The following is a 55669-nucleotide window of genomic DNA, read 5'->3' as shown; positions in this document are numbered from 1 at the left end:
CGGATGCCCGGCGCGATTTCGAGGCCCTGAGCGGCGCGCTTGAGGTGACGCATTTCTTCGCTGATCGAGCCTGCGCGCCTGCCGCTGGGCGGTAATTCGCGCAGGATATTCGAGCCTGCGCGTTCGAGCAGCAACCAGAGCAGCTTGCCGAGGCGCGGGATCGCGACGCCGCGTGAGCGGTCGTCGGGCTCTATGTCCTCTGGCCTCTGTGCAAGCTTCTCCGGCGCCTTCTGGTGTGCGCTGAACAGGCCTTTTGGAAGGCCGATGGCATAGAGCGAATCCTTCACGGTCTCGCGGATGCGCGGTGGCGCCTGCGGCAGATGAAACGGGCAGCCCGGCTCGTGGCCTGGCCGCGAGGTAAGACGCCGGAGGTAATAGGTTTCCTGAAAACTGAGATAGGCCGCGCTCATCAGCGGCGGCGGCCGCTCTGCCCCAAGGCAATCGCAGGCGATCCACTTGTGGTTCTCTCGCGCGGTCGAGACCAGTGAGACGCAAGCGCGGTGGTCGGCCTCGCTGCCCCGGCCTGTATACCAGCGCACCAGCGCAGCCTTCAGCTCGTCGCTGATGGCGACCCTGCCGGTCTTTCCTGTGGTGTCCTTACCTACCAGCCACATGCATGATGACGCCTTGACCCTGTCGTTTGTTCACGTTATGTTCATAATCTGCAGGAGCCCATGAATAATGAACAAGGTCTTTGATATCGGCAAGTTCGACCTCGATGTCACGCTGCGCGACGCGGCACTTGATCCCAATTGCCGTCCAACCAAGCGTATGCTCGCCAATGCCTCGATCGGAGTGGAGCCGTTCGATGCCTATTACTCAGCGCGCGAGCTCTATGAGACCTTGCAGGGCGTGTTTCAGGGCCTGCCCAATGCCAAGGCTCGGCTGACGCAGATCCTGTCCTGCCATTGCGATGACTATCAGCGCTGCCTCTACTATGCACTGGCAGGGCGCGGGGTTGTCCAGATGCTCGACGATCTCGAATGGCTCTTCGAGCTCCTCGGGCCGCGGTGCCAGATGTCGGGCCACATTCTGCGCTCGGGCCAGCACCCGGCACCGATGGTCAACCCTTACGTCTCGTCAGAGCCTGATGGCCCTGTTCCTGCCCGCAACGCCGACTTTACCGAAGGCCCATCGTGGTATCTCGATCCCGGCCTCGGAGGGATGATCGAGGAATAAGAGGCCATCAGTTATTGCGAAGGCCAAGTCGGTCGTCGTCATCAACAAGCGTGATGCGCCCGTCCCAGTCCCATAGGACAAGATTGAGCGCGTCTGCGGGGGCGCCGCGGGCGTAGCTCGGGACAACGATGCCAGCATAGCCTTGCGCGATCGCGGCCTCCGCCAGGTCCTGCGTCGGGACCGGCTTGCCGGAGAGCATCCGATCACGCCATGACGGGTCGGCGAGTTCAGCCGGTGTGATGCCGAAGGGATGCAATGCAGCCGTGTCCCGGCCATCGAGCAGCGGCCCGATGTCGGCCTGATAGGCCACCAGCGTGGTGGGCTGCAGCGTGCCAGCCTGATTGGCCTCGCGCAGCGCGGTCTCAGGGGCGAGGGAAGTATAGAGCGCCGTGCGCCCCATGCGATTGAACCGTCCGCCAAATCGGGCGGCCCCCTCCCCTGAGAGGGGTTCACGGGACCAGACCGGATTGTGGGCGCGGTAGAGCAGCCCGGTAAAGTGCATTGGACTAGGCGTGGACGCCGGCGTCGACCGCGTCGATATAGGTCAGCACGTCATCGGCCCGGTTGCTCTGCACGAGCTGCATGGCAGTCTGGCCCGAGAAACCCGGCAGTGGTTCCGAGCGGTACCAGGCATAGGCCAACAACGCCGAACCAAAGCGCGGCTCGACCTTGTTGAGCACCTCGACCATCTGGCGAAGGCGGCGCTGCGTCCGGTCGGACGCGATCCGGTCCTTGCGCTGGATCGCATCCTTGCCGAGGCCCAGCGAGCGTGCGAGTTCGTCGCTGGTCGTCCGCAGCGCGTCGACGATCTTGCGCGGAGCAAACGCGCCGTTGTCAGCGTAGTTTTGAATCGCCATTGCACTTTCCCATGAATTCTGACGCGATATAGCGTCAATATCTGCGGTAATCAAGGTTTGGGTGTCAAACCCAGCAGGTGTTCCCGTTTTGCCGAAGAGGTTACCCGCTCTTACAAAACCACGACCTGCAATTCGATCGCGCCGGCAAGGCCCTCTTCTGCAGGCAGAACGCAAAAGGGCTGGAGCTTGCTGTCCGTCCTCACCACGGCATGGCTCTGCCCGGAATTTGCGGTCATCCGAATGGCGACACGCTCGGCATTGGCGCGCCCGCACAGGATCGCCCTTCTGGGGTCCAGGCTCTGAGGCAGCATGATCACCTCCCGAGCGTTACGGCGTCGCCGGGAAGAATGTGCGCACCGCGCGCTTTGGGGGCACGACTTCAAATCGGCGCTCCATCAATCTGCTGATGCGAAACCGGCCTCGGCCATCGGGCGTGCTGAGTTCAATTTTCGCGCCGCGCTTTGTCACCCTGAATTCAGCGTGTTCGGTGCCGTCGGTGAACTTCATCGGTTCAGGCAGCCGGATCATGTCGCCATCGGCGATCTTGCGTTCCTTGAGCCGGAGCTGGCGGTAGCACCGGTTGCGCCAGTCGAGGGCATAAGGATGACTGGTTGGCCCCAACTCCTCCAGGACACTTCTGGGGCACCCGGCCTCCACCGGTCCTGAATTTTCATCCATGTCCTTGTAGCCGAACAGGAGGCCGTCGGCTGCCTTGGGGTTCCAGCGGACCAGACAGATCACCGCGGAGATGGCGTGGGTCTGGTTGTTCGGTCCATAGCGCTGGACAGCCGCGTAGTAGGCACCGGTTGTGGACACGCTTCTGATGACCCGGCATCCTTCGAAGGTGCCGGTTTCTTCATTCTCGCGCTCCCATGTGAGCTGATTGTCAAGATAGGCCTTGGGAGTGTCGAAGCCCCCCATTCCGGCACGGTGCATGTAAAGCCAGCCCATGCGTGTTCTCCTTCAGATGAGCCCCGGCTGCGCCGGAGGTGCGATCTTCAATTCGCGCGCGATCCGCGCCGTGAGTGCGGGAATGTCTGCAAGGGCGGTGATCGGCGCTTTGCGCATCACCGCGCCAGGCGGTTTCCAGAACGGGTTGCGCCAGGCGAGACCCGGCTCGCCGAACCTTTCCGGGCTGATCCGGACGTAGATCCCGTCGGCTTCCAGCACATGCTCGCCCGCGAGCTGTTCCTGTGAGGTGTAATAGCTGATGCGATAATCGGCGTGCTCGAGCCCGATCCCTGCTGCGATCTGGCGCAGCGCCCGCGTGCCCTCGCGCCGGTAGTGGCGCAGTTCTTCGGGACGATAGTCGATCCCGCGTTTGACCAGCGCAATGATCGCAGGCCTGTGTTTGAGCTCGGCAAGGCGTTCAATGCATTGGGACCGCAGAGCCTGGTCGTCTGCCTCACATTCGGTCGGCCTTCCGTCAGCAATGCGTTGAAGGTGGCGCGTCAGCAGCAGCACTGCCGGACAGGTTGCGGCCTGCCGGCCTGCCAGACGGACATCATCCACGGCCTCGTTCAATGCTCGCAGCGCATTTTCGAAGGTCGTCAGCCCATCGGGCTGGAGTGCGCGGCGGTAACGGTAATCAATGTCGCAGGACATGAGGCTTCCTTTCCATTGCAAGATGCAATGGCCCCATCCCCCTTTCCTCAATGCAGGCTGCCGCAGTGCTCGCTCGGGTTCTCCAGCAGCAACGGCTCGTAGATCATCGGTCGCAGGAGCGCCCCTGGCGCAATCTGTTCGAGGATCCTCGCTATTGCCGAGACCGCAACGCCCGCCTCGGTTGTCTGGATGATGAGCGATCGGCCTTGACCCGGAACTGTGCCAAGCGACCAACCGACGCCCCCCTTGCCGAGAAGGCCGTCCAGCACCTGGCGCGGGTCCCTCTGGGGGAACAGGCCTGCGATATGCTGGTCCAGCTCCTCGCCGATCGGCGCCCTCCTCCGGCCTGCAACATCGCCCGCATAACGGTGAAGCTGGGTGAGGCAAACGACCTCCTGCGGTGCCGGCTCAAGCAAAAGCCGGAACTGGCGCCGTCTCATCGGCTTCCTCCCCCTCTTCGCCGGCAGGTTCGCTCTGGAAGCCCGAATAGGCCGCAAGATGGTTGAACGCCTGATCGGCCTTCGCGGCTGCGGTGATGATCGCCGTCTTGTCGGCCTTGAGGATCTCCAGCCAGTGCGAGACGTAGCTGGCATGGCTTTCGTGAAGGTCTGCCGGCAGACCCAATTCATAGCAAATGCGCGCACTCACCTGCTCGGCCACCAGCTCCTCGAAAGCGTATGCCTTGTCGCCGAAACGCTTGCCAAACTCGCGGGCGAGCCGCGAGGCATGGCCCGACCAATGCCCGAGTTCATGCGCTTTCGTCGCCACGAACCCGTCTTCGGTGTTGAAGACATTGGGGTGCGGAAGCTGAATATAATCAGCGCCCGGCGAGTAGAACGCGCGGTCTCCGCCGAGGCGTATGTCAGCCGGAACGGGTGAGAAGAAGCGCTCGATGGCAGCGGCCTTCTGCGAGGGCGTCGGCGGCGCTTCAGGCACCGGGCTCGGATAGAAATGCGGCGGCAGCCCGTCGATTTGCGATGCGTTGAACACACTGTAGGCGCGCATGAACCGGATTGTTTTCGAGGATTCCTCGCCGGTCGCCTGGTCGATCGCAGTCTTCTTCGTGCTGTTGAAGTAGATGCTCGGCTCGGCGGTCTCGCCCTTGCGCACCTTTCCGCCAAGCTCGATGGCTTGCCGCCAGGTCATCCAGTAGCGCGAGCCATAACCATAATGGTCGGCGACCGCCCAAAGATAGAGGCGGTTGATCCCTGTGTAAGGGACGCCTGCCGCGCGCAGCGGCGCTCCGCCCATCCCAGTCTTCTTCCAGGGCCGGCGCCAGGGCAGCGTTCCGGCCTCGATTGTAGCGATGATCAGATTGGTGATTTCCTGCGCGACGTCGCGCTTGGGTCTTTGGCGCATTGGCCTGCTCCTCAACAAAAAGAGGCCCAGCTCACTCAGGCGAGTGGCCGGGCCAGGTCATCAGGAGGGGTGATTTGCCGCCTCAGGCGGCTACCGCCGCTTCTTCACAGGCGACTTCAGGTTGATGGTCATTGATAAGCTCGTCGGCCTCGCTATCGGCTTCAGCTTCAGGTTCAGCGCCATCGCCATCGCAGGCGCCGGAGACAGGGGCGCTTTCGTCGGTGTCCGGGATGACCGGATCAGCGGGGTTGGCACCAATCGTGAACTTCATGCCTTCGGGGAGCCAGGCCAGCGCTGCTTCCTTGACGTCCTGTTCAATGATCGCCTTGCCGGCGAAGATCGTCTCGCAGGTCTTGGCAAGGTCAGCCTTCTTCGATGCGGCATAACGCGCCGCAAGATCGCTGCCGCCGACTTCGGTCAGTGCCGCAAGACACGAGGTCTTGCTCACCCGGTCGAAGAAATTCTCGGCTGTCGGGCGCCACATTGCTGCAACGTCAATGTCGAGCATGCTGCCGATGACGGCATGGATCGGATGGTATTCCGAACCATAGCCCTTCTTGGCTTCGAGCGAGATGGCCACCGCATAGGCGAGCCACGCCGCCTTGGCTTCGTCGGCAAGTTCGCGAAAGGCAATGAAGCGCTGCGCCGCACACCCATGTTCCTGCCATGCCTTGTCGAGCGCGCTTTCGGCCTCGGCGAGAATCCCTTCGGCTGTGGACTGCGGAAGTTCTCCGGTCGCCGGATCGCTGGGGTGCCCGCCCCTGATCGAGGTTCCCCGGCTTTCATAGCTGCGGCTGTCAGCCAGCGCGAAGATGGCGAAGTCGAGCGCGAGCCCGGCATCGCTGAGGAGGGATGCCGACAGGATATTACGGCGCTGCACGGAAAGCTCGTCGAACAGACGGGCGCTGATCGGCTTCTCCGTGCCCGGCGCAACTGCCTCGGGTCTGGAAGGTGCAGCGCTACCGCGCTTGGTGGAACCTGACACCGGCTCTTCGGCCGTCGCTGTCACCTTGCCATTCTCATCGGTCTCGAACGACAGGCGCTTTTCGCTGTAGTAATCGGCCTCGAGCACCATCTCGCCGCGGGTGGTGAGAACCAGGAACCGCCCGGCCTCACTGCGCCATTCTTCGGGCAGTTCGCGCACCGGGTTATTGAGGTCGCTGCGCTCAGCATCGAGATCCTCATACTCGGCCTCGAGCTGCCCGAAATCGGCCCCGTCGCCTTCAGGGCCGCCTTCATGGCCTTCGTCGATGATCTCGCTGATTTCTTCCATGCGGGCATCGATCGCGTCAATTCGGGCTCGTGCTTCTTCGGACAGCGGCGCGGGCGGCAGCCGGACAGCATTGACGCCCATTTCGCTGCGCGCCTGCCATGAATTGGTCGACGCCACTGGGCTGATCCAGGCAAGGCCAGTTTCAGCAGCGATCCGCTGGGCTTCGGCCTCCATTTTCTCGGCCGCAAGCCTGTGGGCGATCTCGATGTCGATCCAGCGATCATCTGCCGCTTCGCTGAAGAGGTCGCGTTCGATCTTCCCGCCGGCGGCCACATAGGCATCTTCGCCGATCAGCAGCGCAATCGGGTCATTGCCGCGCATGGAACCGTTCGCCACCATACGCCGGATGGCATCGGCGCTTGGGTTATAGGCGTAGCGCATCTGCTCAAAGACCCGCAGTTGCACCTCGTGCTGGTCGGTCGCTGCGTAGGCCTTGGCGATCTCGAGTGTGACATCGCCTTTGGCGAGTGCCTCGAAAATCGGCTCGGCAAGGTTCGCTAGCCGCAAGCGGCCTTCCACGAAGCGCAGGGTGAGGCCGAAGCGTTTGGCGACCGCGGCAACGTCGCTGCCTTCCTTGATAAAGTGCTGGAAGGCCCGGCATTCCTCAGCCGGTGACATCCCGACGCGCTGGAAGTTCTCGGCAAGCGAGGCCTCGCCTGCTTCCTCTTCGCTGCCTTCGAGCAGCTTGCATTCGATCTCGGTATCGGGGGCCCAGGCACCGCGCGTGACGATCATCTCGATGGCCCGCAATCGCCGGCCACCGGCGATCACGGCAAACTTGCCGCGCTTCTTGCTCCTGGTGACCAGCAGGTTCTGCAAAAGGCCGCGCGCTTCGATGTCGGCGGAAAGCTGGATATCGTCTTCTTCGCTGCGCGTTTTGCGCACATTGGCATCGCTCAGATAGAGCCGGGAAAAGGGAATAAGCATCGTGGTCGCTCCTGATGTGCACCCGGCAATCACCCGGGCACACATCCCCTCCCCCTCCCCTTCCGATCTGCGTTTCACGCAGGACTAAGAGTTGACCATCTTCTCCCCTGAGGGTGAACAGCATAACATGGTCTTGAGCTGGACGGAGCGACTCATAAAAGAACAAAATGCCGAAAGGGTTGGAGCTCGCGATTCTGGGATGGCCACCATTCGCGGCGTAACCAGACCGGCTTTGAGCCAGAATGCGACGTTAGCTAGTCGAGCTTTGAAAGGCAGTTTTCATCGCTTCTCGACAGCACCTGCCTGAAGGCGAGAGCTGAACGCACAATGCGCGATCGGTGATCGGAAAGCGCTTGATGCTAAAGGAATCTGGATGAGGAAAGGGGAGAGCCTCTTGCGAAGCTCTCCCCGAGCACCTTGCGGTGTAATTCCAAAAGGCCGTTAAGCCGAGCAGCCTGAGCTGTGAGTTCTATATAGGCCAAAGGCGTTAAAATTCAACTCGCGTTTGAATCCTAAGTCCCTGATTTCAGACATTCCTTGCGAGCCAGGCCGTTATACGGCATGATCCATTTTCCTTGATTCCCTTGATATGTTCCATTGTTCTTGATTGCCTTGATACCCTTGATTGCATTGAATACCTTGATGGGGACAGAAAGACGTGTTACCACGCCCTCGTGGAACGATCGAAAAATGCGCCTTTGGACGATTCGGCGTCCCGTGAAGCCGAATCAGTCGGTGCCGATCGCATTCGGGGGAAGGGGCGAGGCGGCAACTTTCTTGCCATTGATCGCGCAGCATGGGAACGCCTATGGGAGGTTGAGACTAACAACAGGCTGAACCTCGTCACCGCATATATTGTGCTGCTTGCCGGGACCGGCAGCGACCATCAGCTCAGCAAATGGTCGACCAAGGCTTGCGAACAGCATGCAGGAATGGGCAAGCCACGGGCCAAGGTCGCGATCGACGAGCTGATCCAGCATGGGTTCGTTGCGCACACCGACCGCTCGACGAAGCTCTATCCGCAATATCGCCTGCAGCCGATCCCTCTCGACAGCGACCCCATCTTTCTGCCGGTCGCGTTGGTAACGGGAATTGAAACTGAGGCTTCAATGCTTCGCCGTGTCCGCGAGACCGGCGACGCGCTCTTACTGCGAATGCTGGTGGACCTCTATGGTTTGGTCCAGCTCGATGCGACATTCGGTGTGCCAATCGGCGCGTTGAGCCAGACCCCGCCCGACGATTATCCTGCTCGAAAGGTTTTTGAGATCGGCATCCATTCCGTTTGGGCACTTCGCCTCGTCGGTGGGTCGAAGTCTGCGAAAGGTGATTGGGCGAGTTATCATCGCTCGAAAAGCCGCAACAAGGATGGAGCCTGGGGGGATTTCTGGGCGCGGGTGGCGATGCTCGAGAAGATCGGGGCCGTCTGGTATGAAGCATGGATCTTCGACAGCGAGGAATCGGATGCCGAGCCGCTGTTTCCAGTCGATCCCGGCGCCCTGTATCATCAGGGTGAGGGTGACGATGTCTATCAGCTCACCCGCACGATGCTCGACGCTGCGGCCAATCTTTCTGAAGAGCGCAGCAACCTGCTCGAACGCTATGGCATCGACATGTTAGTGACCCTCGCGCAGCATCGTCGCGCGCCAGGTATCCGGGGCGTGGCGCGTATGCGGATCGAGGCGGATACGCCGGGTCGTCGGCTTTCCTATTACAAGCGCCGAACCCAGATCGAAATCTACGAAGCTGGCTACACCCAAATAGCACTCGATGCGCTACGGGGTGAATATAGTCGACCAATGAATACCAGCACGCCGCAATGAGACAACCAACCGCCGGGAAAAAGCAGCCTCTCCATGCCGAATGACGACAATTCAGATGATCAGCCGACTATGGAAGTGCCGTTCCCGACCGAGGCCGAACTGCTTGCAGCGGGCTATGTGCCAATCCCGACAGACGAAGAGTTGCTGGCACAGGGCTATGTGCCGATCGATTTCACAAACATGCCGGACGTGGCCCATTTACTGACGGAAGCCGGGCATCCTTTTCCGTTGCATCATGAGATCATCAAAGCGGGCTATGTGCCAATCAGCCGCCGCGAACGGCGTATCGTAAGCCGACCGCGCATGGGCCAAATGTATTGGATCGATTTTCCGCACGACGCTTATGCGCCCGAGTTCGTGAAAGAGCACCCTGGCATTGTTATTCGCGCGGCCAATTCGCTACACGACACCTGCATTATCCTGCCCGTTACGAGCGCGCAGCAGAAAGCGGGGACGAACTTTCATCAGCTCTCCAGGAATCCCAATCCCAAAGGGCAGGCTGCAGGGCGGATCGCCTATGTCGTCTGCGACCATCTCTACACGGTCAACATCAACCGCCTCCGCCCATTGGTCCACAATGGGAAGGCTGTCTTTCCCAAGGTAGAGCCGCACGATCTGACCGCGATCTTCGCGGTAGTGCAAAAGGTTCTGGGCGCTGCGTTCGGACCTGCGCAGACCGCTGTAGCGGCGGGGGCCACGCCAGTTCAGGTACCGCCTGCCGTACCTGCAAAGGCTTTGGGGCCGAACACCCTGACGCTGAGAAAGAAGTAGGCAGCGGTGTCGGTGATGCGGTCACGTCGCTGACTCCATCCACTCGACTGACCCGAACTGTCGAAGCTGATCGGCTTCGGCTGCGCCGAGGGTGCTACGAGCACTGTCGCCCTCCCCAACCGGCCAGCCTCACTCGTCGTTGCGAACAAGCAGGAAACATCTGATTCTGGCGCGAGCCGTTGCTAGCAAACGCCACCGACACTGACAGGAATGCCCCACTTCGTGGCCTTCCATGCTGCACAGATAGTGCAGACCAAGAGGAAAACCGTGGGACGTCAGGGCTCCGGCATCGATGTTCCCAGCATTGCTTTTCATCATGCTCGAAACATCGCGCCTATGACCGACAGCGCTGCCTTTGTCGGGATGAACACCCGTGTGCGAAACGCAATGATTTCCGTAAAGCAGCCGATGCTCTTGAGCCAAGGCAGCTGTTCAGGCGGGACCCCCACGATTTCATAGCGCTGCTCGCCTGCCACGCGGGAGCATTTCAAGGTCGCCTCGAAGGGCTGATTGATCGGGACTGTCCGGCCTTCGCCGAGCGACCTGATGATCATTTCCGGGCTGAGTTCAACGGTGGAGGCAATGTCGAATTTCTCGAGCAGCTTCGCCACGTCGAGTTCGTGGACCATACGGCCGAGCCAGCTTCTGCCCTCTTCGTCCACGATCCGCCGGACCTCCAGATAGTCGATAGGCAGGCTCGACCAGATCGGCAGGAGAAGTCCGGTCGCAAGGTACACGGTCTCCGTCGTTAGCCGTTCGGCAAGCTCCGCAACCTCGCTTTGCCACAGCTTCTCGAAGGTCCTGCGCGGGACTTCCTCCCATGCGGATTCGGCGAGGTCATCGAAGTGGTGGTATTCGCGGCGAAGCGGACGGTGGAGGATAACCCGCCGGATCAAATCCCCCTGTTCTGTCATGAAGTGCCGCGAAGGTTCGGCCAAGGCCGCCTTCCCGCTCTTGATATTGTGGAGCAGAATGCAGCCGTCGGCATAGTCGCGGCGCTCAAGGACACGCTCAAGCGAGATCGGCCGTGCTCTGGTCTTGAGGGCTAGCTGCAGCAAATGCGACGTGGCGCCGGTTCGCTCATCGGTCCGAAGGACTATGTCCTCGACAATATCGGCCTGTTCAACCCGCAGGGTTTCGACGCCAACATCGAGCGATCCGGCCTCGCGCGCTGCTGACACCCGCGCTTCGACCAACCCCAGAAACTCCTCGAAGATCGCATTCTGCATCCCGATCGGCAGCGCGAGGATGCGATTGAGCCAGCGCTGGATCGGCGGAAGGTCCTCTTCGAGCACGCCATCGTCGGAGACGATCTTGAGCCCACTGCGGCGCTGAAAATCGATCAGCGTAGCGCTCTTGAGCTTGCCGTCCGCCAGCAAGGCAAACCATGTCGAGAGGGCCGCCTTGGCATATTCGCTCTCGAGATTGTCGGCAGGGTCAAACAGGTTCTGCCCGCCCGTCTGGCGTTGGCCCCGAGTAAGCGCGCCGAGGCTATCGAGCCTGCGCGCAATGGTGCTGGTGAACCGCAGTTCCCCCTTGCAGTTCGTGGTCACAGGCCGGAACAGCGGCGTGTTGGCTTGATGCGTCCGGTGCGTTCGGCCCAGCCCCTGGATGGCCCGGTCGGCTCGCCATCCAGGCTCCAGCAGGAAGTGGATGCGCCGCTTCTGGCAAGTTGCATCGAGGCTGGCGTGATAGGACCGCCCGGTGCCGCCCGCATCACTGAAGACCAGGATCGGCTTCCTGCCATCCATGAACTGGTCGGTCTCGGACTGGTTCGTCCGCGGCGAGCGGGTCTCGAGCCGCTGCTGCCCGTCGCTCTGGGTTATGAGCCGCTTGCTGCGCCCGGTCACCTCGGCGACTTTCTCCGGGCCATAGTGCTCGATGATCCCGTCCAGCGCTGGCTTGATCGGCGGCATGGCGCACAGGTGCTCGATCATCTCGCCGCGGCGGGCGATCGCAGTCTGGTTGTGGACGGGACGGCCTTCCTCGTCGAACATCGGTGCAGAGCGCTGGGTGCCGGTATCATCGACGAATACCTGCATCTGTTGCGTGGGGAAGGCGCGTTCGAGGTACTCGATCACAGCGTCGAGCGGGCTGAGGTCGAGGTCGAGCTCCGCGCGCTCTTCTGGCGAAAGGCTGTCGAGACGGCGATCGAGGATGCTTTCGGCAGTCGAGACCAGCTGAACCACCACCACCTCGTCCCGGTCCAGATGATGATTGATGGCAGCGATCAGCGTTGGCAGCTTCATCGACAGCAGCAGCTGGTTGAAGAACCGCTGCTTGGTGCTTTCAAACCGGCTGCGTGCCGCAGCTTTTGCGCCGCTGTTGAGCGTTGCGCCGCCGATTTCATCGACCACGCCGGTGAGCTCCAGCGCTTCCTCCATGTTCTGATGGATGATCGCCCAGGCATCCGCATAAGTATCATAGACCGCGATCTGCTCGGCGGTCAGATCATGCTTCAGGATGTCGTATTCGACCCCTGCAAAGCTGAGCGCGCGCGCCTGATAGAGCCCGAGTGCCTTGAGGTCGCGCGACACGAGTTCCATCGCTGCGATGCCCCCTGCCCTGATCTGGCTGATGAAATCTTCGCGGTTGGCAAACGCAGTGCCCGGTCCCCACAGACCGAGCCGCACGGCATAGGCAAGGTTGTTGACCTCCGAGGCCCCGGTTGCAGAGGCGTAGATAACCCGGGCATTGGGCAAATTGTTTTGCAGCAGTACGCCGGCGATGCCCTGCAAGGATCCGCTTTTCGTGCCCCGGGCGCCCTCGCCTCCCGCAACCCCGCCCATCTCGTGGCTCTCGTCGAAGGCGATGACACCGTCGAAATCCTCGCCCGCCCAGTCCAGTAGTTGCTTGAGGCGCGTGGCATCCTGACGCTGGCTCCGAAGGGTCGGGTAAGTGACGAACAGGATTCCTTCGCGAAACGGAACCGCCTGATCGATCTTCCAGTTCGAAAGCGGCTGAATGTCGGCAGCAAGGCCGCCGATGGCACTCCAGTCGCGGCGCGCGTCTTCGAGCAGACTCTCGTTCTTCGATACCCAGATGGCCTTCCGGCGTCCGGCAAGCCATCCATCAAGGATGCAGGCGGCGATCTGCCTGCCCTTCCCTGCCCCCGTGCCATCGCCGAGGAAATAGCCTTTGCGATAGGCCCGTCCTTGCTCGTCGAGTTGGAGGCCTACGCCCTCTTCAGCCGGAACGAACTGGCCAGGCAGATACTGCTGCCACGCGTTCCCAGCATAGATGACAGTTTCGATCTGGGCCTCGGATAGCAGGCTTTCCTGCAAAACCCGATCCTGCAGCGCCGGGACATAATCCGGGATCGGTGCCGGGATCGAACCCATGGCCACGCTTTCGACGAGCGGCGTCGGATGCTCGCGTGCACCAACAATGTCGATCCGGCTTGGCCGGTATGGGATGTAGACCCCGCTTTGCTCACCGAGAACGCGCGGCTTGTCCAGGGTACTGAACGCCAGTGCTTCGATCTTGGGCGCTTGGGCTGCCCTCGCTTTGACGGGCTTTGTGATCGGCGTTGCCCGCATGGCTTTGAAGAGCGCGCCCGGCTTTGTTTTCGGCGGCACCGCGCGCGGTTCGCAGTCGGGCTGGGCTGTCACGCGTTTGATGATTGGAACCGCAGACGCCACGTCTGCAACCGTTTCCCGCGCCAAAACTGCTGGTCTGGTTTGCCCCGGGATCTTGTCGATCACGTACAAGCGCACAGCCACGCTAGTGCCCTGCTTGTGATAGCATTTATCGAGGCGGATTGATGTGCGGACCGTGCAAGAGGCGAAGGTGTCGTCGTAGATTTTCGCAAGCTTCGCGCTCGTCGTGAACCAGTCCGGCATGATCGCGACGATCCGCCCCCCCTGCCCTATCCGCGTTATGGCAGCGCGCAGGTGACGCACAGCCGCGAACTCGTCTGCTCCTCGTCCCATTGAGCGGGAAAACGGCGGGTTCATCAGGATCAGGCTGGGCTGCACAGCAGCGTCGAGATGCGATGCCAGCATGGCTCCATCGATCCCCGTGGTGGTGGCCTGGGGGAACAGCAGAGCCAGCTTCTCCCGCCTGCGCGGATCGATCTCATTGAGATGCAATGCGCGGACATCGGGCAAAGTTGCCACCAGAGCGCCATGTCCGGCGCTCGGCTCAAGAACGATATCGGTTGCAAGCGGCTGCGCCAAAATCACGGATAGCGCTGCGAGGTCAGCGGGCGTCGAGAATTGCTGGTACCTGAGCTGGTTTTCACTTCTGACCGTATGTGTCGGCAGCGCCTCGATAAGCGCGCTGATCTCCGAAATTTGGGTCAGCATCTGAGGTTTGCTCAGGAGTCCGGCCATGTGGCGCGTCAATGCCGCCTCGAGCAGGTCAAAGGCGTCCCTCTGGCTCCAGGCGCCGTTTGCGGAGCCCTCCCCGTAGAGCTGGCTCATCGTCTCAAACAGGCGTTGTTTGTTCGCCATTCCGGTGGCGATGGCGTTCTGGATTTCGGTGATTGCTGCGTCCAGCTTCTGGCTGGATTGTTCAAATAGGTCGGTCACGGTCTGCTCCTGATGCTGAACCGCATCAGGTCATCCCCCTTCCCTCTCGCCTCGGGTTTATGAGCCCGTGATCACTACGGGCTATGCGACAAGGGGTGCCCGGCAGCGACGAGGATTCGGGACCGGCACCATCCCGAAGATATCGGTTTGACTTCTACCGCCGAAAATGATCATAAAACACGAACTGGGTCGCAGAACTGCGATTCATCGAAAGGCAGACGCATGTCCTACACCGTGAACACACTGCGAAATATGACCAGATCCTGCGAAATGATGCGCGATCGGGTCAAAGCTGTGGTGTTCAAACCTGATGAACGCAAGGTCCTGGATATCACGTTTGGGCCTACGGCGGCAGCGGAATTGGTCGGAAGAACGCCTGAAGCGCTTGCCAAGGCAGAGAAGGAGGGACGTCTCGCGCCTCCGAAGCAGCTTAACAATGGCCGTCGCTATTACACGCTCGAAGACCTTACTCATATTCGCAAGGCGCTGAACATTCATCCGGGCAAGCTAGCCCATGAGAATGCGGTCGTAGTAGCCGTGCAGAATTTCAAGGGCGGCGTCGGCAAGAGTACGATTACCAAGCATTTCGCCGATTTTCTCGCACTGAACGGATATAGCGTTCTCGTGATCGACTGCGATCCGCAGGCGTCAACGACAACTATGTTCGACATCCAGCCCGAAGCACTTATCGATGAAGAGGAGACTTTAGGAAACTTCCTGTCGCCTCGCAGTACATTCGATGATTTCAGGAAGGCAATCCGAGAAACCGCTTGGCCTACAATCAAAATAGTGCCGTCAAGCCTTGGCCTGCAGGATGCAGAGTGGGACCTCACGGCAACGTTGACGGAGGGCGGACAAGCAGTGCGCGAGGGACTTCAGCGTCTCCGAATTGGCATCGACAGTATCATCAAGGACTTCGACGTCGTCTTGCTCGATCCTCCGCCGGCCATGGGGTTCCTGGGCCTCAATGTGATGGCCGCCGCAACAGGTATGCTCATCCCGGTTCCGGCAAGGCAGCTCGACTATCTTTCAACCATCCATTTCATGGACACCATCGCCGAGAATATCGAGATCCTCGAGGATCACGGAACGCCTGTTGATTATGGGTTCATTCGCGTCGTCTGCTCGGCCTACACCCCCAGCAAGCCAGGTGAAGCCGACATGTGGAAGATGATGAAGGCCACATATGCCAATTTCCTGCTGAATCAGCCAATTCTGGCTTCTGAGGAAATCAAGAATGCCACTCAAGCATTCCGGTCGATCTATGAAAGCAAGCCTTCAGCTGCGCACGCAACCTACCAGCGTTGCCGGGACAATCTCAACGCAGTCTTCGGAGAAGTTCTGAACGAAATACACGAGCAGTGGCCGTCGAAGAGCATTTCGAGACGGTCATCTGACACGGCAGGGAGTGTTGCAGCGTGAGCCGTCGTTCATTGATTGGCGAGGCCCTCGCCTCCCCTGCCCCTGACCAGCCTTCCGTCTCTGAAGCCAAGGACGCTGCAGGGGCAACTGCATCGCGCAATTTCACAACACGTCGGCTTGAAGGCTTCACGGAAGCAGCGCGGATGGTCAAGCGCCCGACCATCCGGCTCAAACCTGCAGAATGTTCGATCTGGCCGGGAAACGCCCGTGATTACGAACAGCTCACCGAACCCCGTTTGCGATCTCTGATTGAGTCGATCCAAGCAGAAAACGGGAACCGCATCCCAGTAGTCGTGCGTCGTAAGCAGCAAGGTGAGCTGCAGTACGAACTGATCATTGGCACAAGGCGTCACTGGGCTGTCGCGTGGCTCAACGCCAATCACTACCCGGATATCGAGCTCGTAGCGATTATCGAAGATCTCGATGACGAAGCTGCGTTCCGCCTTGCTGATATCGAGAACCGCGAGAGGGAAGATATCTCAGACTTAGAACGCGGTTTGAACTACAAGGCAGCAGTCGACACCTATTACGATGGCCTTCAGGCACGGCTTGCTGAACGCGTGAAGATCTCGAAATCTACGCTCGCCCGGTACATCGGCCTGACAGAGATCCCGCAAACAATCGTAAGCGCATTTGCCTCGCCAATGGAACTTCAGGTCCGGTACGGTGACAAGCTTCTTCCAGCCATACGCAACCCATCGCTGCGCCCCAGGATGGAGGAAGCAGCAAAGCAAATCGCTGCGGAACAAAGTTTCCGGCAATCCGGAGACGAAGAGCCAATTTCTGGCCCTCAGGTTGTTGTCCGTCTGCTCAAGGCAGTTTCGGGCAGGCCTGGCCGTGCCCAGAAAGCCGTAATCGAAGCCGCAGGATCGTCCATTGGTGTCATCGAAAAGGATCGTGCACGAGGGCTCACGATAACGATCAACCCCACTGATTTGAGCGCTGACGAAATCCTTGATGCATTGCGCCCTCTGATTGAGAAGGCGAAGATTCTGAAAAGGCCTGCCCCATGAAGGAGGGTTTTGGACCCACCTATGGCCATGCCTTTACCACTCTGAAAATGTGGCTTTTATCGTTTTATTTCATATGTTTAGCTCACTTGTCCCACATGTGGGACAGCGGCAGATTTACTAGGCGAAGAACGTGAGCGAGAAAGATCAGTCCTCCTCCGGTCGCCGGGTGCAGTTCGAGATGTTCTTCACGCTGCCTGATTTCAGCGATATCTCGCTGCGGGACTATCAGGAGACCATGCAGCGCCCTTTCTTCAGCCTTTCGAAGAAGAAGCGCCTGAAACCCATTGAGTACCTCAGTCCGGACAAGTCGGTCACCGTGCATGTATCAGCCAACCCAGCCTATGGGATGGCGACCATCTGGGATGCAGATATCATGATCTATCTGGCGTCCCACCTCAACGAATTGCGCGAGCGGGGTGACAATGACCTGTCGCCGACCATTCGTGTTCAACCTGGCGATCTTCTCAAGCGAATCTGCTGGGGTGTAAGCGGGCGCGCCTATGAGCGACTGATCGCAGCGCTTGATCGCCTTCAGGCCACGACGATCAAGACGAACATCCGAGCGAACTCCAAATCCCGCGAGACCACATTTTCGTGGATCGATAGCTATACTCATCTCGTTGATGAGCGAACCCAGCGTTCGCTTGGGATGGAAATCACGCTTTCTAAGTGGTTCTTCGACGGGGTCATGGACAAGCGAAATGTCCTTGCGATTTCGCCTCTGTATTTCGAGATAACGAGCGGACTTGGGAAATGGCTCTACCGCGCAGCTCGCAAGCACGCTGGTGGCAATGGGCCAGAAGGTTTCACGATTGGCTTCGAAACTCTTCATCAGAAAAGCGGCAGCGAAAGCTCCCTACCCTCGTTCAAGAACAAGATTCTTGAATTGGCGCGAGCTAACAACCTGCCGGATATCAGTCTGGAGGTCATTGGAGCAGAGACGCCGCGTCCAAAGCTAAAGATGGTGATGCGTCGCCATCTCGAAAAACCTTCTGGAAAAACCGAACATAGTGGCTCTGTCGCCACGGAGAGCAGACCCCAGCGCATTCAGCGCGCAACCCCCGAAAAGGCAGCCAAGGTCAGCCCTCCGCAGGAATTCGTTGATCCTGCCCTCGTGCGCAAGCTCCTTGCAACAACAAGCGCGAGCTTGCGCCCCGAACAGCAAGCCGATGCATCAGCGGCATTGGACAGCAATGCGAGCCAATCTCAGTCACGACGAAGGGGAGGGGGCGCTCAGGACACTCTTGACCCCGAAATCTATCAGGCCATCCGTGCTGAATGTCCTGGTTGGGATCTCGATGTGCTGATGCGGCAATTCGATTCCTTTTTGAACAGCAATCCGCATGAGTTGCCAAGGAACTACTCGAAACGGTTCTACGGCTTCATGAAGAAGCACCACGAGCGCAACAAGCATACGCTTCCGGGCTTTTGAAGATCGCGACCTTCTGCAGGACTTGGTAGCGGCGCCCGGCGCGCTGGTAGAGCTGCCGCTCGGCTTCAGGCCTGATTACGCTCTGCCGCAGGCATAGCGATCTATCGTAAGAATAAGAACAGTCTCATCATGCACGGCAGCTAGCGAACGTGTTTTCGGGAATCACTTCGCTTAGCCCGCCCGATCAGAGGACCGCGTCTACGTTCGGCGCCAGGTAAATAAATCGCTGACTAGGCCCAAGAGTACCGGCATAGACCCTACAGCCGTGCTTCTGCCGTCCATCTTTGACTGAAATCAGCGATCTACTGTGCAGCGCTCAAGCCAGCTGGCAGATCGCCTGAGGCTCCACTTCAGTCACTGCGATCCAGAAACCCGACAGGTCGGCCTTCAATCTGGACGATGGAAAATGCCTCCAAAAACCATTCCTGAAAACACGTTCGACCGGAAATACCACATTTCCGAAAACACGTTCGTTTCAGCCTAGGAGCAAATGGGGGATCAGAAAGTTTGGGATCGGCGCATCATATGTGAATCGGAACGCTAACTGATCCTCTGGCCTCACGCTCACAGCCGCGCTTTCAAAGTTATCAACAGGGCGGGGAGGTGGCGAACGTGTGATCGGGCATCAGATGACGTGTTATTAGAATCTGGCGGTCGTGCTATCAGAAACCGAACATCGTGTTTTCAGATTCGGCATAGCCGCCCCGACTCGCGAGAAATCAGGAGTTTGCAGGCTGATCACGAGCAGGTAACCTCTTAACCTTAGAATCTAAATCCCCTAACGTTCACGCCTGCGGCGGATTTGTTATTGATTTGATTCAAGATTAAGGAAGGCCGACATATCCCTTCGACGATGACCGCTTTGCGTGCGATGCGTACATTCCACCAGAATGGCAACTCGGCAGATTAGCGCTGGTCACAGCCTTAAGATCGATTCCGTGAATCACGACAGGGACCTGTGATTCAAACTTCCGATTGGCCTAACTTCACGTGGCTATCGCATAGTCCTCCGCATGTTAGAGGTTGGACAAAGGGAATGTCAGATCTGGCTCGAAGCCAAAGATCCCGATCTCAATGTTGCAAGGCGGTACGTCATATCTCGAAGCCAGGACCTGTTCGGTGTCACGATTGTTGAATTCTCGTGGGGGCGGATTGGAACGCGTGGACAGCGACGCATCTTATCCTTCGCCGACGCAGGCAGGGCGACAAAGTTCGTAGAACAGTTGCTGCGTCGCAGAGCGACCTCACATCATCGAATTGGCGTTTGCTACCGGGAAGTATTCCGGGGTCCATGATACGTTCACGTGTCCGTTGGGACGATTGCTCCATCGGAAGTTCGAAGGCTGACCATGCTGGCAGTCACCATAGCCGCAACTGATTGTGAAGCGGTTCGCTTGGTCACCCCAAGGCCTCTGGCAAGCTCCGCACGGGTGAGAGGTCCGATGCCGGCTACCAGACGCCAAGCCAGGGGAGCCGTCGAGGAGGCGTACAGGCCTGAAAGTGCTCCCTCAGCCTGCAGGTGAGCCCTTTGCATGGCACGGAGGTCTGCGGCTGCACTCTCAGCGGTAGCCTGAAGCGCACGGCCTAATAGGACGGGCAGGGGTTCCTCGTGAAGTTCACGGAACAGAGCCCGCGGCATGACCCCAGCAAGCGCCATTGGCGCCGAGCCCAGCCCAAACAAGTGTGGCCGCATGGCAGCAGCGAGCGATGCCGCCCAGGCCGCCCCACGCGGTGCCATACGTGTTACCGCGAACCCTCCGACCTGGACCATCTCGCTGCCGCCTTCGAGAAAGTCGATTTCTTCCGTTCTCAGTTCCGTCAGCCATTCAAGCAAGGTGCTCATCGGGTCACGGCTTGGTAGCAGCGCGTCAAGCCGCTCCAGCGCGCGATCGGCGGGCCAATAGGTCTCGGTGAACCCTTCAGAGTGGTTCTTGGCGGCCATGACCAGCTTGGCAGCATGGGCGAGGGGAGGGTGTCCTCGCCGGCTAATCCACGACAAGAACTGACGGCGTTCCTCGGAATACCACGAGCGCATCAGCTCGCTCGCTTCGAGCCCCGGATTGTGTTCAATTCCAAGATTATCAAACGGATAATCGCGCACATGCACGCGCCAGAGGCGCCGAAGTGAGGCCAGCGCAAGGCATTCGGACAACTCGGGTGAGATGAAGGGGAGGGCGCCTTCGATGCGGGCAAGCGTCAGTTGCCAAGGTGCTGGGGCGGATACCATCGGCCAGATAGTATATAAATGGCATAAAAAGTATACCCAGCTTGTACGGTGGGTTTGCTGTCCGATAAGAGCCCTTCACGGACAACACGACAATCTATATAGAGTGCCTCAAATCCGCTGCGACGCCGCCGCTCTCCCAAGGGCAGAACGCCGAAGAAACCAGCGGCGCGATCGAGCATGAAGGAGAGGCGCTTTGGCTGACGGCACCGGGCTGATCGTTGAGGTGCCGATCGATGAGGGCCTCGTCTCGCTCGGACAGGCAATCCCTCCGCAGCTCGCCGCCGAAATCGAGGCCGCCCGTTCCTACAGGGCGCGATCCAAGGCCGCGAACACCGTCCGCGCCTATGACAGCGACTGGCGGCAGTTCGAAGAATGGTGCTGGACGCGCGACCTTGAGCCCATGCCCGCGATGCCCGAGGTGGTTGCAACCTGGCTGGCGTCACTGGCTCAAGCGGGGAGGGCGGACAGTACGATCGGGCGGCACCTTGCTGCCATTGCCTGGCACCACAGGCAGGCGGGGCACGTGGCGCCGCAGCACCGTGATCCCCGCGATGTCATCGCCGATACGCTCGCCGGCATTCGGCGCGAGCAGCGCGCACGGCCGACACGCAAGAAGAGCGCCATTCTGGCGGCCGATCTGGCGCGGATGATTGCGGCTGCAGAAGGATCGAGCCCGAGGGCAATCCGTGACCGTGCGGTCATGGCGCTGGGCCTTGCAGCAGCACTTCGGCGCTCGGAGCTGGTCGCTCTGCAGCTCGCCGATCTCGAGCTCGTGCGCGAAGGGCTCAAGCTGACGATCCGGCACTCGAAGACCGACCAGGAGGGGGAGGGGCAGGTCATCGCAGTTCCGTCGGGCAAGGTGCTCAAGCCCGGTCCCCGCCTCAACGAATGGCTGAGCGTCAGGGGAGGGGAGGCGGGGCCCCTTTTCTATCGAACCGATGCTCAGGGCTTGATGACGAAGGAGCCCATGTCAGATCGCTCGGTTGCTCGCCTGATCCAGCGCTACGCCGAGAAGGTCGGTCTCGATCCGGCTGCGGTCGGGGCGCACTCGCTTCGATCGGGATTCCTGACCGAAGCTGCGAAGGCTGGTGCTTCACTGCCAAAAATGCAGGAGGTCTCGCGACAGAAAAAGGTGGAGGTGCTGCTTGGCTATGTCCGAGATGCGGCTTTGTTTGAGAACCACGCTGGCAAGAGCTTTCTCTAGCCTAGGTTCAGGCTGAAACGCGGTGCCCCAAGGACCAAGGGAGCCACCGCGACACTTACCGCGCGCACATACACCGTGACGGTGGTCTGAAATGTAACCGATTTTGAGCAGAGTCCGACGCCAAGTTGCACTGCTACCCAACTTTGAACCGCTTGGGTCTAGAGTTTTCCGCCACCAGATAGGCACTCTCGTCGCGGAAAAAGATGTCCCGACAAGCCGCATCAACGTTATGAACGCCTTCCAAACCGGGCAGCCAACCATCGCCATGGGCAGCGCCATGATCCAGCTTCTGGCGGTCTTTCTGGCCGGCTCTCGCGCAATTTGAATTCCAAATATGCCATTAATACAATGGGACATTTTCATTTGAACTGCAAATTCAAGCCAGCGCACAGCAACTGCACCTCGTTCGCGCAAGCCGCGACACGTTGATGAAGAAACCCGGCCTCATCCCGAAACCGGCGCGCCAACTGGTTTTCCGGGACGATGCCCAATCCGACCTCATTGCTGACGAGTATGAGGGTCCCTTGCGCAACCGTGATGGTCTCAATGAGTGTGCGGACTGCCGCCGGGATATCGTGATCGCCGATCAGGAGATTGGTCACCCATAGCGTGAGGCAGTCCACCAGCAAGACCCGGTCGGGTGAGGCATGCAACTCGATCGCTTCCGCAAGTTTAAGGGGGGCCTCGACCGTTTCCCATTCCACGCCGCGATCCGCCTGGTGCCGAACGATACGGTTGCGCATTTCCTCGTCGAAAGCTTGAGCCGTAGCGATGAAGACTGGCGACAGGCCGGTCGCCTCGGCTCTGGCCTGTGCATAGCGGCTCTTGCCCGAGCGCGCTCCGCCAATCACGAACAGGCTACGCATCGTCTTTCCCCATTGCGAGTTTCAACAAACCATCCACATCGAGATGATGTTCAAGCTCAGCCGCGATCGCATTGAGCGCGTCATCCACCTTCGCATCATGGTCGATCCCGTCCGACTGCGCGCCGAGCATGCCGAGCAGAGCTGAACGCAGCGCCGTGCTGGCAAATGCTCCGTGGACGTAAGTGCCCGTGACTTGCCTGTCTGCACTGGTTGCGCCGTCGGGCCGCCCTTCGCCGAGCAGCGCAAAGGGGTGACGGCAATCGGGACCGCTGGTCACGCCCATGTGCATTTCAAAGCCGGTGAAGGCTTGATCGAGCGCAGTGCCTGCAACCTGGCGCAGCGCCTTATCTCCGGTCAGGACCGTTTCGACATCCAGCAGACCCAGACCGGGGATATCTTCAGGTGGTCCCTCGATCCCTTCCGGATCGGCGATGCGGCGGCCGAGCATCTGATAGCCGCCGCAGATGCCCAGGACCTTTCCACCGCGCCGATGATGCGCAAGGATATCAATGTCCCAGCCTTGTTCGCGCATCGCCTTCATATCAGCGATCGTGGCTTTTGATCCGGGCAGGACGATCAGCGCACAATCACCGGGGATGGGCTGGCCTGGCGGTACCATGACCAGTTCGACCGAGCTTTCCGCTTTGATCGGATCGAGATCGTCAAAATTGGCGATCCGGGGGATGATCGGGCAGGCGATTTTCAGGCGACCGGCGGTTTCGCGTGCGGTTCGTTCAAGCACGACCGCATCTTCGCTTGGCAAATGGGCAGTGGCGCGCAGCCAGGGCACCACGCCATAGCCTCGCCAGCCCGAAAGCGCCTCGATCTGCCGATAACCGTCGGCAAAGAGCGCCGGATCGCCGCGAAACTTGTTGATGAGAAAACCCCGGATCATCGCCGCGTCGTCCGGGTCCAATACCGCCCTCGTGCCAACGAGCGCAGCAATGACGCCGCCGCGATCGATATCGCCGACCAGCACGACTGGCACACCGGCAGCACGGGCAAAGCCCATGTTGGCGATGTCGCCTGCCCGCAGGTTGATCTCCGCCGGCGAGCCGGCGCCTTCAACCACGACGACATCGCACTGCGCCTGCAGCCGGTGCCAGCTTTCCATGACCTCGGGCAGCAGTTCGCCACGCTTGTGCCGGAAATTGCCACCGCCCAGCGTGCCGCGGACCTTGCCGTGAACGACCAATTGCGATGTGTGGTCGGCCTGAGGCTTGAGCAGTACCGGGTTCATGTCGGTGTGCGGTTCGACCCGGCATGCTAGAGCCTGCAAAGCCTGGGCGCGGCCGATCTCGCCGCCATCGACGGTAACCGCAGCATTGTTCGACATGTTCTGGGGCTTGAACGGGCGAACGCTCAGCCCGCGATTGGCAAGGGCGCGGCACAGCCCGGCAACCAGCACCGATTTCCCGACATCGGAACCCGTGCCCTGCAACATCAGAGCGCCCATACGATATCCTTCCAGGTGAGAGCGGCCACGATGGCCCAGAGCAACAGGCAGGCGCGGACATAAATGCGCAAAGCGCGCCTGACGTCAGCAGCGCCAGCATCGCGCCGCCCGCTGCCGATCCAGTCCTTGGCATGGGTCACACCATCGTAGGACACTGGTCCCGCGAGCGCGAGATCTAGCGCGCCCGCCATGGCCGCCTCGGTCCAGCCTGCATTGGGTGAGGCGTGGCGGCGGTGATCGCGCCACAGCGTGGCCCACCCTCCGCCGCCGGCAAGACATACCACGACGCCGCCAAGCCGAGCCGGCAGCAGGTTCATCACATCGTCCGTGCGCGCCGCAGCCCACCCAAAGGCGCGCCAGCGCGCTTCCTTATGGCCGATCAGGCTGTCTGCCGTATTGATCGCCTTGTAGGCCCAGACGCCGGGCAGGCCGCCGATAACCAGCCAGAACAGCGGCGCGGCGATGCCGTCGCAAAAGCTTTCGGCCAGACTTTCGATTGCAGCTCGTGCCACACCCGCGCGATCAAGGGTGTCGGTATCACGCCCGACGATCATGGAGACGGCATGGCGCGCACTTTCGAGATCATTCTGCTCCAGTGCGACTGCGATGGGAAGAACATGATCGTAGAGGCTGCGTTGGGCCAGAGCGGGCCAGGCCAGTGCTGCGGCACCAAGCCACCAGCATGAGCCCAGCAGGTGCCGGGCGAGCGCGGTAAGGCCAAGTCCAGCCCCGATTGTCAGCACCAGCAGTATCAGAACGGTCATGACGCCGAGCGTCTTGCGTATGCCGTCTGAGTGAGTTGGCCGGTTCCATGCGCCTTCGCAGGCATTGATGATCCGGGCAAACAGGCCGACCGGATGTCCGACACGGCGATACAGCGCGCCAGGCCAGCCAATGGCAGCATCCAGCACCAGGGCCATGAGCGCGAACGGTTCAGCCATGGTCTTCGAGCACGGCACAGAGACGCTCCATCGCCTCGTCGTTGGCGGGCAGGCCAAAGCGTAACCAATCCGGTTTATCGGCGAAGGGGCGGCTGAGGATCGCAGCCCGGGCAAGACGTTCAAACAGGTGTGACGCGTCCGGCGTCGTTATCAGCCGGAAGAGTGGGCATGCGCCGCTTGCCAACAAACCGAACGAGGCCAAGCGCTGATCGAAGCTGGTGGCCTCGGCGATGAGGCGCTCCCGCATCGCGTCCTGCCAGGCGATATCCTGATAGGCGCGGGTGCCGATGGCGATCGCAGCCGCCGAGACCGGCCAGGCACCTAGCTGCTTACGCAGACTCGCCAGGATCGGACGAGGGCCCAGCACAAAACCGAGCCGCAATCCGGCGAGGCCAAAGAATTTCCCGAAGGACCGAAAGATCAGGAGTCTGTGCCGATCATCAACTTGGTCGGCGAAACTGTGGTCGGGGTGGCAGTCTGCAAAGGCTTCGTCGATTACCAGCCACCCTTTCCGACCACGCCGCACCAGAAGATCGCTCAAGGCTTCCCGAGAAAGCAGGACGCCATCCGGGTTGTTGGGGTTGGCAAGGATCAGGCTTGATCCATCGGCCAGCGCCAGATTGCCAAGCGTTACGGGATGGCTGGAGGCCGCCATCTCGCCGTGGGTGCGATAGGATGGAACGGCGTGGCAGACGTCATCGCCCAGCACCCTGCCGGCGAGGCGAAGGCCAACTTCGGTGCCTGGCACCGCGCAGACATGATCGGCATGACACCCGAAGCTGGCGGCGGCCGCTTGCTCCAGCGCGCGCAGGGCCATTTCGTCTGGCAGGGCACGCCAATCGATCTCCACCGCCCCTGCACCGTGCCAGACATGCGGATTGATCCCGGTGGAAAAATCGATCCAACCACGCGCATCGTCGCCGAAATGCGCGCGGGCCGCAGAGAGGCCGCCGCCGTGCCATGTCCAGCGATCGCGGGTCATGCGGCCGCCATCACGACAAGCGCCAGCAGCAGCGCCGCCTCGATCAGTTCAATTCCGGCGCCGTGTCCATCGCCCGAGATGCCGCCAATAGCGCGCTTGATCCACAGGCCCCATAGTGCCGCAGCAGGAACCGCAATGAGCAATGCAGGAAACGCCACCGTGGTGGCGAGAAGTACTGCGGCCCACAGCGCCAGATCGATCGGCCTGATCGCGCCCCGAAAGCGCGCACCAAGGCCATCGTGCAACGGCGATAGCAACAAGGTCCATGCCAGCGGCGCGATGCGCGCGGCGACCGGCACCCAGATCAGTGCCAGAAACTGGCTGTGCTCGATCATGCCATGCAGCAGCACGAGCTTGGTCAGCAGTTGCATGGTGATGGCCGTTACGCCGAAGCTGCCGACATGCGGATCTGCCAGGACGGCCAGGAGCCGCTCGCGGTCCTTGTGGGCCGCGCCGCTGGCATCGGCCATATCTCCCAGACCGTCCAGGTGAAGGGCTCCGGTGACGAGAACCCAGGCGATCAAGGCGGCAAGGGCTCCGGTCCAGGGATCGGTCCTTGCTCCAACCCAGGCGGCCCCGGCAACGATAAGGCCAATCACCAGCCCAGCAGCTGGAAACCAGCGCATGGACTGGGCGAATTCCTCGGCAGAAACCGTGAGCCGGGGTGTCGGCAAACGGGTGAGGAACTGGAGTGCGATGAGGAAGCCTTTCATGCGATCGGGCGCTTCATGTCCAAAGGCCCGCGATCTGGGCTGAGCGCGGCGTTCCCGGCCAGACCCGCAGGCTGATCAGCGCGGCATAGGGAAGGTCAAACGCCCAGACCTGCCGCTGTCCGAAGCCGAACAGGCTGGCCAGCGCAGCCCGGATTGCTCCGCCATGCGTTACGACCAGCGTGTCTTGCGGCGGGATTGCGGCCAAGGCCGCTTCCACGCGCGAAACCAGAGCAGACCAGCGCTCACCACCGGGTGGCGGATTGGCGTCCGGGTCGTCCCAGAACGCGCTGATCGCGGCACTGTCGACCTTAGCGGGTGCCAGACCGTCCCAGTCGCCGAAGTCCAGTTCGCGCCACCGTGAGTCGAGGATCGGGTGCAGCCCTCTTGGATCGGCGATAGCTCTTGCTGCCTCTGCCGAGCGCTGGAGATCGGAACATACAATCGACTGGAACGACAGTTCCTCGACCTGTGCCACGCATGATGCGACGCCCTCGGGCGTCGTAGGCGCATCGGTCCTTCCGAGAAGCAGACCGGGGTGGATGGGCTCGCCATGCCGCATGAGGTGCAGGAAAAACTCGCTCATACGCCAGCAGCCACGCCAGCTTCGGCAAAAGTGGCCATCTGGTTGTGTGCGGCGAGAGCTGAACGCACGATCTGGGCCGCGACCGCAGCGCCGCTCCCTTCGCCCAGGCGCATGCCCAGAGTGAGGAGCGGTGCGAGACCGAACCGCTCGAGCAACCGTTTGTGACCAGGTTCGGCCGAACAATGCCCTGCCAGGCAATGGTCGACAATTGCAGGTTCGGCGGCAAAGATCGGCGCGATGGCAGCGCAGCAGATGAAGCCATCCAGGAGCACCGGCACCCGAAGTTGCCTTGCACGGACAATTGCACCTGCCATTGCGGCTATTTCCCTCCCGCCCAGACGCCGCAGGGTTTCGAAAGGCGTTGACGGTGCAACCTGATGGAAGACGAGTGCCGCTTCGATTACACCGATCTTGCGCGCCACGCCCGCCGGATCGAGCCCCGTTCCCGGGCCGACCCATTCGCCTGCACCGCCTCCCAGCGCCTTTGCACAGAGGGCTGCAGCGGCCGTGGTGTTGCCGATGCCCATCTCGCCAGGGACAAGGAGATCAAGGCCGGCTTCGACCATGGCGGCCCCGGAAGACAGCGCGGCAAGGCATTCGCTTTCGGTCATGGCCGGGGCTGAGGTGAAATCGGCGGTTGGCCGGTCAAGCTCCAGCGCCAGCACCTGAAGATCGAGCCCGGCAGCGGCACACAGCGCGTTGATGGCAGCGCCACCTGCTTCAAAATTGGCCACCATCTGGTGGGTGACTTCGGGAGGAAAGGCGCTCACGCCCCGTGCCGTGACGCCATGATTGCCCGCAAACACGACTGCACGCCCCCGTTCCAGCCGGGGTCTTTCGTGGCCTTGCCAACCGGCCATGAAGATCGCGATCTCTTCCAGCCGTCCCAGGGATCCTGGCGGCTTGGTCAGTTGCGACTGCCGGTTGCGCGCGCTGGCCATTGCTGTTTCATCTGGCGCAGGCATATCGGCAATGGCAGCATCAAAGGCATCGACGGAAGAAAACGTGCTCATTGCGCGACAAAGCCCGGCGGCGGTGTGCGGGTGATGAAGTGGCCTTTGACGCCCTGCGGCCAGTCCTTGAACGGAACCCGGCCATGTTCGCTTTGCGCATAATGGACGGCATAATCGAGGATGGCAGCGGCGGCATCTTCATCGGGAGTGAAGCGGCCCAGAACATACCCGACTTTGCCTGGCGCACGAAGATGGACCGTGCAGAATTCGCTGCAGGCGAACAAGCAGGGCATTTCCTGCACCGCGATACCGGAATAGCGTTCATCGCGTGCCTGCACGGCGCGCAGGGCCTCGACCATACGCGCGCCACCACGCACACCGGCGTCATCCTCCTTTGCGGTGCTGCTGTGTCGGCAGGTGTTGCATGCTACTACGGCAGGGCCGTCCTCGACGGGGATCAACATAATTTCTTGCTCCATAGATTGGGGGTCATCGGTCGAACACTCGGTTGGTCACAGGTTCCCGGGCTTGCCAGCCCCGCCGCTCCAATTCGGGTGTCTGGGACGGGTCCTGGGGGTATCCGAAGCACAGCAGTGCAATCAGCGACCAGTCGGCGGGTACGTCCAGCAAGGCGCGGATGACACCGGGCTCGAGGATCGATACCCATCCGACGCCAATGCCGCGGAGCCTTGCCGCCAGCCAGAGTGTGTGGATCGCCAGCACGCATGAATAGCGCAACATCTCCGGCATACTGACAATGCCAAGTCCATGGCCTGCTTTGGGCTGCTCATCACAGAACACCACGATCAGTTCCGGGGCTTCGCGAAGGCCATGCAGCTTGAGCGAACGATACAGTTCCTGCCGGGCTTGGCAGGCATATTGCTGCGCTGCTTGTGCGTTCTGTGCATCGACATGGTCGGCCAGCGCCTGACGAAGGGTGGATGAACGCACGCGCACGAACCGCCAGGGCTGCGCATTCCCGACCGAAGGCGCGAGGGAGGCACACTCCAGCAGCGCACACATCTCCTCTTCCGCGACAGCACGGGCTTCGAAGTGCCGCACATCGCGTCGCCAGCGCAGCAGCTGCGCAAATCGAGCCGCGAACTCGGCATCGAACTGGGGCGGCAGATCGCTCAGAACTCGATCCCTGCCTGCGCCTTCACGCCCGAGCGGAAAGGGTGCTTGATCATGGTCATCTCGGTGACGAGATCGGCCGCCTCGATCAGTGCATCGGGCGCATTGCGTCCGGTGACGATGACATGTTTCATCTCGGGTTTCGCGGCAAACGCCTTAAGAACCTCATCCAAGGGCAGGTAGTCATACCGAAGGACGATGTTGAGTTCGTCGGCTACCACCATCTGGTAAGCCGGATCGGCGATCATGCGGCAGACTTCATCCCAGGCAGTACGTGCCGAAGCGATATCGCGTGTCCGGTCTTGCGTATCCCAGGTGAAACCTTCACCCATCGGCTTGAACTCGACATTTTCCGGGAAAGCGTCGAACACCGTCTTTTCGCCTGTCGCCATCGCGCCCTTGACGAACTGGACGACCCCGACCTTCATGCCATGTCCTATTGCGCGCACGACCATACCGAGTGCAGCGCTTGTCTTGCCCTTGCCCGTGCCAGTGTGAACGATCAGCAGCCCCTGCTCGCGGGTCTTGGTGGCCATCATGGTGCTACGCGCAGCCTGGATCTTGCGCATTTTCTCGGCATGGCGCGCATCTGCGCTTGCAGCTTCTTCTTCGCGGTCAGCAGGCATCGGCTCGTTCCTTTCGCATCAGGTAGACATCCATGATCCAGCCGTGGCGAGCGCGCAGTTCCGCGCGGCGCGCGGCAATCTGCGGCGCAGAATCGGCAAGTGGCCCATGCACCAGTGCTTCTTGCGACATGCCCAGATAGGCACCCCACCAGATCGTGATGCCAGCAGGATCGAGGACTTCGAAGGCGCAGCCGGAATCGAGCATGACGACGATCGTGTGCACTCCCAGCGGCCAGCCTTCCCGGCGCAACCTGCGGCCGGTGGTGATCGTGACAGGTTCGGCCAAGGCGTTCAGCGGGATGGCGTGAGCAGCCGTAAGAGCCTGAATGCTGGTGATACCGGGTTCGACGCGAACAGTTAGGTCGACCCCAGCCGTCCGGAGCCGATCGGCAATACGCAGTGTGCTGTCGTAAAGCGACGGATCGCCCCACACGAGCAGCGCGACCCGCCCACCATCAGGAAGGTGAACTGCTATCTGCTCTGCCCAAATCGCTGCAATCGCATCGTGCCAATCGTCGACGGCCTGCGTGTAGTCGCCATCCTGTCGGCGAACGGGCATGTCGAACTCGGCCATGCGGACCGGTGAGGCCAATGCGGCGCCACAGATGGAGTGGCGCAGGTCCAGGAGATCTGATTTGGCATCGCCTTTGCGGGGCAGCAGAATGAGATCGACCGCGTTGATTGTGCGTATTGCAGCACGCGTCAGGTGGTCGGGATTCCCGGTGCCTATGCCGATCAGATGGAGGTGGATCATGCCTCCTCCATCATGGGGCCGTAGATCACCAGTGCGGTTGCATCCGATCCGCCGTCGGCAAGTGACCGAGCAAGTCCGGCAATAGTGCTTCTGGTAAGTCTTTGGTCCGGTCGGCTAATGTTTTCTGCCAACAAGGCTGCAGTATCGTCCGCAAGTCCTGCCGCGACAAGCTGCGCAGCAAGCGCCGGAAATGTGCGCTTTGGCATGAAGACGACCGTTGTGGCACAAGGGTCGGCAAGCGCTGATAGATTGAGGTCTTCGGGTAAAGTGCCAGTCTTGCCATGTCCGGTTACGAACTGGACGCGTCTAGCGTGCTCGCGTCGTGTCAGTGGTATCGCGGCAGCTGCCGCTGCGGCGGTCGCCGAGCTGACGCCAGGAATGATCTCGAACGAGATTCCCGCATGGCGAAGCGCCTCAATTTCTTCTTCGAGTCGGCCGAACAAGCCAGCATCTCCCGATTTGAGCCGGATGACATGCTTCCCGGCCAGGGCATGGTCCACCAGAAGACGGCTGACTTCGGCCTGACTTGGAGATGGCCGACCGGCGCGCTTGCCTACCGCTACCAGTTCAGCGTCATCGCGCGCGCGGGCCAGGATCGGTCCCGCAGCCAGATCATCAAACAGGACCACCTGCGCTGTCTCAAGACGAGAAACGGCTTTAAGGGTCAGCAGCTCGGGATCGCCAGGGCCCGCACCCACAAATGATACGAACCCTTTCACGATGCGTTCGCGATCATGTGGAAGAAGGTTCCGGTCACGCGGCCGCGATACGAGCCTGTTTCGGCAACCGCGACGCCATCTGCATCGGTTACACATGCCAGCGCTGCGTCTGTCTGCTCGAGGATCGTCGAGTAGTGGAACTCGTGGCCGCGCAGTCTTTTGCCTTTGGCCAGTCCGGCTATCGGTGCCAGCAGTTCGGCCTGGCGATAGCCGAGATGCATCTTGCGCTGTGCATAGCTGGTAACAAGCCCCAGCAGGCCGGCCATACGATGCCGTTCTCCCGACTTGTCCACCAAGGCCTCGCCCAGAACCATGTAGCCGCCGCATTCGCCGTGGACCGGGCGGGTCTTGGCGTGATGGCGCAGGCCGGTCAGGAAGTTCGTCGCTGCAGCGATGGTCCCTGCGTGCAATTCCGGATAGCCGCCCGGCAGCCAGACAAGATCGGCATCGCGGGCAGGGGCCTCGTTTGCCAATGGCGAGAAGGGCATGATCTCCGCGCCAGCCCGCCGCCAACCTTCGAGCACATGGGGATAGACGAAGGAAAAGGCGGGATCGCGGGCGATGGCAATCCGCTGGGCAGGGGGAAGCGGCAGTTGGCCGGGGGCCGGAGGCGGGGCGCTGTTGCTGCTGGCGGCATGGCGGATGGCATTCAGATCGACATTTGCACGCAGAAATGCGGCATAGTCCGATATCGCCCGCTCGAGATCGGGATGCTCGACAGCCTGGACCAGACCGAGATGGCGTTCTGGCAGGGTGAGATCGCCGCGCCGGGGCAGGGCACCCAGCACAGGCATGCCTATCGCTTCCATCCCCCGGCGCACCAGCCGTTCATGGCGGGGACTGGCCACCCGGTTCAGGATCACGCCTGCAAACGGCAGCGTGTCATCCAGATGCTTGAAACCGAGCGCCGTTGCAGCGGCGGATTGGGCTTGTCCGGACACGTCCAGCACCAGCACAACCGGCCAGCCCATTGTCCGTGCAATGTCCGCACTGGCGCCATTGCCAACGGCACCCCGGCTCGCGACACCATCGAAAAGGCCCATCGAAGCCTCGGCAAGCACCATGTCCGCGCCAACAGCCTCTCCCGCGATTGCAGCGATCAGCTCGCCATTCATGGCCCAAGTATCGAGGTTGAACGACGCACGGCCGCAGGCGGCGCGGTGAAAGGCGGGATCGATATAGTCGGGACCGCTCTTGAAGGGCTGGACCACCGCGCCGTCTTCAACCAGCGCTCGCAGCAGGCCCAGCATGACCGTAGTCTTGCCCGTTCCCGATGCCGGAGCGGCGATCATCAGGCCTGAAACGCTCATTCCCCGGCTCCTGCAAAGCGCGAGCTCGCATCCTGTGGGCGGAAGCGCCGGTCGTAGCCGTGGGCGTAGAGGCTGCTTTGTGCGAAGTCCTCCGCCCCCAGCACCCGTCCGACAAGGATCAGCGCGGTTCGTTCCATGCTGCCGGCGATGGCTGTTTCGACGGTGTCGAGGGTGGCCCGGACGATCCGCTGGTCGGGCCAGCTGGCGCGCCAGACGACCGCAACGGGGCAATCCGCGCCATAGGCGGGAGCAAGATCGGCCACGACCCGCGCGAGGTTGTGGATCGATAGATGGATAGCCAGAGTCGCGCCCGTCACAGCGAAATTGGCGAGGCTCTCGCTCTGCGGCATCGCGCTGGCCCGCCCTGGCGTGCGCGTGAGTACCAGCGACTGGCCGAGCTCGGGCAAGGTCAGTTCGGCTTCCAGAGCCGCCGCTGCCGCCGAGAAGGCGGGAACACCCGGCGTGACCGTAAACGGAATGTCCAGTGCGCGCAGGCGGCGCAATTGTTCGCCCATTGCCGACCAGACGGACAGGTCGCCCGAATGGAGGCGGGCAACATCGCACCCTGCGGCGTCAGCCTCCGCTATCTCGGCGATGATCTCGTCCAGCGTCATGGGCGCGGTGTTGACGATGCGGGCACCGGGCGGACAGTGATCGAGTACAGCCACGGGAACCAGCGAACCGGCATAGAGGCAGACCGGGCTGGCGGCGATCAGGTCGCGCCCTCGCAGGGTCAAAAGATCGGGTGCGCCGGGGCCGGCGCCGATGAAGTGGACGGTCATGGCTGTGATCCTTCGGCAATGGCGCAGCTGGCCATGCGATCGGGCGAGATGTGGCGCGTGCGCAAAAGGCGGGCGCCCGGACCAGCGGCGACCAGCGCGCAGGCTTCTGCGACACTGCCGGTCGCGCGTGCCTTCAGGCTGGCGGCAGAGCTGGTGGGCGTAGGCGTGGTGGACAGGGACGCCGATGGGATGCCGGTCATCGGCAGTCCCAGTGCCTCTGCAAGCGGTACCAACGCAGACGTCTTGTCGATGGCGGTCGCCAAATGGGTTATAGGGGGCAGCCCGTCCTGCGCCAGTTCCAGCGCCGCCCGCAGCGAAGCGAGGCCTGCGCCGCGCCGAAAGCCGAAGCCAGCCACGATCATAGCGTGACGCTCCACTGTACCACGGGATAGCGCCCCTTCCAGCCATGCCGCTGGCCAAGGGGCACGGCATCGGCCAGTTCGATCCGCAGCAGACTGCCGCCCTTTGCGCCATGCCAACGGGTAAGAGCGGCTTCAGATTCAAGGCTCACGGCGTTCGCCACCAGCCGCGTTCCATCAGGCAGCCGGGCCCAGAGGGCATCGAGCAGCGGGTCGGACAAGCCGCCACCGATGAACACAGCATGCGGATGGGGGCCTTCCGGCAGGCCTTCGGGCATCCGGGCATTGATCACATCCAACCGGTCTACACCCAGAGCCTTGGCGTTTGCGCGGGCGCGGCCGGCCCGTAGCGGATCGGCTTCGAACGCGGTCGCCCGGTTGGCGGGATGAGCCAGCAGCCATTCGATCGCGATTGACCCAGAACCCGTGCCGATATCCCAGAGCCATTCACCGGCACGCGGGGCGAGGGCCGAGAGGGTCAGGGCGCGCACCGGGGCCTTGGTGATCTGTCCGTCGTGATCGAACCACGCATCCGGTCTGCCGGATGTGACGGGCAGGACATTGCCTGAACCGGCGAACGCGATGCCCACGGCAACGGGATGGGCAATGTCTGCGAACGGCAGGGCTTGCGCGGTCGTCACGCGGAGGCGTTCATGGGGGCCGCCCAGCGCTTCCATCACATGAAGCGTCGATGGGCCGAAGCCCTTGCTGGTCAGATATTGCGCCGCCGTGGCAACGGCATCGCCATCGCGCAGCAGGACAATGGCGCGCTGGGCGGGTGCGATATGGGGGCACAAGCGGTCCAGCGGCGCTGCGTGCAGGCCGAGGCAGGCCGTTTCCTCGATCGGCCAGCCCAGCCGGGCGGCAGCAAGGCTGAAGGTCGATGGCGCGGGGTGCGCAACCCATTCCGCCGGACCGAGATGGCGCGCAAGGCTTGCGCCTGCGCCGAACCAGAACGGATCGCCCGATGACAGCATGACCACCCGCCGCCCGCGATGCGCCAGCAGTTCGGCTATGCCGTCGGCAAAGGGAACTGGCCATTTGAAGACCGCGCAGGTAAGCGCGGGAAGCAGCGCTAGATGGCGCGCCGATCCCATGACCAGTTCGGCCCTGGCCAGCGCGGCCCGGCCCGCTGAGCACAGGCCGTCCACGCCGTCTTCACCGATGCCGATGATCGTCAACCATGCGCGAGGGTCCATGTCAGCCATGCCGAATGTTCTCCTGCTTGGCGGAACAACCGAAGCGAGCGCACTGGCGCGCCTGCTTGCGGCAGCGCAGGTTGCGACGACACTCAGCTACGCGGGCAGGACCGACAACCCGCGGCCACAGCCGGTGCCGATCCGCGTCGGCGGCTTTGGTGGGGTGGCGGGGCTTGTGGCCTATCTCCAAGACCATCGCATCACGCATCTGGTCGATGCGACGCATCCCTTTGCCGCGACTATGAGCGCACATGCCATAAAGGCCGCGCGGATTGCCGGGATTGCCCATATCGCCTTGACCAGACCCGCATGGGAGGCCGGGTCGGGCGATCGCTGGACATGCGTGAGAGACACTGCCGCTGCGGTGGCCAAACTTGCGGGCACGCCGCGCCGCATCCTGCTCGCGCTGGGCCGAATGCATGTGGAAGCCTTTGCCGCACAGCCGCAGCATCACTACCTGCTGCGCTTTGTTGACCCTCCGGCTGCGCCCCCAGGCCTGCCCTCCCACGACCTTGTCATCGATCGCGGGCCGTTTACGGCTGAAGGTGATCGGCTGCTGATGCAGTCTCACATGATCGACCTTGTTGTGTGCAAGAACGCCGGTGGCACGGGCGCCGAGGCAAAGCTTGTCGCTGCGCGCCAGCTCAAGCTTCCGGTCGTGATGATCGACCGCCCGGTGATCGGTGACCGGATCGAGGTCTGTCGCGCAGAAGATGTGCTGGAATGGCTTGGTCATGAGGCCACTTCCGCAACGGACCGGGGCGTATAGAGGATAGGGCCTGCCGCACGTTCGATGATCCGCGTCCGGCTTGATCCCACGATCACCGTGGTGCGCATGTCGGCCATTTCATCGTGCGCCTTGCCCAGCGGCACGATGCGCAGATCTTCCTGCGGCGTTGTGACGGCGCGGGCAAACAGCATCGGGCGATCATCGCCGCACAGCTCCTTCAATAAGGCCAGCGCACGGGCGAAGCCTTCGGGACGTGCCTTCGAGCGGGGGTTGTAAAGCGCCAAGGCAAAGTCCGCCTCCACGGCCAGCCGCAGCCGCTTTTCGATCATGGCCCAGGGTTTCAGGTTGTCGGAAAGATTGATCGCGCAAAAATCGTGACCCAGCGGTGCCCCGGCCCGTGCACTGGCGGCCAGCATGGCGGTGATGCCCGGCAGCACCCTGATATCCAGCGTCCGCCAGCGGGAAGGACCTGCCTCAAGCGCTTCGAATACCGCCGAGGCCATCGCGAACACCCCCGGATCACCTGACGATACGACAACGACCCTGCGGCCCTGCGCCGCAAGATCGAGCGCCAGAGCGGCGCGGTCGAGCTCCACCCGGTTGTCCGAGGGGTGAAGCGTCAGGCCTTCGCGTGCAGCTATCCGGGCGACATAGGGAATGTACCCGATCACGTCCGTAGCCCCGGCCAGCGCGGCGGTGACTTCGGGTGTGACGAGTGCCTCGTCTCCTGGTCCCAGACCGGCGATTGCTAGCCAACCCTTGTCCTTTTCCCCGGTCATGGTCGCCTCCCCTGACCATGGATCAGCAGGATCGAGAAATAGGGGGTCACCGCCTCAGCCTCGGCCAGCATGGTGACGCGCTGTCCGGGCATCGCTGCGTGTTCGACCAGCCATGCCGCATCCATGCGCCCGGCGGCTGCCACGGCGCGGCGAAGCTTGGGCAGGTTCCGACCGATCTTCATCACCACCAGCGCGTCAGTCTCGCGGATCCGGCGGGCAAGCTCGGCTTCCGGCAGCGTGGCCATGACCACGGTCATCACATCATCGCCCCAGGTGATCGGCAGGTCCGTCGCGGTCCAGGCGCCAGACATGCCCGTGATGCCAGGGACGACTTCCACCGGTATGCGGCCTGAAAGGCGGGCATGGAGGTGCATGAAGGAGCCGTAGAAGAACGGGTCGCCCTCACACAGCACGACGACGTCCTCACCCTGCTGCGAAATCGCTGCAAGCCGCTCCGAACAGTGCGTGTAGAACGCCGACAGGCAGGCATTGTAGCGAGGATCGGATACCGGGATTTCGGTGGTTACCGGATATTCCATCGGAAACTCGATCACGTCAGCGCGGAGCATCCCTTCCACGATGCGCCTTGCCTGGCCGGGCCGCCCAGCCTTGCGGAAATAGGCGACGTGGTGCGCCGTGCGTACAAGCCGGTCGGCGCGCACGCTCAGCAGGTCTGCCGCACCCGGACCAAGCCCGACACCGTGAATGGTGCCGATGTTCGTGCCGGCGTTCATTCGGCCGTACTCGCCAGCGCGTTGATGGCCGCCACGGTGATGGCACTGCCGCCAAGGCGGCCCTCGACGACGCAGCAGGGTGCAGGAGGAGCGGCCCAGAGGGCAGCCTTGGATTCAGCTGCTCCCACGAAGCCCACCGGACAGCCGATGATCGCCGCAGGGCGTGGGCAGGCGGGGTCTTCCAGCATGTTCAGCAGATGAAACAGCGCGGTTGGTGCATTGCCGATCGCCACGACCGCACCCGCCAGAATGGGCCGCCACAGTTCCAGCGCGGCAGCGGATCGGGTGTTGCCGATCTTGCGTGCAAGGTCAGGCACCGCAGGATCTTGCAGCGTGCAGATGATTGCGTTGCTCCCGGGAAGCCGGGCGCGGGTGATCCCTTCAGACACCATCCGCGCATCGCACAGTATCGGCGCGCCGCCGGCCAGCGCAGCGCGTGCCGCATCGGCAAATCCCGACGAGAACCGGATATGCGCTGCAAGTCCGACCATCCCGGCCGCATGGATCATCCGCACTGCCACCTGCTCTTCGCCTGGCGCGAAAGGGGAGAGATCGGCTTCGGCGCGGATCGTGGCAAACGACTGGCGATAGATCGCTGCCCCGTCGGTTTCATAGACATGGGGCATCAGACGGCTCCAAAATGCGCGAGGATTTCGCTGGCGCTCAAGCCGGAGCGGGACGGAGGCGATCCGGCTTTGCCAGCAAGGACCAGATCGAACCTGCCGTTGCGTCCGGTCAGCGTGACATCGGCCACCTGCGAGCAGGCGCAGCCTTTGGCACAACCCGAAACGTGCAGCCGTCCCGAGACATAGGGCGCAAGTCGGCGCGCAAGCGCACGGGTTTCAACCGTCGCCTGTGCGCACAATGGTGCGCCCGGGCAGGCTTCCACATGGGGCAGCGGATCAGGTTTAGCGCCGGTGGACGGGTGGGTCCGGGCAGCCGCCGCCCCCTCGATCAACAGCCGCCGCCACGGTGTTGTTCGCAGTCCAGAAGCAGAACCGGATTCGAGCAGGATGGCGAGCTCCGAAGCCTCTATCAGCCCGAACGCCAGCGCGATCGATGGATGATGTCCGGTGCCAAGCACATGGCCCGGTTCAGCCATTGCAGGCGCGATCGCACCTTTTGCCCATGCGGGAAGTTCCGCATCCCAACGGGCCATGCGCCCGGCTGCGGCGGCGCCGCTCGCGGCGAACCAGTGAGCGAGAGCGATCAGGGCGTCCGCTTCCGTGCCTGGAGACAGGCTTGATCCGGTGAGGCAACCATCGGCGCGAAGGATGAGGCTGCCGTCCGTGCCGCGTTCGACACGGAAATCGCCGGATGCGCCGGTCAGCACAGCGGCAGGGCCGGCATCGATGACGAACCCGACCTTGCCGGGAAGATCGGGCCATTCGCCTATCCGGGCCAGCAGGGCGTTGGCGATGCGGTGGGTGTCGTCGTTCTCCTGCCAGTCGGGCGCGACAAGGACGTTGCGCCGCGCTTCGAGTGCAGGCTCGGGCTGCACTAATTCCAGCGCAATCAGCCTTTGGATCAGCAAGGGCCAGCGATCTTGGGCAACGCCGCGAATCTGCAGATTGGCGCGCCGCGTCAGGTCGATCAGCCCGCTGCCGCAGGTGGCGGCCGCATCGCAAAGGGCCAGCGCCTGCTCCCGTGTCAGCCGCCCGAGCCGGGGTTTGACCCGCACCAGTAGGCCGTCGCCGGATATCATCGGGTGCCATGCGTCCGGGCACCAGCCCTTGACGGCAAATCCGGTCATGGTGCCTCCCGCAGGCTGGCCAGGATGGAATTTCGCCGGGTGCGCCAGAGGCCCGCGGCATGCAGCGCGGCAAAGCGCGCTTCCATCGCCGCCAGTGCATCGGGATTTTCGCGTTCGAGGAAGGCGCGAACTTCGGACTGGCCGAGCGTTGCCTCGTGATAAAGGTCGATCAGCTGCGGCGGCACGCTGCCGGAAAGATGTGCGAAAGCGCCAAGATGGTCCAGCGTCGCGGCCAGTTCCGCGCCCCCACGAAAGCCGTGGCGCATCATTCCTGCGATCCAGCCTGGATTGGCGGCTCGGGCACGGACCACGCGGGCAATTTCTTCGGTCAGCGTGCGGGCCGCCGGGTTGTTCGGGTCCCGATTGTCGAGATGATAGAGTGCGGCCTTGCCTCCGACAATCGCCTGGGCTGCGGCAAAGCCTGCCTCGTGCCCGGCATAGTCCGCGGCCAGCAAGAGGTCGGTTTCAGGCAGGTCCTGCAGGTGGACGAAGGCGTCCGCGCTGGCCACTCGCAGACGGATGCCATCGGGGTCAGCCTCGCTTCCCGTGCTGGAATCGGAAACGCTATCCAGCGCGTGGTCGGAGGCTGCCAGCCATGCTTCGCCCGCCGCACGCCGGGCATCATCGGTATAGGTTTCGGCCGCGTCTCCGATCCCGAGTCCATACCGGCCCGGACGCGGACCATAGACGCGCGGCGCTGGGGCCAAGGCAACGAAAGGGTTCCAGTCGGCGGGTTCGTCCCTGGTGCACAGCGCCCGGACGGCCTGACCGAACAAGGCGGGCAGGGTGGGAAAGGCATCACGAAACAGGCCCGAAACGCGCAGCGTTACATCGAGGCGAGGGCGGTCGAGCATGGCGAGTGGGAGAATCTCAACCCCCGTCACGCGCTCTGAAGCCATGTCCCACATCGGCTTTGCCCCCAGAAGGTGCAGCGCCATCGCAAACTCTTCACCAGCCGTGCGCATGGTGGCCGAACCCCACAGATCCACCACAAGGCCACGCGGGTAGTCGCCGTGATCCTGCAGATGGCGGCGGAGCAGCTCCTCGGCGAGCACGACGCCCTGTGCATGCGCTGCGCGCGAAGGTACTGCGCGCGGATCGATCGTGTAGAGGTTGCGTCCCGTCGGCAGCACATCGGTTCGTCCGCGATGGGGCGAGCCAGATGGTCCGGGAGCGATCCATCGGCCGTCCAGCCCAGCCAGAAGCCCGTTCCGCTCTGCCGCGCCCTGTTCACCGCGGCCGAAAACGTGGAGACCGTCACCGAACTGGCTGGCTTTCACATCGCAGACGAAGCGATCGATCCGGGTGATCGCTTCGACCAGAGTGGTGGCGGTATCAAGGCCGAGCTCTGCCTCCAGCCCCAGCGCGGCAGCTTCCTCGCGGATGGATTTCTGCAGACGGTCCCGGCGGGCAGGGTCCAGCCCGTCGGCATTGGAGAATTCGTCCAGCAAAGCCTCGATCCGGCCCAGCCCGGCGCCGCTTCCGGTCGGGACGAGCGGCGGCGGCACATGGCCGATGGTGACAGCACCGATGCGGCGCTTGGCCTGCGCTGCCTCGCCCGGATCGTTGACGATGAAGGGATAGATGACCGGCATCGCTTGTGTCAGCGCTTCGGGCCAGCAAGCGTCAGACAGCGCTACAGCCTTCCCCGGCAGCCATTCCAGCGTACCATGCGCGCCAACATGGACCAGCGCATCCGTACCCTGCTGGCCCAGCCACAGGTAGAAGGCGACATAGGCGTGCCGCGGGCAGCGCGAGAGGTCGTGATAGTCTGCATCGCGACTGATAGGCTCGCCCCGCTCGGGCTGAAGCGCCACCAGCACCTGGCCGAGCGTGAGCGCCGGGAAGCGAAATGCCCCATCGACAGCCAGCGGATCGTCTTCCGGCTCTCCCCATGCCGAGGCAAGGTCCTGCCGCAGCGTCTCGGGCAGGGCGGACATGGCAGTGCGATAGGCATTCAAAGGCCAGACCAGATGCTCGGTCGCCAGCTGCCTGGCAAGATCGGTGGGGCGGCTGACCTTGTACCCGGCCTCTGCCAGATCGGCGACAATCGCATCGACTGAGGCCAGCGCGTCAAGACCCACGGCGTGCGCCATCTGGTAGGCCTTGCCGGGGTAGGTCGACAGGATCAGGGCGACGCGGCGTTCGCATGCCGGCTTGCGGGCCAGCCCGATCCAGCGCGCCACGCGGTCGGCGACCGCTGCGATCCGGTTGTCATCGCCGCGGTGCGAATAGGGAGCGAAGCCGAGTGCCGGATCGCGTTCGCCCGCTTCCTTGAAGCTCGACACGCCTGCAAAGATGCGCCCGTCAATCTCGGGGAGTACGACATGCATGGCAAGGTCAGCCGGCGAGAGGCCACGCGATGTGCGCGCCCATCCTGCGCGCGGTGCGGTGGCAAGCGCGATCTGGAAGACCGGAACGCCCCCCCCGTCGAGCGGCGTTCCGCCATCCTCGCCCCGCGCTGAAAAAGCCGTGGCATTGACGATGGCTGCAGGCGCCAGCGAACGCACCCAGCGATCCACCTGTGCCCTGACCTCAGGGGGCTTGAGCGAGGGGACGAAGATCGAGAGCGCGTCAAAGCCGCGTTGTTCAAGCGCGGAATGAAGCGCGGCGATCGGGTGCAGGTCGTGTGCGGCGAGGTACGCACGGTAGAAGACGATCAGGATCAGCGGCCGATCCGCATTGGGCCTGAAGCTGGCAGGATCGATGATCCCGCAGGAGGGGTGCCATCCGCCAGTTGCCGGCAAAGCCGTGCATTGCGTCACAGTGCTGACGCCAAGCCCTGCGGCGTGCGCGAGAGCGGCCAGGGCCGCGCGCGCCGCTGCCGCGCCGCCCTCGTCACACAACTGGCAAAGCTTGGCCAGCGTGGCGGCAGGAAGCGTGGAGACACTGTCGAGGTGCCAATCCGGCCGACCATCGGCAGGCAGGACAGCAAGCGCAATCCCGCGCGATCGGGCGAGGGTCTCGACCTGTTGAAGGCCGTAGCTCCAATAGGGCGTGCCGCCGATCAGCCGGATCAGCACGGCCTTTGCCCCGGCCAATGTCTTTTCGATATAGGTGTCGACCGACAAAGGGTGGATCAGCGCGGCAAGATTGGCGAGCCGCAACGAAGGAAATGCCGGATCCGCCGCTTGCGCCTGGCGCCAGCCTTCCGCGAACGCACCAAGATCGCTGTCCGAGAAGGACAGGACGACAAGATCCGCAGGCTCCTGCCCCAGATCCTGTGGGATGGCCGTTTCCTCCATCCCATGCGTTTCGCGAAAGATGACGTGCACGGCCTAGCTTAGCCTGCCAGCACCGCGCGAATGGCAGGCTCGTCGATATCGTCATGCTCGGCGATGGCGACCAGGGTGGTCTGGCGCCGCTCATCGGGGCGCCATGGGCGGTCGTACTGGTGACGAACCCTCGACCCGACGGCCTGCACCAAGAGGCGCAAGGGCTTGCCAGTCACGGCAGCGTAGCCTTTTACCCGCAGGATGCGATGGTCGCGGGCGAGCGTTTCGATACGCGCCACCAAATCGGCGGGATCGGCAATCTCGCCGAGCGCGATGACGGTGCTGTCGAAATCGTCGTGCTCGTGATCATCCTCATTGTCGTGATGCGAGGGCCGGGCAGCGATATCGTCTTCGGCGGCAGCTCCAAGTCCAAGGATCACGCGAGGGTCGACAATCCCTTCGGCTATCTCGATCACAGGCACGGGGCGGGGTGCTTCGGCCGCAATGGCTGCCCTTGCGGCAGCGACTCCGTCAGGTCCGGCCAGATCAACCTTGGTCAGCAAAACGAGATCGGCGCAGGCAAGCTGGTCCTCGAAGACTTCGGACAGCGGGGTTTCGTGGTCGATCCCCGGGTCTGCGGCGCGCTGGGCCTCCAGCGCTGCAAGATCGGGGGCAAACCGTCCGGCAGCAACCGCTTCGGCATCGGCCAGCGCAAGGACGCCATCCACCGTGATGCGACTGCGGATTGCCGGCCAGTCGAAGGCCTTGAGCAAGGGCTTGGGCAGGGCCAGCCCTGATGTCTCGATCAGGATATGGTCAGGGCGCGGATCAAGCGCGAGCAGGCGCTCTACGGTGGGAATGAAATCGTCCGCCACGGTGCAGCAGATGCAGCCGTTGGCCAGTTCGACGATGTTTTCCGCCGGGCAATCGGGAATGGCGCAGGATTGTAGGATGTCCCCATCCACCCCCAGAGTACCGAATTCATTGACGACCACAGCCAATCGGCGTCCGCCAGCGTTGCGGATCAGGTGGCTGATCAGCGTGGTCTTACCGGCACCCAGAAAGCCGGTGATGATCGTGACGGGTACCTTTGACAGGTCCGACATGGCAGTTCCTCCGCGCGCCAGAGCGACACCGGGCAGGGCTTGCCGGACAGGTCCGGTCGGCGCGCGACAACGGGCTGGCGCGACAGACGCCCGAAACCACGCGGCCGTGCAGCCCCAGCCGCACAGCTTCGTCGCTCAGACGGAAGAGTACCGTGCCTTGGCCATCCCCTGGACCCGGGCAAGAGCGACCAGAGCGCCGGCAGGTCTCCTGGCTCGCGGGTCACAGCTTGATGCACGCCTTCCCAGATGCGCGTTCATGCGCGGTCCAGTGGCTTTTCCTGCACGCGCAGGAAAAATGTGCATCGCGCTATCCGCTTACAGTTGCAGGGACAGCCGCGGATTTGGGAGCTACGCTCCCGCACCGCATTCCCGATTAAGCCCCGTTGGGGGCACCGGCGCGATCATCGATGGCACGGGCAAACCCGCATCATCATTGAATATCTCTAGACCCAAACTTCGATCATGCCAATCAAAGTTCGCGCTGAAATTGCAGGCGCAACCTCACTGTTCCGTTTCATCGGTTTCAACGGGAGCGCGGTCGAACCAGACGCGCCAGGGACCCACGTGCTCGTGACCGGCAGCGGCAAGACGGCGCAGGACGATGCGGGCTTTCGTTCGGCCCCGCCGTGTGTCGGGCCAATCAAAGAATTCAGGGTTTGCGCCTTCAGCCACAGCGGTGCGGATATGTGCGTCCACGGCACGATCCTGATCAAGGCCAAAGCGTTCAAGCATAGGTGAAAAGGCGGTGTCCGTATCGGGCACGAAATCGTGCCGTTCACCCAGTGCGTTCCGCCAAGGTGAGCGAGGGTGAATGTTCAGGATCGACTGATAGCCATCCGGAATGGGGACGTTGGCGCCATGTGGCCGACCCTTCCCGATAAGCTTGGCAAGCAGATGGGTGTGCGGGCCTTCCGGCGATTTCCCATCCGGAGGCGGAATCGGTTGGAAGACTTCGATCCGTCCGGCAGGCGAGAGCATGACCCGGTGGGGCTGCGCACGCAGAACCTCGGCCATGACTGTTGGCGAAGACAGCAGGTCCTGACCTTCAAGAGCCTCGAGAGCCCCGATCAGCGCTTCGTCGTCAGTGCGGGCGCACATCCTTATGGTGCCGTTACAAACGCCCATGTCGAACAGGCGGCTCGACTGGTCTTCCCTGCGAATGGCGTCGGTATCGGCGCCCAAAGATACGACAGCCCGATCGACCGAACCAGTCAGAGGCGCGCAGAGCGCCATTGCATGACCCCAGCTTTCGCCATCAGAGGACAGGCTATCCCAGGCAAGGCATTCAAAGCTATCCGAATGCCTGATCCGCAAGGCACCGCGAGCGGTCACGATTTCGATATTGTCGCGGTCGTTTTGAACCGTGGCCGGCTCATCCTCGTCGCGAATGAATTCGCCGATCGCACCGAATGTGCCGATGCTCCAGCCATGGCCAGGGTCGCACGCGAGACGTGCCAGTTCGTCAAAGGAAATCTGGTTCATGATGATACCCCGGACTTGAGAAAGCGGACGGAAATGCCGTCCCCGTCACGAGATAACCGGACCGGAACGTCATAGAGCGAGGTGAGTAGGCTTTCGGTGACGACTTCGTGCGTCGGACCGTGTGCAAGCAATCGCCCATCGCGGATTGCGAGGATCGAGTCCGCGAAGGCCAAGGCCAGATCAAGATCGTGGATCGCCATGACAACCGTGCACCCGGCCGTGGTCCGGGCCTTGAGACGCTGGACGGCATCGATGGCATGGCGTGGATCCAGACCCGCGGTTGGTTCATCAACGATCAGAAGCGCTGGATCGCCGACAATCGCGCGGGCCAGCATTGCCCGCGCCAGTTCGCCACCCGACAATTGCGTGGCTGGCCGATCCCGCAAACCCAGCAGATCGCAGGCGAGCAGTGCATCGTCGATGGCGGGAAGCAGAGCGGACGGTATGGTGCCGAATGCTGGCAGCGCCGGAGTCAGCCCGAGCGCAACCACGCGCTCTACGGTGATCGGCCAATCAACCCCCGCACGTTGCGGCAGATAGGCACGCAACTTGGCAAGTTCCCGGCGGCCAAGGCGGTGGAGGTCCTTGCCATCGAGTTCGACCGAACCTTGCACCGGGCGTTTGAGGCCCGATGTGATGTCCAGCAAGGTGCTCTTGCCGGCGCCATTGGGGCCGATCACAGCAGTCAGATGGCCCGATGGAACACGCGCCGATATCCCGTCAAGGACCAGACGCTGCCCCCGGCGCGCCGAAACACCATGAAAGTGCAGCGCGCTCATGCGGTGCGTCTCCGGACATGAAGGACCAGCCACAGGAAGAACGGTGCCCCGATCAGGCTGATGAACACCCCGAGATTTAGCGGCATGCCCCGGAATACCAATGTGCGCGACGCGATGTCGGCGAGGGTTACCAGAACGGCTCCAACCAGCATGGCCGGGATGAGCACCTTGCCTGGACGATGGGCGACCAGAGGCCGGACAAGGTGAGGCGCAATCAGGCCTACGAAACCGATCGTTCCGGATACGGCGGTTGCGCCTCCGACGCCAAGGGCCGTACCGATCAGCGCCAGCATGCGCGTTCGTGAAACCGCAATCCCCAGGCTTTCAGCCTGCGCTTCACCCAATGCAAGAGCATCCAGAGCTCGGCCCGTCAGCAGAAGCATCGTACCCCCGGCAAGGATAAAGGGTGTGGCAAGGCGGACATGATCCCAGCTTCGATCGGCAAGCGAACCCATCAGCCAGGTCATGATCTCGTAAGCGGCATAAGGATTGGGGGAGAGGTTGAGCGCCAGACTGACGCCTGCACTGGCTATGCTGCTGACTGCTGCCCCGGCCAGGATGAGCGATAGGGTACCGCCTCCCCGCGCAAGGATGAAGGCAATGCCTGTGGTGACGAATGCACCTGTCAGACCAAACAGCGGAGCGGCAAGGGTAAAACTGGCGGCAAAGCCGAAATAGATGGCGATGACCGCACCGAGCGAGGCACCTGCCGAAACGCCCAGCAGGCCGGGGTCAGCCAGCGGGTTTCGCAACAGCCCCTGCATGACGGCACCCGAGAGGCCAAGGATGCCACCGATGGCCATCGAAAGGACAACCCGTGGCAGGCGGATCTGGGTGACGATCTGGCCAGCCAGATCCGCATGATCGAAAGCCAGCGCCTGAAACGCTTCGCGTGGTGTCAACCAGACGGAGCCAGCCAGCACCGAAGCGAAAGCGCTGGCGAGCAGACAACTGACCAGCATGGGAACAAGCCACCGGGTCATAGCGATTTCCCACCGGCAAAGGGAAGGGGAGAGCGGGCATGGAGAGCCGCTGAACGAAGTTCGTTGCGCAACTGCATCGCGGCTTCCGTCACCATCGGCGTTCCGCAAACGTAGTACGCCTGTCGGATCGTCAGCGTACGGTCACCGTCCCAGTAGCGACGGATTAGAGGGTGTCGCTCGACGTTTTCGCGAAGCCCCGGGCGGCGACCTACCCCGGCGCCTTTCACCAGCAGGGACGGAGCAGAAAGGAGCAGGATTTCGATATCCGGTTTGCCGTAGCTGCTCTTCTGCAGTGTGTTGGCAACATTGGTCGCACCGGCTGTCTTGAGCACAGTGTCATAGAGAGACCCCGTGCTTGCATTGAAGCCAGCACCATCCCACGCAGCCACTCGTAGCGGCGGGCCCGGATCGCGCGCAAGGTCGGCCAGTTGGCGGTCCATTTTTGCGATCAATTCCTCGCCGCGAGCGGGCTCTCCTACTGCCTTGGCGACCTGTCGGGTTATCTTGCGGATATCTTCGTAGGTTTCCGCATGATCGACCTCGATCATTGGAAACCCTAATCGCTTAAGCAGTCCGCGTGTTGCCGGCGTCGTAAATGCCCCGGCAATAACCAGGTCCGGCTTCTGGCGCAGGACCTCCTCCGACATTCCATGGTTGATGTCGACACGCGCAGCCTCGCGGAACATGAGGGAGCCGTCGGGATCGCGCGACAGCCAAGTGACCGACGCGATCCGCTCAGGTGGCAGCAATGCCAGGACAAGCTGATCCGTGCACTGGTTCATCGACATGACATGGACTGGCTTTGCTGCCGCCTGGCTGCGACTACCAGACGGCTCCGTGCAACCGGCCAGAGCCGGAAGCACGGAGATCATCCAAAGGAGGCAGAGCGCCTTGCGGAACATCAGAAGCGGACGCGAACGCCACCATAGCCTGCGCGGCCCGGAGTGGCGAAACTGAACACCTCTTCGTATTGCTCGTTGATGAGGTTTTCTACGCGCGCAAACAACGAAATGTTGGGGCGCAACTTGTATTCGGCATTCAGGTTAACCAGTACATATTCCCTCAGGGACACGCGCACCGGAATGAAGCTTGGATTTGTAAACGCGACATCGGTCTGACGCCCGTTGTAGCGCACTGTCAACGTACCCGAAAAGCGCTCATCCTTGCTGAACACTGTCGCGTTGAAACTGCCGATATGCTTGGGGCGACGCACCTCGACTGTGCCGTTTTCTCGCGCATGAAGCCATGTGTAGGCGGCGTCCAGCCTGATCTGGGGAATTGGACGGGCGGCAAGGGCCACCTCAATGCCATGCTGTTTCGACAAAGTTGCACGGTTTGATGGCGTCGCTATGAAGGTCGGAGCGGGGAAGGTCGTGAAAATTTCGTCCTTCAGGCGGCTATCGAAATAGGTCGCGCTTATGGTGGCCTTGCCATCGCTGAAGCTTTGCTCGATGCCGGCTTCCCACCCTTCCGACTTCTCGGGCCTCAGGTTAGGGTTGCCAATATAGCGGCCATCGGAAAATCCATAGAGCTCGAAATAGCCCGGATTCTTGACCCCCGTTCCATAGGCACCGCGAACACGGGTACCAGTCGGGAGCGAATAACTGCCTTGAACCCGCCAAGTTGTGGGGTCATCAAAGCGATCATTTTCGTCATGGCGGATCGATGCACCAAAAGAGAATGCGTCGTTGATCAGCAGTTCATACTGCCCGACAATCCCGACATTGTCGGTCGATCTTTTTCCCTGAAACGCGAAGGATGACGGTGTGGTGTTCTGGAATTCTTCGCGCTCGACGTCGATTGCGGCGGTCAGGCGATGCCGGATGGCGTCGGTGCCCAGCCGCAGGCTCGATTCGAACGAGCCTTTGTAGCGGTTACCCTTGTTGCCGTAATCGAAGCCCGCAGCGTCGAAGCCCTTGCGCTCGCTCAACGCGACTTGCCCTGTCACTGCGTTCGTCCAGCGGCCGTCGAGCCCGATCAGTTCAGCTCTCACAAGACCATAGAAGGCCTTGTTTCTGAAGAACACGCCGGGGCTGTCGACGGTGAATCCGAATAGCGGGCTCGCCGGATTGTTCTCGCTGTTGTTGGTATCGGCTTCCGTGAAGCTGTAGCGGGCAACGCCGGTCAGTTTGAAGGTTTCGGACGGCGACCAGATGAGCTTGGCCGAAAGGCCTGCGATGTCGGAGCCGACATCCCTGCTGCCATTTCGTGCCGTGGGATAGCCGCCGGTGTGATAGTAAGCGCCAGACACAGCATAATCGAGATCGCCAGACACTCCGCCAGCACGCGCGCTTCCGGTGAAGGTGTTGAAGCTGCCTCCCTCTGCGCGCAAGCTGACCCCCGGAGCCTCCTTCCCGGTCAATGTCAGATACTGGATAACGCCGCCGATCGCGTCCGAACCGTAAAGCGAGGACTGCTGCCCTCGCAGGACTTCAACGCGGGCTTCGGGATCGGCAATGAGAGTGGCGAAATCGAACTCGCCAAAATACGGGTCCGAAGCTTCTATACCGTCAATCAGAACGAGGACGTGGTTGCCCTCGGAGCCGCGAAGCCGGAGCTGGGTGAGGCCGCCAGCAGCGCCGGTGCGGCTCACGGCAACGCCCGGCACATCGCGCAGAATGTCCGAAACAATCCGGGTCTGGCGCTGCTCCAACGCTTCGCTGTCCAGTACCGTCACCGACGCACCGAGCTTGTTTACGGCCACGGCCTCACCGGACCGTGACGCCGTCACGACAATGGTTTCTCCGCTGTCATTGGTTGTAGGCTGTCCCGGGTTCGACTGCGCGAAGGCCGGGCAGCTGGCTAGCGCCAGCGCAAACGTGGATACGAGAACAGGTTTCTTCATCGGGATACCCCCTTGGTGCCGAGCAACTGCGCGACGAAAAGGGGCAACCGGATCCATCAACTCCCAAGGCGAGTCGGGAGAGCGCACGAACGGTCGGCCAGGCCAACGCGAGTGGGCACAATTCACCCGCGCAGGACTAACCCTGCGGCCCCAGCCGCAATGGTTCGTCGCTCAGACGGAGGTTACCGTGCCATGGCCATCCCCTGGACCGCAGCAAGAGCGACCAAACGCCGGCAGGTCTCCTGGCTCGCGGGTCATAGCTTGATGCACGGCCTTCCCAGGCCGCGCTTGGACAAGCGTAAGGCCCAGTGGCTGCTTCCGCCCGAAGGTGGAAGCGATGTGCATCGCGCTCGCCGCTTACAGTTGCAGGGACAGCCTCGGATTCGGATCAGCCAAGGCCGCTCCTCACCGTGTTCCCGAATTAAGCCCTCTCGGGCACCGGCGCGATCTGTTGACAACGGTCTTAAACCGTTGACGTTGATCCACTAGTCGAAAGTCGCCCGAAAGCCAATCCCTTAACGACTGGCATCGGAACGACGCCAAGCCTCAACGATGGCAGGATTTTCAAGCAACCGTTCCACCGCATCCACATTATAGGTCGCGAGCGAAATGAGGTTGTCCCCTCGGCGTATTTTGGATGTCCCGGAAATTTGCAGTCGGCCATCTTTCGACCACCGGTTGCGTTCGGCGGGGGTGAGCGACAACAGCTTCTCAATCTGCTTGAGACTAAGGGGTTTCGAAGCGATCCGGCGGAGCCTGTCGCGAAGCTCATCGACAAGCATTTCAGCAGAGCCCAACTGATCGGGTTGAAATCTGCAAACTCTTCCGGGTTTGTCGATTGCGCTGCCACTCTTCGCCATGAGTAGCCGCATGGTAGCGTCGCGCTCGCCCTTATGGACCACAAGGCCAATCGGCATCGGCCCATCGAGGTCTACCTCTACGACCAAATGGTCATTGTCTTTCTTGAGGGTGACCAAGCGGCGGATTGCCATAACGTCAGGCACTATATGACATTTGCATTGCAGGTGTCTCCGGTCCGGACGCCACGAACCAAGACCAAGTCGCCACGTGAGGTGGTCAGCAGCTTTCTCCTGGCGCGCGCCCGCAGCGCCGGGGCCGCTGAAAGACCCAGTCACATCGATTCGTCGCTCAGACGGAGGTTTACCGTGCCATGGCCATCCCCTGGACCGCAGCAAGAGCGACCAAGCGCCGGCAGGTCTCCTGGCTCGCGGGTCACAGCTTGATGCACGGCCTTCCCAGGCCCCGCATGACTTAGCGTCCGGCCCAGTGGCTGCTCCCGCCCGAAGGTGGAAGCGATGTGCATCGCGCTCGCCGCTTACAGTTGCAGGGACAGCCTCGGACTCGGATCAGCAAAAGCCGCTCCTCACCGTGTTCCCGAATTAAACCCTCTCGGGCACCGGCGCGATCTGTTGACAACGGATTTTAACCGAAGTCAGCGGCAGTATAATTGACATACAGGATAAAACCAAGCTGTGTCTTGAAGTGATAGCGTTTTCCTTTGGCCCCATCACCGAAAATCCGAGATTTCATGGGCAAATGGTTCGCCATAAATCGAATTGACGCGATTGATAATCCCGCAAGCTTTGTAGTGGGAAAGATGCAAGTAATCGGTCTGCGTAGTTTCGCTGCACTGCTTGAAACGGGTTCCTCAATGGACCGATCCGTTTTCTATGATGGTGTGGCCTATGAACTTCGACGGCGGAAGTCGGAACTGCATATCGATGCTGAAATTCGACCGGCAAGTTTGCGGTATGTTTCCGAATGGCTCGTTCAACAGCTTACAGCGTTTGTCGGTGCCTCGCGCCCGATCTTCATCGCCGACACTCAGCCTGATGTTCATTTAACGGATATGGCTCTGAGCTTCTGCCCAATCGTGGAAAGGCCTTGGCGGCGGATCACGCAAGAGCTGCCTTTCTGGTATGTTATGTGATCCAACTGCCGCCATTGCAGCGTATCGGCCTGGACCATCGTTGTCCGCGGCGATGTAAAGGGTGCCAACTTGGTCCGGAACGTTGATTAGCGCGAGACGCTTATTCCCGAGTGCTGCCCAGCAAGGGACTCCTTTGATCTGAGTATAGCTCGCCGCATCCTCCATGCCCTCAGCAATGGCGAGCACGTCGCCCTCGAACTGCGGTGCCCACGCGCCCCGTTCAGGCTTTCCGAGCATGAATTTGCCATCATGCCATGTTCCGTCGTTGGTCAGCCTGATCCGCTGGATGGCCGTCATCCGGTGCCCGGTTCTGACACCGACCAGTATCGCGGGCCGGAAGGTGGTCTTAGGCTTGCGGCCGAATGGGCACCGCGGATGGAAGCGTAAGTCGGGGAGGTCGATTGGCAGCCGCCGCGACCGAAGGTAGACTTCACCGAGCGTTCCGCGGATCTCCGTGGCCTGATCCCATATCCTTCTGACGTTTGGCGCAGTTCGTTCTGGCTGATAGCTTGGGGCAGAGGAATTCAGGATCGGTTTGGTCCGACCGATTTCGCGCAGGACATCCTCGCTGCGGCATCCCGCAAAACAGTGGACCAGAATACCCCGCTCGCCCTGCCGGACTGAAAGTGACGGCGTTCGGTCTGCATGCGCAGGGCAGATGCACATCGCGTAGGAACCGTGCCAACGGCCCTTCAGCGCAGCAACGATGTCGATGGTCTCCTGGGTGGGTTTGAGCGCAACTAGCATAAACTCGCTCCTCTCAGCTCAGCCTCACCATCTTTCCCCTCTGGATCGACCCGACCTTCTCCGGCACGGCTCGCGATGGCCAACGCCGCTTTCGTCTGTGCGATGCCAGATTCTGGGCGATTGCCATGCCCCGCCTGTTCATTTAGAAAAGTGGGGCGATATCCGAACCACGCCGAAAGGTGTGGTCATGAAAAATCTTCTATTTTTGCTGGTCGCTTTGACGCCGACGCCATCATCGGCGCGCGAAGCCATGCTCGACGTGTTTGTGCCAGAGGCAAAACCGGATTTTGCTGTGCTCCGCCCACAGTTGCGCGGGGCGGTCGATCTCGAGCAATCAGTGGAAGTGCCTCCGGCTCCAGTGGATGCGTTTTCACCAGAGTTGCACGGCGACTTTGAGTTGGTCCCTCACAGCTTCACGATCAATCCCTATGCCGCGCGTCCCGCTGTTCCTTCGTGGATGCGGGCAGGTGCATCATTCATGAGCCCTGCTTCTTCACCATTCCGCCCTTCGCAGGATGACCCACTCTGCCAGTCCCGCAGCTTCTTCCCGCGATATGGTATCAGCGGCGATGCTCAGGCTCGCCGGACCGCCTATTTCAACCTGATCGTCGACGTCGCTTGCGATGCCGGCGTGCCCGTTGTTCTATTTGACGCCTTGCTGGCGCAGGAAAGCAGATATCGTCCCTTCGCCCGAAGCAGTGCCGGTGCGATGGGCATGGCTCAGCTTATGCCCGGTACGGCCCAATATCTGCGTGTCACCGACCCTTGGGATGTGCGGCAAAACCTTGTCGGCGGCGCGCGGTATCTGCGCGAGCAGTTGGATCGCTTCGGGACATGGGAGCTTGCACTGGCTGCCTATAATGCAGGCCCGGGACGCGTGGACCAATTTGGCGGTATCCCGCCGTTTCGTGAGACCCGCAACTATGTGCGTACGATCATGGGCTCAATTGGCATTCCGAATTCGACCGGCGGCGTGTCGCTGACTTCGGCAGCACTTCCCGCGCCCAATCCGTTTCGCAGGGTAATGCTTGCCTCATTCGATGGACGATCAGACGTCCCAGAACACTGAGAAACCGACGTGCCGAGCATAGTACACGCTGATTGCCAGGATGACTGGCGCGCCCTTGAGGTAGTTGAGCTGCCAGCGCAGCCAGAGCTTCGGGATGACCAGAGCTTTCTGGAGCCCCGTTTGGTGCGTGGGTCGCCACCTGCCACTCCGCCAGTCGTCAGCCGTGACGACAACTGAGAGCACTGCGCAGATCAGCGCCATCATTCCCACGCCGATGTAGAGCGATGTCCAAGCGATAAGGGCTTCCTGCTTCATGAGTCGGACCTAGTGCATCGATGATCGAACAGAGATACGCATATTCGAAGCCCTTGTATCCCCCTGGCCGAATACTGCCTTTCTGCGGCCGAGCAGCGTGTGGCCGAGATTGAGCTCACCGCTGCGGGCGCGCCGCACCAGTGCTTGCATGTATGCATCGGGGGTCTTGCGGATTTGTCCGTTGGCCAGGTGATGCCCGGTGATTAGCGCGCAGAGGAGTGCGATCTCTGTCCCTAGCATGGCGCTTGCCCGAGCGGCTGTAGCCTGACCTATCTGGCAGACGCGAGCGACCGCGTGAAGCTCGGTCAGGCCGGGCCGTCTCGCGATTTCGACCATACCGTCGATGAAAGGGAAGAGGGCAGAGGCTTCGGCCCAAACGAACCCCGATCGCTGGATGCCGTAGACATCATTCGTGTCGGCAGAGACCAGCGCGTTCTGACAAGCATCGGCTGTTTCTTGCTTCACCCTGTCGGCATCAGGCGTGGTTCGAACGTCATCAGGTTCCCGTCGGCAAGCGCCCTCCGCCAAGCCGGATACAGATTCAAGAGCTTCTTCAGGACTGTATTGATGGTGGCCATCCCGGCGCACCCTAGTGTCCCCGGAAGGTGTCAGCGACGCAATCTCGCCGAGCGATATGCGCTCTGACAACCGATCAAGCAGCCGCGTTGCGACCTCGGCGAGGCGGCCGAGCACGCCGATCGCGTCCATGGATCCTTTCCGCCTCTGGTATATGCGCCGCGCCGCAGCGATCGCATCGAGCTTCTTTCTGGCCTTGTCAGCCCAGGGGTGGCCCTGCTCGAACGGCCGCAGCAGCCGGTAGGCGCTGCTTGTTGCCTTTCGAATCTCCTTGGGCAGGATCAGGTTCTGCTCGGCCAGGGCCTTTTCGGTGGCGGCGAGCTGTGTGAGGTAATCTTCGAGGAGGAGCAGCGGGGCTAGCGACCATCCTGAGGCGTCAGAGCGATCCAGGCTGTCTCGTGATCCAAGAAATCGTTTGCCGTTGCCCGCGAGGCAATAGGGGATGATCAGGCCGTATTCGGCAAGGCGCCTGATGTTCTTGCGCGCGGCGGTCCATCCTATCCGGCATTTGAGATGGTCGTTCGAGGCGGCGATGAGGGGGCCGCAGCGGCTGTCCCAGTCGATATTCATGGCGGCGATGCTCGCGGCGGCATCGTAAAGATCGCGCCAGACGATCCTCGGAACATCGATAGTCACGGGCGGCATTCTCACGAAGGTCTCGATGATATCGAGCAGTTTGCGCCGCCGCTGTCTGCCTGCACTTTCGGTCCCGGTATGTCCGAACCCTCGCATCATCTTGCTGACGCGCGCAGCATGTCTTGCCCGATCTGCCGGGTCTTCCATGAAGGCGATCTTGGTCAGCTGTTCGGTCTCGAGCATCCCCAGTTTTGGCAGACAGGCGCCGATCGCTGCTGGCCCTCCCCGGCGGCGGCTATCCACCTCCCAGGCTGCCTGATTCTGGACAATAGTCATCCCTTCGCTTCCTCAGTCCTGAGGTGCGGCACAGACAAAAAACATTGCCCGCAAACGTTGCGAAAAATGCTTGCAAGTTGTGAGGGAGCAGGTAGCTTGCCGGTGTCTCTCGCCACGCTTTGGCGCGGCAAATTACAGCTTCCTTCGAAAGGCCCGGGCGCTGCCCGGGTTTTTCATGTCTGCGTCGCTGACCTCCCTTTCATATGCACCAGCTGGTGCGGCGATTCTTGGCAGCGTTCGGGCGCGTTTCATCGCGCGCAGAAGCGCTTGTTTGCCATTCGGTCTGTTGCTAGAAAGCGAGGTGAACTTGGCGCTCTGGCAACAGGATGCGTTAAAGGGGGTCCCGTTGGCGCGGGGCCCCCTTTCAATTTCAGAGCATCATCGGTTGTCCTTCAGATGTTTCAGGTGGCCTGACGCTCAGCGTTTTCGCCACGATTGCCGTGATGATCGCCTCTCGGGACGACAGATTATCCCTTTTGAGCTCGTCAATCATCGCAATCATGGCTGCTGGCAGCCAGATTTCGAGGGGGCGCAAACCATCCTGACGGCGTTTGCGTCTTTGCTCCGCTTTCCGGTGCTGCGCCATATTTGCGCTTCGCTGTGCGGTGCAGGGCGTTTGCCCGTGACCAGTCACGCGGTTCGTCATGCAGCGCGGGCTCGTTCCGCCGTACAAGGCTCAAGCGTAGGCATGTTCAAAACCGCCGCCGTTATGCCGGCTTTCGAGCGACATATGGTGTTTGGCGATGGCCGACGAT

General features: G+C 61.9%; 55 protein-coding genes and 3 riboswitches (2 of these 58 running past the window's edge). Of the genes, 11 read left to right on the top strand and 44 right to left on the bottom strand.

What is annotated here, in order from left to right; genetic code table 11:
- Window positions 1–614, bottom strand: the start of a protein-coding gene (locus tag ATE71_RS10625) for a hypothetical protein (RefSeq protein ID WP_058803381.1). Its footprint begins 673 nt before the window's first position; the window shows 614 of its 1287 coding nt (coding positions 1–614); the start codon lies at window positions 612–614; its stop codon lies off the left edge, out of view.
- A gap of 67 nt (window positions 615–681) precedes the next feature.
- Here ATE71_RS10625 and ATE71_RS10620 point away from each other — a divergent pair, with 67 nt between their 5' ends.
- Window positions 682–1179: a hypothetical protein gene (locus ATE71_RS10620; protein WP_058803380.1), complete on the top strand. Its 498-nt coding sequence runs from the start codon at window positions 682–684 to the stop codon at window positions 1177–1179.
- Between the two features lie 7 nt (window positions 1180–1186).
- On the opposite strand, the gene ATE71_RS10615 is transcribed toward ATE71_RS10620, so the two are convergent.
- From ATE71_RS10615 to ATE71_RS10580, 8 genes are all read right to left on the bottom strand, one after another.
- Window positions 1187–1681 (bottom strand): RES family NAD+ phosphorylase, encoded by a 495-nt coding sequence (locus tag ATE71_RS10615; RefSeq protein ID WP_058456863.1) that lies wholly within the window; start codon window positions 1679–1681, stop codon window positions 1187–1189.
- 4 nt (window positions 1682–1685) lie between these two features.
- Window positions 1686–2036, bottom strand: coding sequence for an antitoxin Xre/MbcA/ParS toxin-binding domain-containing protein (locus tag ATE71_RS10610; protein ID WP_054590611.1), 351 nt, complete (start codon window positions 2034–2036; stop codon window positions 1686–1688).
- A 110-nt stretch (window positions 2037–2146) separates the two neighbouring features.
- Entirely contained in the window at window positions 2147–2347 is a 201-nt protein-coding gene (locus tag ATE71_RS10605) for a hypothetical protein (protein WP_058456862.1), read from the bottom strand.
- Window positions 2348–2363: 16 nt separating this feature from the next.
- The gene (locus tag ATE71_RS10600; protein ID WP_058803379.1) at window positions 2364–2987 is read right to left on the bottom strand and encodes a DUF6927 domain-containing protein; all 624 of its coding nucleotides are present in this window, start codon (window positions 2985–2987) and stop codon (window positions 2364–2366) included.
- A gap of 12 nt (window positions 2988–2999) precedes the next feature.
- Window positions 3000–3641 carry a hypothetical protein gene (locus ATE71_RS10595; RefSeq protein ID WP_054136320.1) on the bottom strand — a complete coding sequence of 214 codons (642 nt, stop codon included), beginning with the start codon at window positions 3639–3641 and terminating at the stop codon, window positions 3000–3002.
- A gap of 47 nt (window positions 3642–3688) precedes the next feature.
- Window positions 3689–4081 carry a hypothetical protein gene (locus tag ATE71_RS10590; RefSeq protein WP_058818314.1) on the bottom strand — a complete coding sequence of 131 codons (393 nt, stop codon included), beginning with the start codon at window positions 4079–4081 and terminating at the stop codon, window positions 3689–3691.
- On the bottom strand, window positions 4050–5000 hold the full coding sequence (locus ATE71_RS10585) for an ArdC family protein (protein WP_058803377.1): 951 nt from the start codon (window positions 4998–5000) through the stop codon (window positions 4050–4052). Before ATE71_RS10585 ends, ATE71_RS10590 begins: the two co-directional genes overlap by 32 nt.
- Window positions 5001–5082: 82 nt before the next feature.
- The gene (locus tag ATE71_RS10580; protein ID WP_058803376.1) at window positions 5083–7200 is read right to left on the bottom strand and encodes a ParB/RepB/Spo0J family partition protein; all 2118 of its coding nucleotides are present in this window, start codon (window positions 7198–7200) and stop codon (window positions 5083–5085) included.
- 674 nt (window positions 7201–7874) lie between these two features.
- Here ATE71_RS10580 and ATE71_RS10575 point away from each other — a divergent pair.
- Together ATE71_RS10575 and ATE71_RS10570 are read left to right on the top strand one after the other, a co-directional pair.
- On the top strand, window positions 7875–9020 hold the full coding sequence (locus tag ATE71_RS10575) for a hypothetical protein (protein WP_066646897.1): 1146 nt from the start codon (window positions 7875–7877) through the stop codon (window positions 9018–9020).
- A gap of 33 nt (window positions 9021–9053) precedes the next feature.
- Window positions 9054–9791: a type II toxin-antitoxin system PemK/MazF family toxin gene (locus tag ATE71_RS10570; RefSeq protein WP_062344765.1), complete on the top strand. Its 738-nt coding sequence runs from the start codon at window positions 9054–9056 to the stop codon at window positions 9789–9791.
- A gap of 314 nt (window positions 9792–10105) precedes the next feature.
- On the opposite strand, the gene ATE71_RS10565 is transcribed toward ATE71_RS10570, so the two are convergent.
- Window positions 10106–14323 (bottom strand): strawberry notch family protein, encoded by a 4218-nt coding sequence (locus ATE71_RS10565; protein WP_058803373.1) that lies wholly within the window; start codon window positions 14321–14323, stop codon window positions 10106–10108.
- 222 nt (window positions 14324–14545) lie between these two features.
- On the opposite strand from ATE71_RS10565, the gene ATE71_RS10560 reads away from it, so the two are divergent.
- From ATE71_RS10560 to ATE71_RS21705, 4 genes are all read left to right on the top strand, one after another.
- Window positions 14546–15745, top strand: a complete 1200-nt coding sequence (locus ATE71_RS10560) for an AAA family ATPase (RefSeq protein ID WP_058803372.1) — start codon at window positions 14546–14548, stop codon at window positions 15743–15745.
- Window positions 15742–16758 carry a ParB/RepB/Spo0J family partition protein gene (locus tag ATE71_RS10555; protein WP_058803371.1) on the top strand — a complete coding sequence of 339 codons (1017 nt, stop codon included), beginning with the start codon at window positions 15742–15744 and terminating at the stop codon, window positions 16756–16758. The genes ATE71_RS10560 and ATE71_RS10555 overlap by 4 nt, the downstream gene beginning before the upstream one ends.
- Window positions 16759–16936: 178 nt before the next feature.
- Window positions 16937–18190: a replication initiator protein A gene (locus ATE71_RS10550; protein WP_082660526.1), complete on the top strand. Its 1254-nt coding sequence runs from the start codon at window positions 16937–16939 to the stop codon at window positions 18188–18190.
- Between the two features lie 1013 nt (window positions 18191–19203).
- Window positions 19204–19485, top strand: a complete 282-nt coding sequence (locus tag ATE71_RS21705; protein WP_082660524.1) for a WGR domain-containing protein — start codon at window positions 19204–19206, stop codon at window positions 19483–19485.
- Window positions 19486–19490: 5 nt separating this feature from the next.
- Here ATE71_RS21705 and ATE71_RS10545 read toward each other — a convergent pair whose 3' ends face one another.
- Window positions 19491–20417, bottom strand: a complete 927-nt coding sequence (locus tag ATE71_RS10545) for a hypothetical protein (protein ID WP_058803369.1) — start codon at window positions 20415–20417, stop codon at window positions 19491–19493.
- A 193-nt stretch (window positions 20418–20610) separates the two neighbouring features.
- Between ATE71_RS10545 and ATE71_RS10540 the strand changes: the two genes are divergently transcribed.
- Window positions 20611–21621, top strand: a complete 1011-nt coding sequence (locus ATE71_RS10540; protein WP_230960947.1) for a site-specific integrase — start codon at window positions 20611–20613, stop codon at window positions 21619–21621.
- Window positions 21622–21980: 359 nt separating this feature from the next.
- On the opposite strand, the gene cobU is transcribed toward ATE71_RS10540, so the two are convergent.
- The 16 genes from cobU to ATE71_RS10460 are packed head-to-tail and all read right to left on the bottom strand — an operon-like array spanning window position 21981 to window position 35007.
- The gene (cobU, locus tag ATE71_RS10535; protein WP_039330671.1) at window positions 21981–22487 is read right to left on the bottom strand and encodes a bifunctional adenosylcobinamide kinase/adenosylcobinamide-phosphate guanylyltransferase; all 507 of its coding nucleotides are present in this window, start codon (window positions 22485–22487) and stop codon (window positions 21981–21983) included.
- Window positions 22480–23943, bottom strand: a complete 1464-nt coding sequence (locus ATE71_RS10530; RefSeq protein ID WP_039330669.1) for a cobyric acid synthase — start codon at window positions 23941–23943, stop codon at window positions 22480–22482. The genes cobU and ATE71_RS10530 overlap by 8 nt, the downstream gene beginning before the upstream one ends.
- Window positions 23931–24884: an adenosylcobinamide-phosphate synthase CbiB gene (gene cbiB, locus ATE71_RS10525; protein ID WP_039330667.1), complete on the bottom strand. Its 954-nt coding sequence runs from the start codon at window positions 24882–24884 to the stop codon at window positions 23931–23933. Before cbiB ends, ATE71_RS10530 begins: the two co-directional genes overlap by 13 nt.
- Window positions 24877–25866, bottom strand: a complete 990-nt coding sequence (locus tag ATE71_RS10520; RefSeq protein ID WP_039330665.1) for a threonine-phosphate decarboxylase — start codon at window positions 25864–25866, stop codon at window positions 24877–24879. The genes cbiB and ATE71_RS10520 overlap by 8 nt, the downstream gene beginning before the upstream one ends.
- Window positions 25863–26579, bottom strand: coding sequence for an adenosylcobinamide-GDP ribazoletransferase (cobS, locus tag ATE71_RS10515; RefSeq protein WP_039330663.1), 717 nt, complete (start codon window positions 26577–26579; stop codon window positions 25863–25865). The genes ATE71_RS10520 and cobS overlap by 4 nt, the downstream gene beginning before the upstream one ends.
- A gap of 13 nt (window positions 26580–26592) precedes the next feature.
- Window positions 26593–27162: a histidine phosphatase family protein gene (locus tag ATE71_RS10510; RefSeq protein ID WP_039330661.1), complete on the bottom strand. Its 570-nt coding sequence runs from the start codon at window positions 27160–27162 to the stop codon at window positions 26593–26595.
- The gene (cobT, locus tag ATE71_RS10505) at window positions 27159–28175 is read right to left on the bottom strand and encodes a nicotinate-nucleotide--dimethylbenzimidazole phosphoribosyltransferase (protein ID WP_039330659.1); all 1017 of its coding nucleotides are present in this window, start codon (window positions 28173–28175) and stop codon (window positions 27159–27161) included. Before cobT ends, ATE71_RS10510 begins: the two co-directional genes overlap by 4 nt.
- On the bottom strand, window positions 28172–28579 hold the full coding sequence (locus tag ATE71_RS10500; RefSeq protein ID WP_039330657.1) for a DUF1636 domain-containing protein: 408 nt from the start codon (window positions 28577–28579) through the stop codon (window positions 28172–28174). Before ATE71_RS10500 ends, cobT begins: the two co-directional genes overlap by 4 nt.
- Window positions 28580–28604: 25 nt before the next feature.
- Complete coding sequence (gene bluB, locus ATE71_RS10495) at window positions 28605–29252, bottom strand: 5,6-dimethylbenzimidazole synthase (RefSeq protein WP_081095568.1); 648 nt, start codon at window positions 29250–29252, stop codon at window positions 28605–28607.
- On the bottom strand, window positions 29249–29875 hold the full coding sequence (gene cobO / locus ATE71_RS10490; protein ID WP_039330652.1) for a cob(I)yrinic acid a,c-diamide adenosyltransferase: 627 nt from the start codon (window positions 29873–29875) through the stop codon (window positions 29249–29251). Before cobO ends, bluB begins: the two co-directional genes overlap by 4 nt.
- The gene (gene cobF / locus ATE71_RS10485) at window positions 29865–30629 is read right to left on the bottom strand and encodes a precorrin-6A synthase (deacetylating) (RefSeq protein WP_039330650.1); all 765 of its coding nucleotides are present in this window, start codon (window positions 30627–30629) and stop codon (window positions 29865–29867) included. Before cobF ends, cobO begins: the two co-directional genes overlap by 11 nt.
- Window positions 30626–31444, bottom strand: coding sequence for a uroporphyrinogen-III C-methyltransferase (cobA, locus tag ATE71_RS21700; RefSeq protein ID WP_230962559.1), 819 nt, complete (start codon window positions 31442–31444; stop codon window positions 30626–30628). Before cobA ends, cobF begins: the two co-directional genes overlap by 4 nt.
- A complete protein-coding gene (locus ATE71_RS10475) occupies window positions 31345–32658 on the bottom strand; it encodes a cobyrinate a,c-diamide synthase (protein WP_039330645.1) in 1314 nt (437 codons plus the stop codon). Before ATE71_RS10475 ends, cobA begins: the two co-directional genes overlap by 100 nt.
- Window positions 32655–33440, bottom strand: coding sequence for a precorrin-4 C(11)-methyltransferase (gene cobM / locus ATE71_RS10470; RefSeq protein WP_039330643.1), 786 nt, complete (start codon window positions 33438–33440; stop codon window positions 32655–32657). Before cobM ends, ATE71_RS10475 begins: the two co-directional genes overlap by 4 nt.
- Window positions 33437–33802 carry a cobalamin biosynthesis protein gene (locus ATE71_RS10465; RefSeq protein ID WP_039330641.1) on the bottom strand — a complete coding sequence of 122 codons (366 nt, stop codon included), beginning with the start codon at window positions 33800–33802 and terminating at the stop codon, window positions 33437–33439. The genes cobM and ATE71_RS10465 overlap by 4 nt, the downstream gene beginning before the upstream one ends.
- Window positions 33799–35007: a bifunctional cobalt-precorrin-7 (C(5))-methyltransferase/cobalt-precorrin-6B (C(15))-methyltransferase gene (locus ATE71_RS10460; protein ID WP_039330640.1), complete on the bottom strand. Its 1209-nt coding sequence runs from the start codon at window positions 35005–35007 to the stop codon at window positions 33799–33801. The genes ATE71_RS10465 and ATE71_RS10460 overlap by 4 nt, the downstream gene beginning before the upstream one ends.
- Between ATE71_RS10460 and ATE71_RS10455 the strand changes: the two genes are divergently transcribed.
- Window positions 35006–35767, top strand: a complete 762-nt coding sequence (locus tag ATE71_RS10455; RefSeq protein WP_039330637.1) for a cobalt-precorrin-6A reductase — start codon at window positions 35006–35008, stop codon at window positions 35765–35767. The genes ATE71_RS10460 and ATE71_RS10455 overlap by 2 nt on opposite strands.
- On the opposite strand, the gene cobJ is transcribed toward ATE71_RS10455, so the two are convergent.
- The 12 genes from cobJ to ATE71_RS10395 form a co-directional block, all read right to left on the bottom strand.
- Window positions 35731–36507 (bottom strand): precorrin-3B C(17)-methyltransferase, encoded by a 777-nt coding sequence (cobJ, locus tag ATE71_RS10450; RefSeq protein ID WP_039330635.1) that lies wholly within the window; start codon window positions 36505–36507, stop codon window positions 35731–35733. The two genes, ATE71_RS10455 and cobJ, sit on opposite strands and share 37 nt — an antisense overlap.
- On the bottom strand, window positions 36504–37241 hold the full coding sequence (gene cobI, locus ATE71_RS10445; protein WP_039330633.1) for a precorrin-2 C(20)-methyltransferase: 738 nt from the start codon (window positions 37239–37241) through the stop codon (window positions 36504–36506). The genes cobJ and cobI overlap by 4 nt, the downstream gene beginning before the upstream one ends.
- Window positions 37238–37867: a precorrin-8X methylmutase gene (locus tag ATE71_RS10440; protein ID WP_039330631.1), complete on the bottom strand. Its 630-nt coding sequence runs from the start codon at window positions 37865–37867 to the stop codon at window positions 37238–37240. The genes cobI and ATE71_RS10440 overlap by 4 nt, the downstream gene beginning before the upstream one ends.
- Window positions 37867–38994, bottom strand: a complete 1128-nt coding sequence (locus tag ATE71_RS10435) for a cobalamin biosynthesis protein CobG (RefSeq protein ID WP_039330629.1) — start codon at window positions 38992–38994, stop codon at window positions 37867–37869. The genes ATE71_RS10440 and ATE71_RS10435 overlap by 1 nt, the downstream gene beginning before the upstream one ends.
- Window positions 38991–42269 carry a cobaltochelatase subunit CobN gene (gene cobN / locus ATE71_RS10430; protein WP_039330627.1) on the bottom strand — a complete coding sequence of 1093 codons (3279 nt, stop codon included), beginning with the start codon at window positions 42267–42269 and terminating at the stop codon, window positions 38991–38993. Before cobN ends, ATE71_RS10435 begins: the two co-directional genes overlap by 4 nt.
- 8 nt (window positions 42270–42277) lie before the next feature.
- Window positions 42278–43315 carry a cobalamin biosynthesis protein CobW gene (cobW, locus tag ATE71_RS10425; protein WP_039330625.1) on the bottom strand — a complete coding sequence of 346 codons (1038 nt, stop codon included), beginning with the start codon at window positions 43313–43315 and terminating at the stop codon, window positions 42278–42280.
- A gap of 180 nt (window positions 43316–43495) precedes the next feature.
- Window positions 43496–43727, bottom strand: a riboswitch (cobalamin riboswitch).
- Between the two features lie 89 nt (window positions 43728–43816).
- On the bottom strand, window positions 43817–44797 hold the full coding sequence (locus ATE71_RS10420; RefSeq protein ID WP_052241778.1) for a DUF6925 family protein: 981 nt from the start codon (window positions 44795–44797) through the stop codon (window positions 43817–43819).
- Complete coding sequence (locus tag ATE71_RS10415) at window positions 44794–45576, bottom strand: ABC transporter ATP-binding protein (protein WP_052241777.1); 783 nt, start codon at window positions 45574–45576, stop codon at window positions 44794–44796. Before ATE71_RS10415 ends, ATE71_RS10420 begins: the two co-directional genes overlap by 4 nt.
- Window positions 45573–46559, bottom strand: coding sequence for a FecCD family ABC transporter permease (locus ATE71_RS10410; protein ID WP_039330624.1), 987 nt, complete (start codon window positions 46557–46559; stop codon window positions 45573–45575). The genes ATE71_RS10415 and ATE71_RS10410 overlap by 4 nt, the downstream gene beginning before the upstream one ends.
- On the bottom strand, window positions 46556–47347 hold the full coding sequence (locus ATE71_RS10405) for an ABC transporter substrate-binding protein (RefSeq protein WP_160328032.1): 792 nt from the start codon (window positions 47345–47347) through the stop codon (window positions 46556–46558). Before ATE71_RS10405 ends, ATE71_RS10410 begins: the two co-directional genes overlap by 4 nt.
- 113 nt (window positions 47348–47460) lie before the next feature.
- Window positions 47461–49404: a TonB-dependent receptor plug domain-containing protein gene (locus tag ATE71_RS10400; protein WP_039330622.1), complete on the bottom strand. Its 1944-nt coding sequence runs from the start codon at window positions 49402–49404 to the stop codon at window positions 47461–47463.
- 214 nt (window positions 49405–49618) lie between these two features.
- Window positions 49619–49862: riboswitch (cobalamin riboswitch) on the bottom strand.
- A 57-nt stretch (window positions 49863–49919) separates the two neighbouring features.
- Window positions 49920–50396 carry a hypothetical protein gene (locus ATE71_RS10395; protein WP_039330621.1) on the bottom strand — a complete coding sequence of 159 codons (477 nt, stop codon included), beginning with the start codon at window positions 50394–50396 and terminating at the stop codon, window positions 49920–49922.
- A 201-nt stretch (window positions 50397–50597) separates the two neighbouring features.
- Window positions 50598–50841: riboswitch (cobalamin riboswitch) on the bottom strand.
- A gap of 112 nt (window positions 50842–50953) precedes the next feature.
- On the opposite strand from ATE71_RS10395, the gene ATE71_RS22120 reads away from it, so the two are divergent.
- The gene (locus ATE71_RS22120) at window positions 50954–51355 is read left to right on the top strand and encodes a hypothetical protein (RefSeq protein WP_152998733.1); all 402 of its coding nucleotides are present in this window, start codon (window positions 50954–50956) and stop codon (window positions 51353–51355) included.
- Here ATE71_RS22120 and ATE71_RS22880 read toward each other — a convergent pair.
- Entirely contained in the window at window positions 51266–51592 is a 327-nt protein-coding gene (locus ATE71_RS22880; protein ID WP_268801423.1) for a toprim domain-containing protein, read from the bottom strand. The two genes, ATE71_RS22120 and ATE71_RS22880, sit on opposite strands and share 90 nt — an antisense overlap.
- A 697-nt stretch (window positions 51593–52289) precedes the next feature.
- Between ATE71_RS22880 and ATE71_RS21695 the strand changes: the two genes are divergently transcribed.
- Window positions 52290–53171, top strand: coding sequence for a lytic transglycosylase domain-containing protein (locus ATE71_RS21695; protein ID WP_052241776.1), 882 nt, complete (start codon window positions 52290–52292; stop codon window positions 53169–53171).
- On the opposite strand, the gene ATE71_RS10380 is transcribed toward ATE71_RS21695, so the two are convergent.
- The 4 genes from ATE71_RS10380 to ATE71_RS10370 all read right to left on the bottom strand — a co-directional run.
- Window positions 53151–53426: a hypothetical protein gene (locus tag ATE71_RS10380; protein ID WP_058803367.1), complete on the bottom strand. Its 276-nt coding sequence runs from the start codon at window positions 53424–53426 to the stop codon at window positions 53151–53153. The two genes, ATE71_RS21695 and ATE71_RS10380, sit on opposite strands and share 21 nt — an antisense overlap.
- 9 nt (window positions 53427–53435) lie before the next feature.
- Window positions 53436–54914: a helix-turn-helix domain-containing protein gene (locus ATE71_RS10375; protein WP_073974055.1), complete on the bottom strand. Its 1479-nt coding sequence runs from the start codon at window positions 54912–54914 to the stop codon at window positions 53436–53438.
- 370 nt (window positions 54915–55284) lie between these two features.
- Window positions 55285–55560: a hypothetical protein gene (locus tag ATE71_RS22115; protein ID WP_152998732.1), complete on the bottom strand. Its 276-nt coding sequence runs from the start codon at window positions 55558–55560 to the stop codon at window positions 55285–55287.
- Window positions 55561–55590: 30 nt separating this feature from the next.
- Window positions 55591–55669: the 3' portion of a hypothetical protein gene (locus tag ATE71_RS10370; RefSeq protein ID WP_066110830.1), read on the bottom strand. 413 nt of this gene lie beyond the right edge of the window; 79 of the gene's 492 nt are visible here — the last part of the coding sequence; its start codon lies beyond the right edge, outside the window; the stop codon is at window positions 55591–55593.

It is taken from the genome of Sphingopyxis sp. H115 (assembly GCF_001468465.1).
Taxonomy (GTDB): domain Bacteria; phylum Pseudomonadota; class Alphaproteobacteria; order Sphingomonadales; family Sphingomonadaceae; genus Sphingopyxis.
Note: the sequence above shows the minus strand (reverse complement) of the source record. Positions and strands in the feature narration are given on the sequence as shown.

What these genes read in the sequence shown, in the direction of transcription:
- ATE71_RS10620 (WP_058803380.1), top strand. Translation starts at nt 682, where the DNA reads ATGAACAAGGTCTTTGATATCGGCAAGTTCGACCTCGATGTCACGCTG.
- ATE71_RS10615 (WP_058456863.1), bottom strand. Translation starts at nt 1,681, where the DNA reads ATGCACTTTACCGGGCTGCTCTACCGCGCCCACAATCCGGTCTGGTCC.
- ATE71_RS10610 (WP_054590611.1), bottom strand. Translation starts at nt 2,036, where the DNA reads ATGGCGATTCAAAACTACGCTGACAACGGCGCGTTTGCTCCGCGCAAG.
- ATE71_RS10605 (WP_058456862.1), bottom strand. Translation starts at nt 2,347, where the DNA reads ATGCTGCCTCAGAGCCTGGACCCCAGAAGGGCGATCCTGTGCGGGCGC.
- ATE71_RS10600 (WP_058803379.1), bottom strand. Translation starts at nt 2,987, where the DNA reads ATGGGCTGGCTTTACATGCACCGTGCCGGAATGGGGGGCTTCGACACT.
- ATE71_RS10595 (WP_054136320.1), bottom strand. Translation starts at nt 3,641, where the DNA reads ATGTCCTGCGACATTGATTACCGTTACCGCCGCGCACTCCAGCCCGAT.
- ATE71_RS10590 (WP_058818314.1), bottom strand. Translation starts at nt 4,081, where the DNA reads ATGAGACGGCGCCAGTTCCGGCTTTTGCTTGAGCCGGCACCGCAGGAG.
- ATE71_RS10585 (WP_058803377.1), bottom strand. Translation starts at nt 5,000, where the DNA reads ATGCGCCAAAGACCCAAGCGCGACGTCGCGCAGGAAATCACCAATCTG.
- ATE71_RS10580 (WP_058803376.1), bottom strand. Translation starts at nt 7,200, where the DNA reads ATGCTTATTCCCTTTTCCCGGCTCTATCTGAGCGATGCCAATGTGCGC.
- ATE71_RS10570 (WP_062344765.1), top strand. Translation starts at nt 9,054, where the DNA reads ATGCCGAATGACGACAATTCAGATGATCAGCCGACTATGGAAGTGCCG.
- ATE71_RS10560 (WP_058803372.1), top strand. Translation starts at nt 14,546, where the DNA reads ATGTCCTACACCGTGAACACACTGCGAAATATGACCAGATCCTGCGAA.
- ATE71_RS10550 (WP_082660526.1), top strand. Translation starts at nt 16,937, where the DNA reads ATGTTCTTCACGCTGCCTGATTTCAGCGATATCTCGCTGCGGGACTAT.
- ATE71_RS21705 (WP_082660524.1), top strand. Translation starts at nt 19,204, where the DNA reads ATGTTAGAGGTTGGACAAAGGGAATGTCAGATCTGGCTCGAAGCCAAA.
- ATE71_RS10545 (WP_058803369.1), bottom strand. Translation starts at nt 20,417, where the DNA reads ATGGTATCCGCCCCAGCACCTTGGCAACTGACGCTTGCCCGCATCGAA.
- cobU (WP_039330671.1), bottom strand. Translation starts at nt 22,487, where the DNA reads ATGCGTAGCCTGTTCGTGATTGGCGGAGCGCGCTCGGGCAAGAGCCGC.
- ATE71_RS10530 (WP_039330669.1), bottom strand. Translation starts at nt 23,943, where the DNA reads ATGGGCGCTCTGATGTTGCAGGGCACGGGTTCCGATGTCGGGAAATCG.
- cbiB (WP_039330667.1), bottom strand. Translation starts at nt 24,884, where the DNA reads ATGGCTGAACCGTTCGCGCTCATGGCCCTGGTGCTGGATGCTGCCATT.
- ATE71_RS10520 (WP_039330665.1), bottom strand. Translation starts at nt 25,866, where the DNA reads ATGACCCGCGATCGCTGGACATGGCACGGCGGCGGCCTCTCTGCGGCC.
- cobS (WP_039330663.1), bottom strand. Translation starts at nt 26,579, where the DNA reads ATGAAAGGCTTCCTCATCGCACTCCAGTTCCTCACCCGTTTGCCGACA.
- ATE71_RS10510 (WP_039330661.1), bottom strand. Translation starts at nt 27,162, where the DNA reads ATGAGCGAGTTTTTCCTGCACCTCATGCGGCATGGCGAGCCCATCCAC.
- cobT (WP_039330659.1), bottom strand. Translation starts at nt 28,175, where the DNA reads ATGAGCACGTTTTCTTCCGTCGATGCCTTTGATGCTGCCATTGCCGAT.
- ATE71_RS10500 (WP_039330657.1), bottom strand. Translation starts at nt 28,579, where the DNA reads ATGTTGATCCCCGTCGAGGACGGCCCTGCCGTAGTAGCATGCAACACC.
- cobO (WP_039330652.1), bottom strand. Translation starts at nt 29,875, where the DNA reads ATGCCTGCTGACCGCGAAGAAGAAGCTGCAAGCGCAGATGCGCGCCAT.
- cobF (WP_039330650.1), bottom strand. Translation starts at nt 30,629, where the DNA reads ATGATCCACCTCCATCTGATCGGCATAGGCACCGGGAATCCCGACCAC.
- cobA (WP_230962559.1), bottom strand. Translation starts at nt 31,444, where the DNA reads ATGTGTAACCGATGCAGATGGCGTCGCGGTTGCCGAAACAGGCTCGTA.
- ATE71_RS10475 (WP_039330645.1), bottom strand. Translation starts at nt 32,658, where the DNA reads ATGAGCGTTTCAGGCCTGATGATCGCCGCTCCGGCATCGGGAACGGGC.
- cobM (WP_039330643.1), bottom strand. Translation starts at nt 33,440, where the DNA reads ATGACCGTCCACTTCATCGGCGCCGGCCCCGGCGCACCCGATCTTTTG.
- ATE71_RS10465 (WP_039330641.1), bottom strand. Translation starts at nt 33,802, where the DNA reads ATGATCGTGGCTGGCTTCGGCTTTCGGCGCGGCGCAGGCCTCGCTTCG.
- ATE71_RS10455 (WP_039330637.1), top strand. Translation starts at nt 35,006, where the DNA reads ATGCCGAATGTTCTCCTGCTTGGCGGAACAACCGAAGCGAGCGCACTG.
- ATE71_RS10460 (WP_039330640.1), bottom strand. Translation starts at nt 35,007, where the DNA reads ATGGCTGACATGGACCCTCGCGCATGGTTGACGATCATCGGCATCGGT.
- cobJ (WP_039330635.1), bottom strand. Translation starts at nt 36,507, where the DNA reads ATGACCGGGGAAAAGGACAAGGGTTGGCTAGCAATCGCCGGTCTGGGA.
- cobI (WP_039330633.1), bottom strand. Translation starts at nt 37,241, where the DNA reads ATGAACGCCGGCACGAACATCGGCACCATTCACGGTGTCGGGCTTGGT.
- ATE71_RS10440 (WP_039330631.1), bottom strand. Translation starts at nt 37,867, where the DNA reads ATGCCCCATGTCTATGAAACCGACGGGGCAGCGATCTATCGCCAGTCG.
- ATE71_RS10435 (WP_039330629.1), bottom strand. Translation starts at nt 38,994, where the DNA reads ATGACCGGATTTGCCGTCAAGGGCTGGTGCCCGGACGCATGGCACCCG.
- cobW (WP_039330625.1), bottom strand. Translation starts at nt 43,315, where the DNA reads ATGTCGGACCTGTCAAAGGTACCCGTCACGATCATCACCGGCTTTCTG.
- ATE71_RS10420 (WP_052241778.1), bottom strand. Translation starts at nt 44,797, where the DNA reads ATGAACCAGATTTCCTTTGACGAACTGGCACGTCTCGCGTGCGACCCT.
- ATE71_RS10415 (WP_052241777.1), bottom strand. Translation starts at nt 45,576, where the DNA reads ATGAGCGCGCTGCACTTTCATGGTGTTTCGGCGCGCCGGGGGCAGCGT.
- ATE71_RS10410 (WP_039330624.1), bottom strand. Translation starts at nt 46,559, where the DNA reads ATGACCCGGTGGCTTGTTCCCATGCTGGTCAGTTGTCTGCTCGCCAGC.
- ATE71_RS10405 (WP_160328032.1), bottom strand. Translation starts at nt 47,347, where the DNA reads ATGTCGATGAACCAGTGCACGGATCAGCTTGTCCTGGCATTGCTGCCA.
- ATE71_RS10400 (WP_039330622.1), bottom strand. Translation starts at nt 49,404, where the DNA reads ATGAAGAAACCTGTTCTCGTATCCACGTTTGCGCTGGCGCTAGCCAGC.
- ATE71_RS10395 (WP_039330621.1), bottom strand. Translation starts at nt 50,396, where the DNA reads ATGGCAATCCGCCGCTTGGTCACCCTCAAGAAAGACAATGACCATTTG.
- ATE71_RS22120 (WP_152998733.1), top strand. Translation starts at nt 50,954, where the DNA reads ATGGGCAAATGGTTCGCCATAAATCGAATTGACGCGATTGATAATCCC.
- ATE71_RS22880 (WP_268801423.1), bottom strand. Translation starts at nt 51,592, where the DNA reads ATGCTCGGAAAGCCTGAACGGGGCGCGTGGGCACCGCAGTTCGAGGGC.
- ATE71_RS21695 (WP_052241776.1), top strand. Translation starts at nt 52,290, where the DNA reads ATGAAAAATCTTCTATTTTTGCTGGTCGCTTTGACGCCGACGCCATCA.
- ATE71_RS10380 (WP_058803367.1), bottom strand. Translation starts at nt 53,426, where the DNA reads ATGAAGCAGGAAGCCCTTATCGCTTGGACATCGCTCTACATCGGCGTG.
- ATE71_RS10375 (WP_073974055.1), bottom strand. Translation starts at nt 54,914, where the DNA reads ATGACTATTGTCCAGAATCAGGCAGCCTGGGAGGTGGATAGCCGCCGC.
- ATE71_RS22115 (WP_152998732.1), bottom strand. Translation starts at nt 55,560, where the DNA reads ATGACGAACCGCGTGACTGGTCACGGGCAAACGCCCTGCACCGCACAG.